Origin of the sequence: Paraburkholderia monticola, from assembly GCF_001580545.1 — a bacterium.
Lineage (GTDB): Bacteria > Pseudomonadota > Gammaproteobacteria > Burkholderiales > Burkholderiaceae > Paraburkholderia > Paraburkholderia monticola.
The window spans coordinates 344,576-400,962 of the sequence record NZ_LRBG01000038.1; the positions used below are offsets into that span (position 1 = coordinate 344,576).

54 protein-coding genes (2 of these 54 running past the window's edge) are annotated in these 56,387 nt (G+C 64.3%); 33 read left to right on the forward strand and 21 right to left on the reverse strand.

Annotated elements, in window-relative coordinates; all coding sequences use genetic code 11:
• The 4 genes in view from CI15_RS29035 to CI15_RS29050 are tightly spaced (at most 47 nt apart) and all read left to right on the forward strand, a layout consistent with a single transcriptional unit that may run on beyond the window.
• Positions 1-838, forward strand: partial view of a mannose-1-phosphate guanylyltransferase/mannose-6-phosphate isomerase gene (locus tag CI15_RS29035; RefSeq protein ID WP_062135066.1) — the 3' portion only. 683 nt of this gene lie to the left of the window's left edge; the window shows 838 of its 1,521 coding nt (coding positions 684-1,521); its start codon lies beyond the left edge, outside the window; the stop codon is at positions 836-838.
• Positions 839-879: 41 nt separating this feature from the next.
• Complete coding sequence (locus CI15_RS29040) at positions 880-2,262, forward strand: undecaprenyl-phosphate glucose phosphotransferase (RefSeq protein WP_062135070.1); 1,383 nt, start codon at positions 880-882, stop codon at positions 2,260-2,262.
• Between the two features lie 2 nt (positions 2,263-2,264).
• Positions 2,265-3,326 (forward strand): sugar-transfer associated ATP-grasp domain-containing protein, encoded by a 1,062-nt coding sequence (locus CI15_RS29045; RefSeq protein WP_062135073.1) that lies wholly within the window; start codon positions 2,265-2,267, stop codon positions 3,324-3,326.
• Positions 3,327-3,373: 47 nt separating this feature from the next.
• On the forward strand, positions 3,374-3,712 hold the full coding sequence (locus CI15_RS29050) for a hypothetical protein (protein WP_062135078.1): 339 nt from the start codon (positions 3,374-3,376) through the stop codon (positions 3,710-3,712).
• Positions 3,713-3,721: 9 nt separating this feature from the next.
• Here CI15_RS29050 and CI15_RS29055 read toward each other — a convergent pair whose 3' ends face one another.
• From CI15_RS29055 to CI15_RS29075, 5 genes are all read right to left on the reverse strand, one after another.
• Positions 3,722-4,120: a hypothetical protein gene (locus tag CI15_RS29055; protein ID WP_062135083.1), complete on the reverse strand. Its 399-nt coding sequence runs from the start codon at positions 4,118-4,120 to the stop codon at positions 3,722-3,724.
• 19 nt (positions 4,121-4,139) lie between these two features.
• A complete protein-coding gene (locus CI15_RS29060; RefSeq protein ID WP_062135086.1) occupies positions 4,140-4,811 on the reverse strand; it encodes an RraA family protein in 672 nt (223 codons plus the stop codon).
• On the reverse strand, positions 4,808-5,848 hold the full coding sequence (locus CI15_RS29065; RefSeq protein WP_062135089.1) for an amidohydrolase family protein: 1,041 nt from the start codon (positions 5,846-5,848) through the stop codon (positions 4,808-4,810). The genes CI15_RS29060 and CI15_RS29065 overlap by 4 nt, the downstream gene beginning before the upstream one ends.
• Positions 5,849-5,898: 50 nt before the next feature.
• Positions 5,899-7,221, reverse strand: coding sequence for an MFS transporter (locus tag CI15_RS29070; protein ID WP_062135091.1), 1,323 nt, complete (start codon positions 7,219-7,221; stop codon positions 5,899-5,901).
• Positions 7,222-7,366: 145 nt separating this feature from the next.
• Positions 7,367-8,257, reverse strand: a complete 891-nt coding sequence (locus tag CI15_RS29075) for a LysR family transcriptional regulator (protein ID WP_062135094.1) — start codon at positions 8,255-8,257, stop codon at positions 7,367-7,369.
• A gap of 159 nt (positions 8,258-8,416) precedes the next feature.
• On the opposite strand from CI15_RS29075, the gene CI15_RS37075 reads away from it, so the two are divergent.
• The 3 genes from CI15_RS37075 to CI15_RS29085 all read left to right on the forward strand — a co-directional run bounded on the left by CI15_RS37075 (position 8,417) and on the right by CI15_RS29085 (position 10,402).
• Positions 8,417-8,566 (forward strand): hypothetical protein, encoded by a 150-nt coding sequence (locus tag CI15_RS37075; protein ID WP_161950075.1) that lies wholly within the window; start codon positions 8,417-8,419, stop codon positions 8,564-8,566.
• A gap of 15 nt (positions 8,567-8,581) precedes the next feature.
• Positions 8,582-8,809 carry a hypothetical protein gene (locus CI15_RS29080; RefSeq protein WP_241495974.1) on the forward strand — a complete coding sequence of 76 codons (228 nt, stop codon included), beginning with the start codon at positions 8,582-8,584 and terminating at the stop codon, positions 8,807-8,809.
• 264 nt (positions 8,810-9,073) lie between these two features.
• Positions 9,074-10,402, forward strand: a complete 1,329-nt coding sequence (locus CI15_RS29085; protein WP_062135096.1) for an MFS transporter — start codon at positions 9,074-9,076, stop codon at positions 10,400-10,402.
• Here the strand turns inward: CI15_RS29085 and CI15_RS29090 are convergent.
• Positions 10,377-11,312, reverse strand: coding sequence for a LysR family transcriptional regulator (locus CI15_RS29090; RefSeq protein ID WP_062135099.1), 936 nt, complete (start codon positions 11,310-11,312; stop codon positions 10,377-10,379). The genes CI15_RS29085 and CI15_RS29090 overlap by 26 nt on opposite strands.
• A gap of 136 nt (positions 11,313-11,448) precedes the next feature.
• On the opposite strand from CI15_RS29090, the gene CI15_RS29095 reads away from it, so the two are divergent.
• Genes CI15_RS29095 through CI15_RS29105 form a run of 3 tightly spaced genes read left to right on the forward strand, consistent with a single transcriptional unit; the run spans position 11,449 to position 15,018 of the window.
• Positions 11,449-12,786 carry an MFS transporter gene (locus CI15_RS29095; RefSeq protein WP_062135101.1) on the forward strand — a complete coding sequence of 446 codons (1,338 nt, stop codon included), beginning with the start codon at positions 11,449-11,451 and terminating at the stop codon, positions 12,784-12,786.
• Between the two features lie 31 nt (positions 12,787-12,817).
• Positions 12,818-13,993, forward strand: coding sequence for an L-rhamnonate dehydratase (locus CI15_RS29100; RefSeq protein WP_062135104.1), 1,176 nt, complete (start codon positions 12,818-12,820; stop codon positions 13,991-13,993).
• A gap of 23 nt (positions 13,994-14,016) precedes the next feature.
• Positions 14,017-15,018 (forward strand): 4-hydroxythreonine-4-phosphate dehydrogenase PdxA, encoded by a 1,002-nt coding sequence (locus CI15_RS29105; protein ID WP_153041221.1) that lies wholly within the window; start codon positions 14,017-14,019, stop codon positions 15,016-15,018.
• Between the two features lie 123 nt (positions 15,019-15,141).
• Here CI15_RS29105 and CI15_RS29110 read toward each other — a convergent pair whose 3' ends face one another.
• The 3 genes from CI15_RS29110 to CI15_RS29120 all read right to left on the reverse strand — a co-directional run bounded on the left by CI15_RS29110 (position 15,142) and on the right by CI15_RS29120 (position 17,530).
• On the reverse strand, positions 15,142-15,432 hold the full coding sequence (locus CI15_RS29110) for a contact-dependent growth inhibition system immunity protein (RefSeq protein WP_062135110.1): 291 nt from the start codon (positions 15,430-15,432) through the stop codon (positions 15,142-15,144).
• 10 nt (positions 15,433-15,442) lie between these two features.
• Complete coding sequence (locus CI15_RS29115; RefSeq protein WP_062135113.1) at positions 15,443-16,279, reverse strand: RNase A-like domain-containing protein; 837 nt, start codon at positions 16,277-16,279, stop codon at positions 15,443-15,445.
• Between the two features lie 234 nt (positions 16,280-16,513).
• On the reverse strand, positions 16,514-17,530 hold the full coding sequence (locus tag CI15_RS29120) for a LacI family DNA-binding transcriptional regulator (RefSeq protein WP_062135116.1): 1,017 nt from the start codon (positions 17,528-17,530) through the stop codon (positions 16,514-16,516).
• Positions 17,531-17,735: 205 nt separating this feature from the next.
• On the opposite strand from CI15_RS29120, the gene CI15_RS29125 reads away from it, so the two are divergent.
• The 6 genes from CI15_RS29125 to CI15_RS29150 all read left to right on the forward strand — a co-directional run bounded on the left by CI15_RS29125 (position 17,736) and on the right by CI15_RS29150 (position 25,458).
• Positions 17,736-18,875 carry an ABC transporter ATP-binding protein gene (locus CI15_RS29125; RefSeq protein ID WP_062135119.1) on the forward strand — a complete coding sequence of 380 codons (1,140 nt, stop codon included), beginning with the start codon at positions 17,736-17,738 and terminating at the stop codon, positions 18,873-18,875.
• A 90-nt stretch (positions 18,876-18,965) separates the two neighbouring features.
• Positions 18,966-20,219: an ABC transporter substrate-binding protein gene (locus tag CI15_RS29130; protein ID WP_062135122.1), complete on the forward strand. Its 1,254-nt coding sequence runs from the start codon at positions 18,966-18,968 to the stop codon at positions 20,217-20,219.
• 78 nt (positions 20,220-20,297) lie between these two features.
• A complete protein-coding gene (locus CI15_RS29135) occupies positions 20,298-21,203 on the forward strand; it encodes a carbohydrate ABC transporter permease (RefSeq protein WP_062135125.1) in 906 nt (301 codons plus the stop codon).
• A gap of 27 nt (positions 21,204-21,230) precedes the next feature.
• Entirely contained in the window at positions 21,231-22,082 is an 852-nt protein-coding gene (locus tag CI15_RS29140) for a carbohydrate ABC transporter permease (RefSeq protein ID WP_062135128.1), read from the forward strand.
• A gap of 77 nt (positions 22,083-22,159) precedes the next feature.
• Positions 22,160-24,124, forward strand: coding sequence for a beta-galactosidase (locus CI15_RS29145; RefSeq protein ID WP_062135131.1), 1,965 nt, complete (start codon positions 22,160-22,162; stop codon positions 24,122-24,124).
• Positions 24,125-24,264: 140 nt separating this feature from the next.
• The gene (locus CI15_RS29150) at positions 24,265-25,458 is read left to right on the forward strand and encodes a glycoside hydrolase family 53 protein (protein ID WP_062135134.1); all 1,194 of its coding nucleotides are present in this window, start codon (positions 24,265-24,267) and stop codon (positions 25,456-25,458) included.
• 37 nt (positions 25,459-25,495) lie between these two features.
• Here the strand turns inward: CI15_RS29150 and CI15_RS29155 are convergent, their stop codons facing one another.
• From CI15_RS29155 to CI15_RS37080, 3 genes are all read right to left on the reverse strand, one after another.
• The gene (locus CI15_RS29155; protein ID WP_062135139.1) at positions 25,496-25,828 is read right to left on the reverse strand and encodes a hypothetical protein; all 333 of its coding nucleotides are present in this window, start codon (positions 25,826-25,828) and stop codon (positions 25,496-25,498) included.
• A 165-nt stretch (positions 25,829-25,993) separates the two neighbouring features.
• Complete coding sequence (locus tag CI15_RS29160; protein ID WP_062135142.1) at positions 25,994-26,446, reverse strand: Lrp/AsnC family transcriptional regulator; 453 nt, start codon at positions 26,444-26,446, stop codon at positions 25,994-25,996.
• 10 nt (positions 26,447-26,456) lie between these two features.
• Positions 26,457-26,615, reverse strand: a complete 159-nt coding sequence (locus CI15_RS37080) for a hypothetical protein (protein ID WP_161950076.1) — start codon at positions 26,613-26,615, stop codon at positions 26,457-26,459.
• Between CI15_RS37080 and CI15_RS29165 the strand changes: the two genes are divergently transcribed.
• Positions 26,614-27,186 (forward strand): LysE family translocator, encoded by a 573-nt coding sequence (locus CI15_RS29165; RefSeq protein WP_241495975.1) that lies wholly within the window; start codon positions 26,614-26,616, stop codon positions 27,184-27,186. The genes CI15_RS37080 and CI15_RS29165 overlap by 2 nt on opposite strands.
• A gap of 120 nt (positions 27,187-27,306) precedes the next feature.
• On the opposite strand, the gene CI15_RS29170 is transcribed toward CI15_RS29165, so the two are convergent.
• From CI15_RS29170 to CI15_RS29185, 4 genes are all read right to left on the reverse strand, one after another.
• Positions 27,307-28,665, reverse strand: coding sequence for an MFS transporter (locus tag CI15_RS29170; RefSeq protein ID WP_062135148.1), 1,359 nt, complete (start codon positions 28,663-28,665; stop codon positions 27,307-27,309).
• 377 nt (positions 28,666-29,042) lie between these two features.
• Positions 29,043-30,029, reverse strand: a complete 987-nt coding sequence (locus tag CI15_RS29175; RefSeq protein ID WP_062136241.1) for a M14 family metallopeptidase — start codon at positions 30,027-30,029, stop codon at positions 29,043-29,045.
• 166 nt (positions 30,030-30,195) lie between these two features.
• Positions 30,196-30,603, reverse strand: a complete 408-nt coding sequence (locus CI15_RS29180; protein ID WP_062135151.1) for a GtrA family protein — start codon at positions 30,601-30,603, stop codon at positions 30,196-30,198.
• A 13-nt stretch (positions 30,604-30,616) separates the two neighbouring features.
• Positions 30,617-31,312 (reverse strand): class I SAM-dependent methyltransferase, encoded by a 696-nt coding sequence (locus tag CI15_RS29185; protein ID WP_062135153.1) that lies wholly within the window; start codon positions 31,310-31,312, stop codon positions 30,617-30,619.
• A gap of 304 nt (positions 31,313-31,616) precedes the next feature.
• Between CI15_RS29185 and CI15_RS29190 the strand changes: the two genes are divergently transcribed.
• Together CI15_RS29190 and CI15_RS29195 are read left to right on the forward strand one after the other, a co-directional pair.
• Positions 31,617-32,555 carry a glycosyltransferase family 2 protein gene (locus CI15_RS29190; protein ID WP_062135157.1) on the forward strand — a complete coding sequence of 313 codons (939 nt, stop codon included), beginning with the start codon at positions 31,617-31,619 and terminating at the stop codon, positions 32,553-32,555.
• A complete protein-coding gene (locus tag CI15_RS29195; protein WP_062135161.1) occupies positions 32,552-34,174 on the forward strand; it encodes a hypothetical protein in 1,623 nt (540 codons plus the stop codon). The genes CI15_RS29190 and CI15_RS29195 overlap by 4 nt, the downstream gene beginning before the upstream one ends.
• Before the next feature lie 58 nt (positions 34,175-34,232).
• On the opposite strand, the gene CI15_RS29200 is transcribed toward CI15_RS29195, so the two are convergent.
• Together CI15_RS29200 and prpR are read right to left on the reverse strand one after the other, a co-directional pair.
• A complete protein-coding gene (locus tag CI15_RS29200; RefSeq protein WP_062135165.1) occupies positions 34,233-35,315 on the reverse strand; it encodes a tartrate dehydrogenase in 1,083 nt (360 codons plus the stop codon).
• A gap of 63 nt (positions 35,316-35,378) precedes the next feature.
• Positions 35,379-37,337 (reverse strand): propionate catabolism operon regulatory protein PrpR, encoded by a 1,959-nt coding sequence (prpR, locus tag CI15_RS29205; RefSeq protein WP_062135168.1) that lies wholly within the window; start codon positions 37,335-37,337, stop codon positions 35,379-35,381.
• 236 nt (positions 37,338-37,573) lie between these two features.
• On the opposite strand from prpR, the gene prpC reads away from it, so the two are divergent.
• From prpC to CI15_RS29230, 5 genes are all read left to right on the forward strand, one after another.
• A complete protein-coding gene (prpC, locus tag CI15_RS29210; RefSeq protein ID WP_062135171.1) occupies positions 37,574-38,743 on the forward strand; it encodes a bifunctional 2-methylcitrate synthase/citrate synthase in 1,170 nt (389 codons plus the stop codon).
• Between the two features lie 192 nt (positions 38,744-38,935).
• Positions 38,936-41,533, forward strand: coding sequence for a Fe/S-dependent 2-methylisocitrate dehydratase AcnD (gene acnD, locus CI15_RS29215; protein ID WP_062135174.1), 2,598 nt, complete (start codon positions 38,936-38,938; stop codon positions 41,531-41,533).
• 106 nt (positions 41,534-41,639) lie between these two features.
• Positions 41,640-42,824 carry a 2-methylaconitate cis-trans isomerase PrpF gene (gene prpF / locus CI15_RS29220; protein ID WP_062135177.1) on the forward strand — a complete coding sequence of 395 codons (1,185 nt, stop codon included), beginning with the start codon at positions 41,640-41,642 and terminating at the stop codon, positions 42,822-42,824.
• Between the two features lie 10 nt (positions 42,825-42,834).
• Positions 42,835-43,443, forward strand: coding sequence for a class I SAM-dependent methyltransferase (locus tag CI15_RS29225; RefSeq protein ID WP_062135179.1), 609 nt, complete (start codon positions 42,835-42,837; stop codon positions 43,441-43,443).
• A 92-nt stretch (positions 43,444-43,535) separates the two neighbouring features.
• Positions 43,536-44,777 carry an MFS transporter gene (locus CI15_RS29230; protein ID WP_062135184.1) on the forward strand — a complete coding sequence of 414 codons (1,242 nt, stop codon included), beginning with the start codon at positions 43,536-43,538 and terminating at the stop codon, positions 44,775-44,777.
• Positions 44,778-44,790: 13 nt separating this feature from the next.
• On the opposite strand, the gene copM is transcribed toward CI15_RS29230, so the two are convergent.
• The gene (gene copM, locus CI15_RS29235) at positions 44,791-45,186 is read right to left on the reverse strand and encodes a CopM family metallochaperone (RefSeq protein ID WP_062135186.1); all 396 of its coding nucleotides are present in this window, start codon (positions 45,184-45,186) and stop codon (positions 44,791-44,793) included.
• Between the two features lie 214 nt (positions 45,187-45,400).
• On the opposite strand from copM, the gene hmuQ reads away from it, so the two are divergent.
• On the forward strand, positions 45,401-45,715 hold the full coding sequence (gene hmuQ / locus CI15_RS29240; protein WP_062135189.1) for a heme-degrading protein HmuQ: 315 nt from the start codon (positions 45,401-45,403) through the stop codon (positions 45,713-45,715).
• A gap of 22 nt (positions 45,716-45,737) precedes the next feature.
• A complete protein-coding gene (locus CI15_RS29245) occupies positions 45,738-46,745 on the forward strand; it encodes a zinc-dependent alcohol dehydrogenase family protein (protein ID WP_062135191.1) in 1,008 nt (335 codons plus the stop codon).
• Between the two features lie 16 nt (positions 46,746-46,761).
• Here CI15_RS29245 and CI15_RS29250 read toward each other — a convergent pair whose 3' ends face one another.
• On the reverse strand, positions 46,762-47,385 hold the full coding sequence (locus CI15_RS29250) for an ABC transporter ATP-binding protein (RefSeq protein ID WP_062135194.1): 624 nt from the start codon (positions 47,383-47,385) through the stop codon (positions 46,762-46,764).
• A 130-nt stretch (positions 47,386-47,515) separates the two neighbouring features.
• Entirely contained in the window at positions 47,516-48,364 is an 849-nt protein-coding gene (locus CI15_RS29255) for a shikimate dehydrogenase family protein (RefSeq protein ID WP_062135197.1), read from the reverse strand.
• A gap of 233 nt (positions 48,365-48,597) precedes the next feature.
• On the opposite strand from CI15_RS29255, the gene CI15_RS29260 reads away from it, so the two are divergent.
• The 7 genes from CI15_RS29260 to CI15_RS29290 all read left to right on the forward strand — a co-directional run.
• Positions 48,598-50,403 carry an FAD-dependent oxidoreductase gene (locus CI15_RS29260; protein WP_062135199.1) on the forward strand — a complete coding sequence of 602 codons (1,806 nt, stop codon included), beginning with the start codon at positions 48,598-48,600 and terminating at the stop codon, positions 50,401-50,403.
• Between the two features lie 98 nt (positions 50,404-50,501).
• Complete coding sequence (locus CI15_RS29265) at positions 50,502-52,289, forward strand: FAD-dependent oxidoreductase (protein WP_062135202.1); 1,788 nt, start codon at positions 50,502-50,504, stop codon at positions 52,287-52,289.
• Positions 52,289-52,900, forward strand: a complete 612-nt coding sequence (locus CI15_RS29270) for an NIPSNAP family protein (RefSeq protein WP_062135206.1) — start codon at positions 52,289-52,291, stop codon at positions 52,898-52,900. The genes CI15_RS29265 and CI15_RS29270 overlap by 1 nt, the downstream gene beginning before the upstream one ends.
• A gap of 27 nt (positions 52,901-52,927) precedes the next feature.
• Positions 52,928-53,779: a sugar phosphate isomerase/epimerase family protein gene (locus CI15_RS29275; RefSeq protein ID WP_062135208.1), complete on the forward strand. Its 852-nt coding sequence runs from the start codon at positions 52,928-52,930 to the stop codon at positions 53,777-53,779.
• Positions 53,780-53,898: 119 nt separating this feature from the next.
• Entirely contained in the window at positions 53,899-55,293 is a 1,395-nt protein-coding gene (locus tag CI15_RS29280) for an MFS transporter (protein ID WP_062135211.1), read from the forward strand.
• An 87-nt stretch (positions 55,294-55,380) separates the two neighbouring features.
• Positions 55,381-56,238: an IclR family transcriptional regulator gene (locus CI15_RS29285; protein ID WP_062135214.1), complete on the forward strand. Its 858-nt coding sequence runs from the start codon at positions 55,381-55,383 to the stop codon at positions 56,236-56,238.
• Positions 56,239-56,276: 38 nt separating this feature from the next.
• Positions 56,277-56,387 carry the 5' end (the start) of an MFS transporter gene (locus CI15_RS29290; protein ID WP_062135217.1) on the forward strand. 1,203 nt of this gene lie beyond the right edge of the window, so only the first 111 of its 1,314 coding nucleotides appear in the window; its start codon is at positions 56,277-56,279; the stop codon falls past the right edge of the window.

Below are 56,387 nucleotides of genomic sequence, written 5' to 3' on the forward strand. Positions count from 1 at the left end.
GCGGGCGTCGGTGTGGCTGGCCATCATCGAGCAGTTTCAGCCGGACATGCATGCGGCCTGCGTCGACGCGTGCCGCGACGCGAAGAAGACCGACGAATGCATCATGCCGAACGCCGACGAGTTTCTGCGCTCTCCCTCCGACTCGATCGACTATGCGGTGATGGAGCAACTCGGCAAGCCGGATTCGGCGTTTTCCGGCGTGGTGGTGCCGCTCGAAGCGGGCTGGTCCGATCTCGGTTCGTGGGACGCGGTTTGGCAAGCGATGGAAAAGGACGATTGCGGTAACGCCGCGAGCGGCCGGGTGCTGTTCGAAGGGGCCACCGCGACTTACGCACGCTCGCAAGGCGGCCGGCTTCTCGCGTGCGTCGGCACCAGCAACATGATCGTGATCGAAACCGACGACGCGGTGCTGGTCGCGGATCGCTCGCATGTGCAGGACATCAAGGGTCTCGTGTCGCGGATCCGGGCTGAGAACTCGCCGGAAGCCGATGCGCACAGAAAGGTCCGCCGGCCATGGGGCTTTTACGACTCGATCGATCACGGCGAGCGCTTTCAGGTGAAGCGCATCGTCGTCATGCCCGGCGGCCGCCTGTCGCTGCAGATGCACCATCATCGCGCCGAGCACTGGGTCGTGGTGTGCGGAACGGCACTCGTCACGCGCGGAGAGGAGCAGTTTCTGCTCGGCGAAAACGAATCGACCTATATCCCGTTGGGCGTTCGCCATCGGCTCGAAAACCCGGGCCGCGTGCCGCTGCAGATCATCGAGGTGCAGTCGGGTACTTATCTCGGCGAAGACGACATCGTCCGTTTCGACGACCAGTACGGGCGTTGTGGCTGATGCGACGGAGTCGACTCGATACGTGCTATGAGGGGGCTGTGATGCGATTGCTGACTGGTCTACTGGCGAGAATATTCGACGTCGCGATGATCGTGGGAGGTGCCTTTGCGGCCTCGCAGATCCGTTTCGACGGCGGCTCGCAACGTAGCTTCTACTTCGCGTTCGTCGCCTTTGCCGCGGCGTTTGCGCTCGCGGTCTTTCCGGTCCTCGGCGTATACGAATCGTGGCGCGGCCGCTCGAAAAGGGCACTGGCGAGCCACGTGGCGTTCGGCTGGCTCGTCGTGCAGGCTTGCGCGATGGTGCTGATGTTCTCGCTGCACCGGATCGACTTCGTGTCGCGGCTCTGGTTCGTGTACTGGACCGGCATGTCGGGCGCGGCGATGATGGCCGGCCGGCTGGTCACGCATGCCCTGCTGGGCCGCATGCGCTATGCGGGCATGAACTTGCAGCAGGTCGCGGTGGCAGCGTGCGGCGATCATTGCGACGAGATCATCCGCAAGATCGAGATGTCGCCCGCCGCCGGCTTTCGTGCGAATGCGTTGTACAACCTGCACCCCGGCTGCTGCAGTCCGTCGAACGCTTCGGTGCAGGTTTTCGAAGAACAGGGTGCGTTCGCGCGCTACGTGCGGGCCCAGCAGATCGGCGAAGTGTGGCTGGCACTGCCGCTCACCGAGGAGCGCGCGATTCTGAAACTGGTCGCCGAGTTTCGCAACGATCTGATCAATGTGCGCTTCATGCCCGACGTGCGCACGCTTGCGCTATTCGAAGGCAGCATGACCCAGTTGCTCGGTTTGCCGACGATCAATCTCGCCGCCTCGCCGCTGCCGCCCAATGCGTTGCTGCAGAAGGAAGCGTTCGACCGTCTGTTCGCGCTCGTCGCGCTGATTGCGATCTCGCCGGTTCTGTTGGGCTGCGCGATTGCCGTCAAACTGAGCTCGCGCGGGCCGGTGTTCTTCAGGCAGCGCCGCAAAGGCGCCGACGGCCGCGTATTCACGATCTACAAATTCCGTACGATGCGCCTGCACGAGCAGAAGCCGGGCATTCTCGAGCAGGCCACGCGCGACGATCCACGCATCACGCCCGTTGGCGCGTTCCTGCGCCGCACGAGTCTCGACGAACTGCCGCAGTTCTTCAACGTGCTGCGCGGCGATATGTCGGTGGTGGGTCCGCGTCCTCATGCGCTCGAACATGACGATCTTTATCAGAACATCGTCTCGGGCTATATCCACCGTTACCGGATCAAGCCTGGCATTACCGGCTGGGCGCAGATCAACGGCTATCGCGGCGAAACCGATCGCCTCGAAAAGATGGAAGGGCGCGTCGCGCACGATCTGTACTACCTGCGCAACTGGTCGTTCTGGCTCGACGTGAAAATTATCCTGGCCACTATTTTCAAGGGGCTTCATCATCCAAACGCGTACTGAGCATGATGCTATCCGGCGTTGAGAAGGTAGTGAGACGATCGGCGAAGAAGGTGTCGCTGTACCGATTCCACCTGGACCACGGCGCGCAGGCGAGAAAAGTATTGCAACTGCTCGAAGACCAACGCGGCAAGACTGATCCGGCGAACCTGCGGCTCGCGGACACCTATGCGCGCGACGTATTCGGCGACCCGGTCTACGCGCCCTGGCTGCGCGTCTATACCGCGTTTCGCGGCAGGTTCGAGGAAGGCTGGATTCCCGACAACTACTACGCCATCGTCGTCGTGCCGCATATGAAAGGGCTGTACGGGAAGATCGGGAATCTGAAGCCGATCTCGCGATTGCTTTTCGACGGCACGGTCTTGCCCGACATCGCGTATTTCGCCAATGGTCTGTTCTTCACCGACGCAAGCGTCGTGGTGCCCGAGCGCGAATTGAAGGACTTCGTATTCGAGCACGCCGAGCGCGTGGTCTTCAAGCTCGATGGCTCGGCGCAGGGCAATGGCGTCCACTTTTTCGACAGGGCGAATTTCGATCCCGCGCTGATCAGGTCGCTCGGCAATGGCGTGATTCAGACATTCATCGTCCAGCACCCGCTTTTCAGGGCGTTTGCTTCGAAGCCGGTGGCGACGCTGCGCTTCACGACCGTGGTGGACGATAGCGGCCGCATCTCCGTGCGAGCCTGTTATTTGAGGCTCGGCCGAGCCGACGACACGCACGTCCAGAGCGATCGCGAAGTCTGCGTGGCGGTCAAGCTCAACACCGGCGAACTGCACGACGAAGGTTATCTGAACGACTGGAGCGCGGTAGACGCGCATCCAGACTCGGGCGTGCGCTTTGCCGGCATCAGGATCCCGCAGTTCGAGCAGTGTATGGAAACCGTGCTGCGGCTGCATCAGAAGCTTCCATTCGCGCGCTGTATCGGCTGGGATCTCACTGTCGATGCGAACGATCGGGTGCAGGTGATGGAGTGGAACGGCGGGCACAACGACGTCAAATTCAGCGAGGCGACGCAAGGCCCGTGCTTTTCGGATCTGAAGTGGGAGCGGCTGAGGCTCGGGCCCTGAGTTTTACGGGAAGTGAAAGCGGCTGAAATAAGCGGGGGAGACACGGCGTGAGCGAACATTTATGGTGCGTCCACATCGTAGGACTGAACGACTTCTTTGCGGTCGATTCGGAGAAATCGGCGCGGCACGAGGCGTCGGAAATCAATGCGTATATCGATCGCGCCGACCGAAGCTCGTTTGCCGCGCGTTTGCATGCGGAGGCGGTCGAATGGCCGTTCGGCGCGGACGGCCACGCGAGAGCGCTCGATAACGACCGTGACGATCTGGCGCGTATGCCGCACCGACAGCAGGCGGAGACTCATTCCTCGGGCGGGGTGCTCTCGAAGCTTGCCCGGGGCGTCAGAAAACTGCTGAGCGCCGCGCGCGCGGGCCAGGACGGCGCATAACGCGACTCGTCATGCCGGCAGCGGCACGTCTTCTATCAACTCGGCGCGCACCGCGCGGATCCTGCGATCGACAAAGTAACCGCCGCCTTCGACGTAGCGCAAGTACAGTCGCCCGCACGACGAGCATTGCCACACGCCGCAGCGGTTGTAGGGGAAATAGCGCGGCGCGATCGGCGCGTCGGCCGACCAGTAGCTCGTTTTATTGGGCAGGTACTCGCTGAAGGTCGGCTCGGGATCGTCTTCCAGCATCAGTGTGCCGATCTCGTCGAACAGCGTTTCGTCGAGCGAGAGCGGTTGCGATTGCCAGCCGTCGAGCGGAGTGCGCGTGCAGTCGCAAGGCGCGCTGGCGCGCTGTTGCGCGGCACGCGCGAGTTCGAGAAGCATTGCGGCGTTCAGGTATTGCGTCATGTGGCCGATAGCGGGAGGTTCATGAACCGTTCATCATGCGGTCGCGTTGCACGTTGACCCAGCCGCGCTCGAACGTGCCGTTGGCAATCGACTCGAGCGCCGCCGTTTCCTTGGCCTGTTGACGCCGCGCGCCTTCGATGACCGCGTCGACATCGGCCGGCGCAATGGCGAGCAGACCGTCTTCATCGCCGACGATGATATCGCCCGGATGCACGACCATGCCACCCACCGTCACCGGCACGTTGATTTCGCCGGGGCCGTTCTTGTACGGGCCGCGATGCGTGACGCCGCGGGCATACACCGGAAAATCGTGCTGCCGCAGCGCGCCGACGTCGCGAATCGCCCCGTCGATCACGAGACCGCGCACGCCGAGGCTCTCCGCGTAGGTGGCCATGATCTCGCCCATCAGCGCCTGGGTGAGGTCGCCCGCGCCATCGATCACGAGCACGTCGCCGGGGCGGCAGAATTCGAACGCGCGATGAATCGCAAGATTGTCGCCGGGGCGCGTATGGATCGTCAATGCGGTGCCGGCCAACGGCTTCGGCCGATGATACGGCCGCAAGCCAAGCGCGCCGCTCGCGCGCGCCATGTTGTCGCTGAGCAGCGACACCGCAAGTTCGAGCAACGCGTCGAGCGTGGCTGGGCTCGCTTGCGGTGCGCACGGAAATTCACGCCATCCCACTGGATTCATACGGTGGCTCCCCCTGCCGCGAATTGTCGATCGAGTTGACGCGACAGCCGTGCGTAGACGCTGCGCGCATTGTCTTCGTAGATACGCCGGCGCTCCGAGTCGCTGAGCCATTCGATCGCGTCGATGTAGCGGCGCGTGTCGTCGTAGTAATGGCCGGTGCGCGGATCGATGCCCTGCACCGCGCCGATCGTCTCCGACGCGAACAGGATGTTCTCGACTGGAATGACCTTCGCGAGCAGTTCGGCGCCGGGCTGGTGATAGACGCAGGTGTCGAAGAACACGTTCTTCAGCAGATGTTCTTCGAGCAGCGGTCGTTTCATGTCCTGGGCGAGGCCGCGATAGCGTCCCCAGTGATACGGTACGGCGCCGCCGCCGTGCGGAATGATGAAGCGCAGGGTCGGGAAGTCGGCGAACAGATCGCCCTGCAACAGTTGCATGAAGGCGGACGTGTCGCCATTGATGTAATGCGCGCCGGTCGCATGGAAGTTCGGGTTGCACGACGACGAGACGTGAATCATGGCCGGCACGTCGAGCTCGACCATCGCTTCATACAGCGGATACCAGCTGCGATCCGTGAGCGGCAAGCCGCTCCAGTGCCCGCCGGAGGGATCGGGATTTAGATTGCAGCCGATAAAGCCGAGCTCTTCGACACAGCGCCGCAATTCGCCGATGCAATTGGTGGGATCGACGCCCGGCGCCTGCGGCAATTGGCACACGCCGACGAAGTTGCGCGGGAACAGTTCGCACACGCGATGCACGAGGTCGTTGCATGCGCTCGACCATTGCGCGTTCGCTTCGGCGCCGGCCAGATGATGGCCCATGCCGGCCGCGCGTGGCGAGAAGATCGTCAGATCGGTGCCGCGTTCGCGCTGCACGCGCAATTGGCCGTTTTCGATGCTGTCGCGGATCTCGTCGTCGCTGATGAAAGGCCGTGGCGGCGCTGCGAGGCCGTCCTGCAGCGCGGCGATCTGTTGTTTGCGCCACGCTTCGTGCTGCGGCGGAGAGGTCGTGTAATGACCGTGGCAATCGATAATCATGGGTGCGTCGATCCTCTGCGGTGACATTCGTTGGTGGCGATGGGGCAGGCTCAGGTTCGCGGCGCGGCATCGCCGGTTGCGAGTCCGGCGGTTTCTTCTTCGGCGGGCGTCACGCGCATCACGAGCGCGATGATCGTGGCGATGACGAGGAATGCGGCGATCGTCAGCAACGCGAGCTTGAAGTTGCCAGTCGCGTTGCGCACGAGCCCGATGCTCCACGGCCCGACGAGGCCGCCGAACTGCGCGATCGTGTTGATCAGCGCGATGGTCGCGGCGCCGGCCGCGCCGGTCCTGAACGACGACGCGAGACTCCAGAACAGCGGATTGCCCGCATAGATGAAGAGGCCCGTGACACACAGCAGCAGATAGGCGATCACCGGGCTCGGCGCGTAGGCACTGCCGGCAATCGCGAGCGCGCTCATGCCGTACACGAAGGCGAGGTGCTTCTTGCGGTCGCCGCTGCGGTCCGAACTGCGGCTGATCAGGAAGGTGCCGAGCACGCCGAGCAGCGGCGGCGCGGCCGACAGAAAGCCCACCTCGATATTGCTCAGATCGCCGAGGCTCTTGACGATCTGCGGCAGCCACAGAAACAGGCCATAAATACCGACCAGCGCGCAGCCGAACAGACAGGCGAGACTCCAGACGCGGATATCGCTCGCCACGCGCAGCAGCGGAAAATGCCGGTTGCCGCCGATCGCTTCGCGCTCGGCGGCGAGGGTCGATTCGAGCCAGTGCTTTTCGTCGGGGGTGAGCCAGTTCGCGTCGGCCGGACGTTCGGTCAGGATGCGCAGCGTGAGCAGACCCAGCAGCATCGCCGGGATGCCTTCGAGGATGAACATCCATTGCCAGCCGGCGAGACCGAGGATGCCGTTCGCGTAGGTCATCAGCGCGGTCGAGATCGGACCGCCGAGCACCGCGGAGAACGAACCCGCGACGATATAGCCGCCGACCGCGCGCGCCCGGTAGCGCACCGGAAACCATTTGGTCAGGTAAACGGCAATGCCGGGCAGAAAGCCCGCTTCCATCACGCCGAGCAGAAAGCGCAGCACGTAGAAGCTGGTGTCGTTGAACACGAACGCGGTGGCCGCGGCGACCGCGCCCCATGTCAGCAAAATGCGCGCGATCCACACGCGGGCACCGACACGATGCAGGATCAAATTACTCGGTACTTCGAGCAGCATGTAGCCGACGAAGAAGATACTACCGGCGAAACCGAATACCGCTGGACTGAAGCCCAGCTGCTTGTTCATGTCGAGCGCGGCGAAGCCGATATTGATCCGGTCCAGATAGTTGATGAACATCATCGCAAAGAGCATGGGCATCAGGCGCCCGTACACTTTGCGCATCGTCGTGGCTTCGTCGAATGCGGTCATGCATGTCTCCGTGCAGCGACGGGCGTGCCCGTCATTGCGTTTTGTCGTATGTGCGCCTGGTGCAGCGGCCAGTCAATGATAGGAACGCACGAACGGGGAGTCCAAGACCGCTTGCTTATGCTTCTATAAGGTTTTGCTTATAGCGCTAGTCGGTGAGCGGCGGTGGCAGGCAGCCGAGGAAAGCACGCAGATGGGGCGAGGCGTCGTCGGTGCGGAAGGTGGCGGCGAGGGTCGTGCGATACGACGAACCCGGGCCCGACAGATGGCGAAACACGACGTCGGCGCGGCCGTGCCGTGCCACCGATTCGCCGACGATCGTGACGCCGAGACCCGCCGCGACGAGCGCGATGGCCGTCTGAATTTCATAAGCCTCGTGGGCGATCATCGGCGTCACGCCTGCATCGCGATAGAGCGTTTGCACCGAGTGTTTGAACTGCGCGTTCTGATGCTTGGGATAGAGAATCAACGGCGTATCGGCGAGATCGGCCATGCGCAGGGTCTTGCGCGCGGCGAGCGGATGACCCGCTTCGAGCGCGACCACGACGCGCTCGCGCAGCAGCGTGAGCGACGTGCAACCTTCCACGGTCAACGGTTGCCGGCCGATGCCGATATGGATGCGCATGTCGCGCAACGCATCGGTCTGCTCTTCGGTCAGCATTTCGAACAGCTTCAGTTCGACCTGGGGATAGGCCTTGTGGAACTTCTTCAGCGCGGGCGGCAGCACGCTGTACATCGACGATCGCGTGAAGCCGATGCTGAGCCAGCCGCGCCGGCCGACGCCGATCTCCTGCGCGGCGAGCGTCATCTGTTCCAGCGAGCCGAGGATCTGACGCGCCTCGGTGCACAGGTAATGGCCGGCCTCGGTCAGCATCAGCGGCCGCCGCGCGCGGTCGACCAGTTGCGTGCCGAGCCGTTCCTCCAGCGAGCGGATCTGCTGACTCAGCGCGGGCTGCGCGATATGCAGCCGCTCCGCGGCGCGGCTGAAGTTCAGTTCCTCTGCGAGTATCACGAAGCACTGTAGGGCCCTGAGGTTCATGGCGGTGTTCCTGATGGGGAAAGCGGAATATCGGCGAAAGCGCCCCGGGCTCTCGGCGCGCGAGGCAACGACAGCGTCTTTTCAGACTCGTATTATTTCAGGTAAGGGTATACCCGCTTACTATCTCTTTAACCCTTGAACATTCCAACGGAGATAGTCATGAGCCCTTTTTCCCTGATCGAAGTATCGGACCTGCATTCCCGCGCAGGCATCACCCGCCATAGCCATTTCAGGCTGAACCCCGCGCGCCTCGTGGCTCTGCTGCGAAAGCTGTTCGGAGCGCGTCGCTCCGCGAGCGGCAGCCGCTGACCCGAGAAATCGGCCGTGACCTACACCCTGGCTCTGCGCGTCTTTGCTGTCATGCTGGCGGTTCTGTGTGTTGCGCTCGCGGCGTTCGTGGTGCAACGCGATCCACTGCCGGTAAGAAGCACGATCCAGATTGATGCCTTGCCGCGCAGACGCTGGCCCACCATTCTCATACGCACTGGCATCGTGTGCCTGCTCGGATCCTTTGTTCTGCTTCTGAAGGCCTCCTACCTGCTGCTCGACTGATCGTCCTTCGTCCGTTCTTCGCACGGCTCCATTCAACCGGCCGGATGAACCTGAGGCGTAATGGCAGTACATGGTTCCCAAAAAGAAGGGCAGTGTCCCTTCCATCCCGACCCTTCCCAGCGATAACCGCCAGTGATCGCTGTATCCAAACAATTCATTAGTCAACTATCACCCGGCTTCTGATAATGTGCCCACAAAACAGACCATAGCGGACGCCAGCGTCGGAACACCGGTGCGGGCTCACGCAACATACCGGAGGAGACGATGCAGCGACCCAAGGTCAGCCGGGCGGTTCTCGCGCTCATGTGCGCGATGTCGTTCATCATGTATCTCGATCGCGTCAACCTGTCGGCGGCGGCCGGACTGATCCGCGACGATCTGCACCTGAGCAACACCAACGTCGGCCTCGTGTTCGCGGCGTTCGCATATACATACGCGCTGTGCCAGGTGATCGGCGGCTGGGTCAGCGACCGCTTCGGCGCGAAGCTCACGCTCGTGACCTGCGCGAGCATCTGGATCGTCGCGACGATCGCGACCGGTCTCGCAGGCGGCCTCGTGTCGCTGTTCGGCGCGCGCCTCTTGCTCGGCATCGGCGAAGGCGCGGCGCTGCCCGCGCAGGCGCGGGCACTGACCAACTGGTTTCCGTCGAACCGGCGCGGCTTCGTGCAAGGTCTCACGCATTCGTTCTCGCGGCTCGGCAATGCGATCACGCCGCCGCTGGTCGCCCTGCTGGTCGCGTATTCGTCGTGGCGCGTGTCGTTTCTCGCGGTCGCCGGGCTGACCTTCGTGTGGGTCGTGATTTACGCCTGGTATTTCACCGACGATCCGCGTAAGCATCGCCATATGACCGCGGAGCAGGAAACCCAATTGCCGCCGCTTCGGCAATCCGCGGTCGAAGCGACACGCGAGCCGACGCCGTGGCGGCGTTTGCTCAAACGCATCGCACCGACGATGCTCGTCTACTTCTGCTACGGCTGGACCGGCTGGCTGTTCTTCACATGGCTGCCGACCTTCTTCATGCACGGTCGGGGCCTCGATCTGAAAAGCTCGGCGATGTTCTCCGCGGGCGTGTTTCTGTCCGGCGTGGTCGGCAATACGGCGGGCGGCGTGCTCAGCGACCGCGTGCTGAAGCGCACCCGCAACGTCGTCGCCGCTCGCCGCAACGTGATCATCTGCGCGTTTCTCGGTGCCCTGGTGTTCCTCGCGCCGGTGATGGTCGTGAAGTCGCTGCCGGTCATGGCGGCGTGCATGAGCCTGTCGTTCTTCTTCCTCGAAATGACGATCGGACCGATCTGGGCCGTGCCGATGGACATCACGCCGCAACACGTTGGAGTAGCAAGCGGACTCGTGAACGCGGGCTCGGCGATCGCGGGGATTTTCACGCCGATCGTGTTCGGCCTGATCGTGGACCACACGGGTAGCTGGACGCTGCCGTTCGCGGGTTCGCTCGGACTGCTCGCGCTCGGCATCGTCGCGACGTTCTTCATGCGCCCGGATATCGCGCTCGATGCGGCGCCCGCTCAGACCGACATCAACGCGAGCGGCGACTTGCGCTTCGCCGAAACCCTCACGCCGCGCGAATCGAATCGATGACCAACTGCATGGCCGGCGTAATGCGCCGGTTCCTGCGCAGAATCAGCCCATACGGTGCGAGCCGTCCGCGCAGCGGCGTCGCGATCGCGGCGATCGCATCGAGCGCGACGTAGTACTTGGCGACCGAACTCGGCAGCACGGCAAGCATGTCCGAATCACGCAGCAACGACAGCGTGGTCAGAATCGACGACGTCTCGACCGTGCTCACCGGGGGCGCGACGCGTGACTCGCGAAACGTTTGATCGATGACCTGGCGCATCGGGCTCGGATGCGGCTGGATGATCCACGGATAGCGTGCGAGGTCCGCGAGCCTGGGCCGCGTGCCCGTTTGTTTGCCGGCCAGCACGGCCGGATGATCGGGTCGCACGACGATCGACAGCGCCTCTTCCGCCAATGTCTCGAAGCTCAGATCGAGCGCCGGAAAACCATCGGGAATGCGGCCGATCACGATATCGAGCTGATCCTGTTGCAGCGCCTGCACGAGCACGTCGCTGGTGTCGATCGTGACCGCCATCTGCAGACGCGGATGCGCTTCCTTCAACTGGACGATCGTGTGCGTCAGCAATTCGGGCGACGGTGCCATCACCGCGCCAATCCGCACCTTGCCGATGTCGCCGGCCTCGATGCCGGCCAACTCCTCGCGCAACTCGTCGAGATCCTCGAACACGACACGCGCATAGCGCATCACGGCCTCGCCGAAGATCGTCGGCTCCATGCCGCGCGCATGCCGCACGAACAGCGACACACCGAGCGTGTCTTCCAGTTCCTGCAAGGCTTTGGTCGCGGCGGGCTGGGTCATCGCCAGATCGTCGGCGGCGCGCCGCAGCGATTCGGTTTCCGACAGCGCGACCATCAGTTGCAGATGACGCAGGCGCAAGCGTTTGCGAATGGCGGAGGCGGGCGGGATCATGAGCGATAACTTTTGCGAATCGGCCGATTCGAAATATTCAGTGGTCAGTTATCGGATAGTTTCGCACACTAGCGCCTATCGCACGACGGCAATCGCAATGCCGTTAGGGGCGACAAGACAACACTGGAGACGACGCATGACGATCACCGCGAGCCCCGCGCTCGACAGCGCAATCAGCAAAGCGCGCACGAGGCTGCTGCCTTTTCTGATCCTGATGTATGTGCTGGCCTTCATCGACCGCGCGAACGTCGGCTTCGCGAAGAACGTGCTGCAGGCCGACACGGGTTTGAGCGATGCGGCGTTCGCGTTCGGCGCCGGCATCTTCTTCGTCGGCTACGCGGTGTTCGAAGTGCCGAGCAATCTGCTGATGTACCGCTTCGGCGCGCGCATCTGGATGAGCCGCATCATGGTCACGTGGGGCATCGTGTCCGCGTGCACCGCCTTCGTCGACAGCGCGACGAGCTTCTATGTGCTGCGCACGCTGCTCGGCATCGCCGAAGCAGGGTTCTTCCCCGGCATCATCCTGTTCCTGTCGAACTGGTTCCCGGCGAAAACGCGCTCGCAGACGATGGGCATGTTCTATTTCGGCTTCCCGCTCGCACTGCTGCTCGGCAGCCCGATCTCGGGCTTGCTGCTCGATGCGGGCAATCCGTTCGGCATGCATCCGTGGCAGTGGCTGTTCGTCGTCGAAGGGCTCGCGGCGTCGGTGGTGGGGGTCGTCGCTTACTTCTATCTGACCGACCGGCCCGCGCAGGCGCGCTGGCTCGATACCGAGGAGCGCGACGCGCTCGACTACGCGCTGCGCCAGGAAGACCGTCAGAAACTCGCGCATGGTCCGGTTTCGGTGCTCGCGGCACTGCGCGATTCGCGCGTGCTGTTCTGCGGCCTGATCTACTTCGCGGTGCAGATGAGCGTCTACGGCGTCGTGTTCTATCTGCCGACGCGCATCGCCGGACTCGCGAGCGGCGGCCATGTCGGCGTCGAGGTCGGGCTGCTGACCGCGATTCCGTGGATCGCGGCGATCATCGGCACGTTCTGCGTGACGCGCTTTGCCGACCGCCACGGACATCATCGTGTGTGGGCCGCGGCGATGCTCGCGCTCGCGGCGTTCGGCATTGCCGCTTCGGCGATGACGTCGTCGGTCACGTTGGCGATTGCCGCGTTCTGTTTCGCCGCCGTCGGTTTCGTCTGCGTGCAGCCGCTGTTCTGGACGCTGCCTACCAATTACCTCGGCGGTGCCGCGGCCGCGGGCGGCATCGCGTTGATCAACTCGATCGGCAACCTCGGCGGTTTCGTCGCGCCGAATCTGAAGGGACTCGCCGAGCGCATGACCGGCTCGTCGCAGGCGGGCATGTTCTCGCTCGCGGTGGTCGGTCTGATCGGCGCATTGCTGCTGCTCACGTACCGCTTCACGTCCGCCTCCCATTCCGTCTCCCATCGCTCCGGCGCGTTCGGCGAACGCACGGGCCACTGACTCTCCGACTCACTGAAGGAAATCGTCGAACATGAAAATCAAGCATATCCGCACGCGTGTTTTCGAATGGAAAGGCAAGGTCGTGCCGCCGCAAGCGCACTTCTGCACGAATGCGGTCGATATTCTCTACGAGCGCGGCGATGCGATGGGCTCGTTCCGCTTTCACGGCTGGCTCGTCGTCGAGGTCGAATGCGACGACGGCACCGTGGGCATCGGCAATTGCGCGCTCGCGCCGCGCATCGCGAAACAGATCATCGACGAATACCTCGCGCCGATCGCGATCGGCGAAGATCCGTTCGACAACGAGTACATCTGGCAGAAGATGTATCGCCGCACGCTGGCATGGGGCCGCAAGGGCATCGGCATGGCGGCGATCTCCGCGATCGATATCGCGCTATGGGACATCATGGGCAAGGCCGTGAAAAAGCCGGTGTTCAAGCTGCTCGGCGGCCGCACGAAAGAAAAGATCTGGTGCTACGCGTCGAAGCTCTATAACAACGACGATCGCGATGCGTTCCTCGGCGAAGCGGAAAGCTATCTGGACAGCGGTTTCACCGCGATGAAGATGCGCTTCGGCTATGGCCCGAAAGACGGCCCGAAAGGTATGGCGAAAAACATCGAACAGGTGCGGCTGTTGCGCGAACTGGTCGGCGACGAAGTCGACATCATGCTCGAATGCTATATGGGCTGGACGCTCGAATACGCGCGCAGGATGCTGCCGCGCCTCGCCGAATTCAATCCGCGCTGGATCGAGGAGCCGGTGATCGGTGACGACATCGAAGGCTATCAGGAGTTGAAGAAGATGAACCTGATGCCGGTGTCGGGCGGCGAGCACGAGTTTACGGTCTATGGTTTCAAGGATCTGCTCGAACGCCGCGCGATCGACGTGATCCAGTACGACACGAATCGCGTCGGCGGCATCACGGCGGCGCGCAAGATCAATGCGATGGCCGAGGCATGGTCGGTGCCGGTGATTCCGCACGCGGGCCAGATGCACAACTATCATCTGACGATGTCGAGCACCGCGAGCCCGATGTCGGAGTTCTTCCCGGTGTTCGACGTCGAAGTGGGCAACGAATTGTTCTACTACATCTTCGAAGGCGAGCCGCAGCCGGAGCGCGGCTATCTGCAACTGTCGGACGACGTGCCGGGCCTTGGCATCAAGCTGAGCGACAAGTATCTTGGCGACTTCAACATCGTCGAATGAGCGCACAGACCCGAGGAATGCACATGAAGCCACGCATCGCAGTACTTCTTGGCGACCCCGCCGGCATCGGTCCTGAGCTGATCGCGCGTCTGTTCGCGCAGCAGGAGAACCGGGCGCGCGCGGAGTTGCTGATCATCGGCGACCGGCGCGAACTCGAAACCGGCATGAAGATCGCGCAGCAGCGCTTCGATTACGACGTGGTCGAAGATGCGCGCGCCGCGTTTGAACACGAGGGCGTGCCGTCGTTGATCGACTTCCGTCTGCCCGGCGATCGGCCGTTCGAGCGTGCGGTGGCGACCGAACGCGGTGGCCGCTACAGTCTCGCCGCGTTCAAGCAGGCGCTCGCGCTGACGCAAAGCAATCTCACGCAAGGCATGTTGTTCGCGCCGGTCAACAAGACCTCGCTGCATCTGGCCGGCATGGAAACTGGCGACGAGATGGAGTGGTTTGCGAAGCAACTCGGCTATACGGGCAGCTTCTGCGAGTTCAACGTGCTCGACGAGCTATGGACTTCGCGCGTGACCTCGCACATGGCGTTGAAGGACGTCAGCGCGAAGCTGTCGGAGGAGCGCATCGTCGGCGCGGTGCGGCTGATTCACGACGGCCTGAAGCGTGCCGGCCATCCGCAACCGCGCATCGCGGTGTGCGGTTTCAATCCGCACAACGGCGATAACGGCGCGTTCGGTCGCGAGGAGATCGATGTGATCGCGCCGGCCGTCGAGGCCGCGCGCAAGCTCGGTTACGACGCGCAGGGACCGTTTCCGGCCGACACGATCTTCGTGCGTGCGCGCGACCAGAAAGCCTTCGACGGCGTCGTCACGATGTATCACGATCAAGGCCAGATCGCGATGAAGCTGATGGGCTTCTGGCGCGGCGTGACCGTGCACGGCGGCTTGCCGATTCCGATCGCGACGCCCGCGCACGGCACCGCGTTCGACATCCACGGGCAGGGCAAGGCCGATGTCGGCGCGACGCAGAAGGCGTTCGACATCGTCACGCGAATGGCGACGGAGCGCGTGGAATAGCGCGGAAGCCAGGATGCGCTCGCCGACAAACGCATCGCACTGGCGCTGACGCCGGCGCGGATTCTTCTCGCGATCATTCACAAAAGGGACGTGAAGAGCCGTGCTGGCGTAGGGATAAACAGGCTACTCGCTCAGAAGGCGTTTCAGTTCGTCAAGAAATGAGGCCGTCGTATGGCCCCACGGCTCGGGAGAAAACTCGTGTCCATACGTCTTATCGAACGCGATGTCCAGATCGTGCGGGTGGCTCCTCTGGAACCTGTCAATTTCCGCGAGCATTCGCTTGTGGTCGGCGATGGGGCTGTCTCTTTTGTAGCAGGCAATGATGGCCGGAATGGTATCACCCCATATGTCAAAGTCCTGATTCAGATAGACCCCGAACAGCTGGCTAAGCTCAGGATATTCAGAATGCTGCATTTGTGAAATCTCAGAATAGGTATGCTGTCATTACATAGTAGGGCATACCGTTATAGGTCTCATATTTCAGAACGATATGCACAACGCTCATGTCCACGAGTCGATCTGTACTTCGTCGTATGCCATAGCCAACGTTTCTTCCCACGTCTCGAGTTAGTTCAAGTGGCTTGGATCGTACTGTAGATCTCGCCCATGTTTGGATGCGAGACGCGTTGTGCAGCATAACGTCTGCAATCGCCCACTCAGCGGATTCGATGTTCCTGAACGATGAAACAGTTGTTCTTTTCGGTTCGCGTTTGAGCCGGTCCCTGAGCCACGTTTCGTCTTTCTCAACGTGCTTGAGGATTGTATGCCCTCCAAGCTGTGGATTAAGGGCCTTCGCTTCGTGATCCATCAGCTTGATCCGGCCCATCGTGATTTCGGACACCCGTGCCGCCTTGATAGACCCAGCAACACCTATTGACACAGCGATGTCGAGCGATAGGCCGATATTGTTGGCCATGTCAGGACTGGCCTTCATTGTTTCGGCCAGCTTCGTCGTGCCCTGCTGGGTCAGTGTTGCGGTGTCCAGGCCTGTCCAGATTTGACGCAAGCCCGCCGACGCCGTATCAGAACCGTGTGCGCCGAACACAATACACCCGGCCTTGCTTGCCATTGTCGGCTCTGGCATCACACACAGAGCTCCCGCTCCGACCATTTCCAGCAGGCCGCCTACGAGCTGCAACCCGCCCCATAGGCGGTTGGAAAGCATTTCGGTGGGGCTGATCGACTGGCGGGTGAGTACTGCAGCGAGTTGCGGCGCACTGAGCACAACGCGCACGCCGTCCGAATGCTGTTGATACGCCATTCCGAGTTCCTCCGTAGCTGTAGGGAGCTACGAGGCTAGCGACCGATTACAGGCTAGGGAATGGGCGCAGGATGATTTTCAGGCTTCCATGGCGAACGACGACGATAAAATGCCAACGGCGGTCCAGGTCGATTAGGACGTCATGACACGGGCATAAACAGACTGCCGACGAGGAGCTGCACCTAGACGATCGCTTCGATAAAAATGTGCATCGCCATGCCTCGTACTAACGCGTCAGCGTTTCTTGCGCGCTCCTGTCGAGGCGCGCACCACCAGCTCGGGCGGCGGCCCGAGCACCATCGACGGCTGCCGCTCCGGCGTCTGGATCAAGCGGATCAGACGGTTGATCGACAACTCCGCGACAGCTGCGGTTTGAATCGCGACTGTCGTCAGCGCGGGATGCACCTGATGCGCGAGCTGAATGTCGGTGATGCCGATCACCGAGACGTCGTCGGGCACCGAGCGGCCGAGCGTGATCAACGCCTGGATCGCGCCGATCGCGAGCAGGTCGTTGGTCGCGAAGATCGCGCTCAGTTGCGGGCGGTTCGCCATCAGCTCCATGCAGGCGGCGAAGCCGGCGTCGATCGAGTCGCGAATCTGCAGCACCGCGGCCGCGTCGGCTTCGATGCCGGCCGCGCGCATCGCCGCGCGAAAACCATTCGAGCGCGCATCCTGCAAACCGCCGCAGCCGTCACCGATCAGCAAGCCGATCTCACGATGACCCAGTCCGAGCAGATGGTTCGCGGCGAGCTCGCCCGCGCGTGCGAAGTCGACCGCGATGCACGGAAGCGCGGGCGGCGACTCGGGGTGCTCCCACATCGCGAGCAGAATCGGCGCGCTGTGCAGCGCCGATGCACATAGGTCGTTGATCGTGATGTCGGTGTTCATCACGAGCACGCCGTCGGCGAGCGTGCCGGCAATCTGGTTCAGATACGCGCGGCCGATCTCGGCATCGTCATCGGTATTGCAAACCATCAGGAAGTGGCCGGTCTTGCGCGCCGCGCGCTCGGCGGCGAGCACGAACTCCGGGTAGAACGGGTTCGAGATGTTCGACAGCATCAGCGCGAGCGTCGACGAACGGCCTTCGGCCAGTGCGCGCGCATTCAGGTTCGGCCGATAGCCTAGCTCGGCGATGGCCTGCAGCACGCGCTCGGCCGTTTCGGGGCGGACTTTCTCGCGATTGCGCAGCACGTTGGAGACGGTGGCGGCGGTAACCTGCGCGCGCTTCGCGACTTCGGACAGCGTGACCATGTTCGGCTTATCCCATATTTGGGGAAGGCAATTCAAATGTTGCAATCGGTCTGCGACCTTGCTAACTTTCTCGAAAATATAGCGGAGACACTCACCATGACTTTTCCCGTCGAACTCGAATTTAAGCGATTAAATGCTCCCCGCACAAGGCCCGGGCGCTTTATTTCGGCGAAAATTTAAGCGGTTAAATCAAGGCGGAGACAGCATGGCGACGATTCGTTTGAGCGATGTGCACAAGGCCTACGGCGATCATCCGCCGGTGATCCGGCGAGTCAATCTCGAAATCGCGCAGCATGAGTTCTGCGTGTTTCTCGGTCCATCGGGCTGTGGCAAGTCCACTTTGCTGCGCATGATCGCCGGCCTCGAAGATCTCAGCGAAGGCGAACTGCATATCGGCGGGCGACTCGTCAACGACGTGCCGGCCGCCGAGCGTGGCGTGGCGATGGTGTTCCAGAGCTACGCGCTGTTTCCGCACATGACCGTGTTCGACAACATGGCGTTCGGGCTCAAGCTCGCGAAGCAGCCGAAGGACGTGATCGAGCGCAAGGTGCGCGAAGCCGCGCGGATTCTGCAACTCGACAGCCTGCTCGAGCGTCATCCGAAAGCGCTGTCGGGCGGGCAGCGCCAGCGCGTCGCGATCGGCCGTGCCATCGTGCGCGAGCCGGGCGTGTTTCTGTTCGACGAGCCGCTCTCGAATCTGGATGCCGCGCTGCGCGGTCAGACGCGCGTCGAGATCGCGCGACTGCATCAGCGCTTCGCGAATGCGAGCGTCGTCTACGTGACACACGATCAGGTCGAAGCGATGACGCTCGCCGATCGCATCGTGCTGCTGCATGCGGGCGCGGATGCCGAGCGCTTTGGCAGCATCGCGCAAAGTGGTGCGCCGCTGGAGTTGTATCACCACCCGAAGTCGCTTTTTGTCGCGGGCTTTATCGGCTCGCCGCGCATGAACTTCTTCGATGCGACGGTCGAGTCGATCGAGCCGGGCCGCGTCACGGTGGCGCTGGCGGCCGGCGCGGGAAAGCTGCTCGCGCACGTCGATGGCGAAAGACTGCAACGCGGCCAGCGCGTCACGCTCGGCGTGCGCCCCGAACATCTGCGCCTCACCGGCGACGAACAGTTCATCCAGTGCGCGACCGTGCTGTCGGAGCGGCTCGGCGAGCACAGCTATATTCACGCGGACCACGCGAGCGGCACGCTGATCGCAAAGGCGCCCGGCGATACGCCGCTCGGCGCGGGCGAGCGCATCCGCGTTCACGTGCCGCCCGCCGCGTGTCATCTGTTCGACGAACAGGGACTCGCGTTGCGGCGTAGCACGTTCGAACCGGAGCGCGCGGCCGCCTGAATGGTTCGCCATACTGAATTCCGCCATAGAGCGGGTTACATCGCCGGCCACGCTGCGTAGCCGGTCAACAAGGTAGACAAGGAGACAAAGATGATTGCTCTTCGCCTTCGCCGTTTTGCACAGGTGTCGATCGCCGCCGCCGTGGTGGCCGGCGCACTCGGCAGCGCCGCGGTCGACGCGGCCACGCTGAACGTCAACGTTTCTGCGCGTGGTAACCAGCGCTCGACCTGGCAGGACGCATTCGACCAGTTCAAGAAAGCCAATCCCGACGTCGATCTGAAAATCACCTACGTGACCGAGGAAACGTACAAGGTGCAGATGGGCGGCTGGCTCGCGACCGATCCGCCCGATGTCGTGTCGTGGCACGACGGCGAACGGATGGCCTATTACGCGCAACGCGGTCTGCTCGAAGATCTGAGCTCCGATTGGGCGAAGAACGGCTGGTCGCAGCAGTACGCATCGGTCAAGGAAGCCTCGACGTACAAGGGCAAGCAGTACGCGGCGCCGCTCGGTTATGACGCGTACGGCTTCTTCTATCGCAAGGATCTGTTCGAGAAGGCTGGCATCAAGAGCGAGCCGAAAACGTGGGACGAACTGCTCGAAGCGAACAAAAAGCTGAGAGCGATCGGCGTTGCGCCGATCGCGGTGGCCGCGCGCGATAGCTGGACCCTTGCCGCGTGGTTCGACTATCTCGATCTGCGCATCAACGGCAACGAGTTCCATCAGAAGCTGATGGCTGGCGAAATTCCGTACACCGATCCGCGCGTGAAGAAGGTCTACACGACGTGGAAGACGCTGCTCGACAATCACGATTTCATCGAAAACGCGCTTTCTTACGACGTCGATTCGATCGGGCCGATCCTGAACAACGGCAAGGCCGCGATGATGCTGATGGGCACCTTCTTCTCGGCGAGCTTCCCGCCGTCGGTCAAGGATCAGATCGGCTTCTTCCGCTTCCCGGTCATCGACCCGAACGTGCCGATGGCCGAGGACGGTCCCGTCAACGTGCTGCTGATTCCGGCAAAGGCGAAGAACAAGGCCGACGCGCGCAAGCTGCTCGCGTTCATGGAGACGCCGAAGATCAACTCCGAGCTTGCGAAGGGCTGGGGACAGTTGCCGTCGAACAGCCAGGCGGTGCCGCCTGAAGACGCGATCTCGAAGGTCGGCTTCCAGACCCTCGCGAACACGAAGGGCGGTATCGCGCAGTTCTACGATCGCGACATGCAAAAGGAAATGGCCGACGAAGGCATGAAGGCCATGCAGCAGTTCTATAGCGATCCGTCGCAACTCGACAGCGTGCTCGCTCATCTCGAAGCGACGCGCAAGCGCATCTACCAGAAGTAAGTCCCGCCACGCCGGCCGCGCGTTCGCGGCCGGTTTTCAGGGCGCCCATCCGCCTTCGCTTTCCGACGAGGCCGTTCCATGTCTCATACCGCAGCGCGCCGCCTGCCCGCGGCGCGGCACCGTCGCGTCTCGACGACGCGCCGTCACCAGCATCGCGCCGCGTTTTTCTTTCTGCTGCCGGGTTGCGCGTTGTTCACGCTGTGCGTGATCTATCCGATCATCAGCAGCATTTCGCTGAGCTTCTACAACTGGGACGGCATGACGCCGAAGACCTTCGCGGGTCTCGCCAATTACGTCGAGCTGTTCCAGTCCGATACGTTTTACACGGCGCTGAAGAACAACCTGATCTGGCTCGCGCTGTTTCTGCTTGCGCCGCCGCTGGGTCTGCTGTTCGCGCTGTATCTGAACCAGCACGTGCGCGGCATGCGGGTCGTGAAGTCGCTGTTTTTCGCACCGTTCGTGCTATCGGGCGTCGTGGTCGGCCTCGTCTTCAGCTGGTTCTACGATCCGACGTTCGGGTTGCTGCGGTTGATCGTCGGTCGTGGCATTCCGGTGCTCGGCGATCCGCACACGGCCACGTTCGGCATCATCTTCGCCGCGCTGTGGCCGCAGGCGCCGTTCTGCATGATCCTGTACCTGACCGGACTCACCGGTATCAATCCCGAGGTGGTCGAGGCGGCGCGCATGGAAGGCGCGCAAGGGCTGCGTCTGCTGTGGCACGTGATCCTGCCGCAATTGCGTCCCGCCACCTTCATGGCGGTGGTGCTGACCGTCATCGGCGCGCTGCGCAGCTTCGATCTGATCGCGGTGATGAGTGGCGGCGGTCCGTTCGACAGCTCCACCGTGCTTGCCTATTTCATGTATGACCAGGCGATCAAGTACTACCGCGAAGGTTATTCCGCGGCGATCGCCGTGGTGCTGTTCGCGATCATGCTCGTCTATATCGTGTTCCATCTGCGCCGCATGCTGCGCGAGGAACACTGATTCTCTGAACGTCAGGAGTGCCAGCTCATGTATCCGCTTCCCGTCGACCGCTGGAAACCGCTGAATCGCACGCTTTACAAGGCGTCGCTGCCGCTTGCGTTGTTCATCTGGTTGCTGCCGATGCTCGCCGTTCTGTTGACATCGATCCGCTCGACGGATGAGTTGTCGCAAGGCGAGTACTGGACGTGGCCCAAACACTTCGCGCTGCTGGAAAACTACGGCACTGCGCTCACGCAAACGCCGATGCTGCACTACTTCGCCAACAGCGTGTTGATCACGGTGCCGTCGGTGATCGGCGCGATCGTGCTGGCCTCGATGGCGGGCTTCGCATTGGCCACGTATCGCTTTCCGGGCAATACGGCCGTGCTGTTCGCGTTCGTCGCCGGCAATTTCGTGCCGATCCAGATCCTGATGATTCCGGTGCGCGACATGGCGCTGAAGTTCGGCCTGTTCAACACCGTGTGGGCGCTGGTGATCTTTCACGTGTCGTTCCAGACCGGCTTTTGCACCTTGTTTTTGCGCAACTTCATCAAGCAGTTGCCGTTCGAGATGATCGAGGCCGCGCGCGTCGAAGGGGCGGGCGAGTGGACGATCTATCTGCGTATCGTGTTGCCGCTGATCCGGCCCGCGCTCGCCGCGCTCGCGATTCTCGTGTTCACGTTCGTGTGGAACGACTACTTCTGGGCGCTGTGTCTCACGCAAGGCGACGATGCCGCGCCGATCACGGTCGGCGTCGCCGCGCTCAAAGGGCAATGGACGACCGCGTGGAACCTGGTCGCGGCGGGCTCGGTGCTGGCCGCATTGCCTTCGGTGCTGATGTTCTTCGCGATGCAAAGGCACTTCGTCGCCGGACTCACGTTCGGGGCGAGCAAGGGATAAATGACGCTTGAAACCTGGCGCCTGAAACACGATTGAAACGACGGTTCGACGTCACCTCACCACCACGAGACTTTCACATGCAACTTGGTGTCTGCTACTACCCGGAACAATGGCCACGCGCGATGTGGGCCGACGACGCGCAACGCATGGTCGAACTCGGTATCACGCACGTGCGGATCGCCGAATTCGCGTGGAGCCGCATGGAGCCGCGCGCCGGCGAATTCGACTGGCAATGGCTCGACGAAGCCGTCGAGACGCTCGCGAAAGCGGGGCTGAAACTCGTGCTCGGCACGCCGACCGCTTCGCCGCCGAAGTGGCTCGTCGACGCGCATCCGGACGTGTTGCCGGTGCGTGCGGACGGCACGCGCTGGAATTTCGGCTCGCGGCGTCACTACGACGTTTCGAGCGACACCTATCGGCGCGAATGCGTGCGCATCGTCACCGCGATGGCGAAGCGCTACGGGCGGCATCCGTCGATCGTCGCGTGGCAGACCGATAACGAACTCGGCTGCCACGACACGGTGCCCAGTTATTCGGTCGCGGCGTTGCAGCGTTTTCACGCATGGCTGCTGCGGCGCCATGAAACGATCGACGCGTTGAACGACGCGTGGGGCAACGTGTTCTGGAGCATGGAGTATCCGTCGTTCGACGCGATCGGCCTGCCGACGCTGACCCCCACCGACGCCAACCCGATCCATCTGCTCGAGTTCCGCCGCTTCATGTCCGACGAGGTGGCGAGCTTCCATCGCGAGCAGATCGACGTGCTGCGCGAGCATGCGCCGAGCGCGGATCTGCTGCACAACTTCATGGGCTTTTTCACGACCTTCGATCACTATCGCTTCGCCGCCGACAATGCGATCGACGTCGCCGCATGGGACAGCTATCCGATCGCGCGCACCGAATCGATCGCGTTGCCGGAGGAGCAGAAGGCGCGCTTCGCGCGAACCGGACACCCCGACGTATCTGCGTTCGATCACGACCGTTACCGGAGCATTGGCCGCGGCCGCTTCTGGGTGATGGAGCAGCAGGCGGGGCCGGTGAACTGGGCGCCGTGGAATCCGGTGCCCGCGCCGGGCATGGTGCGGTTGTGGGCATACGAGGCGTTCGCGCACGGCGCGGAGCTGGTGTCGTATTTCCGCTGGCGCCAGTGCCCGTATGCGCAGGAGCAGATGCATTCCGGGCTCAATCTGCCGAACAACGAGCTGTCGCCGGGCGGTCTCGAGGTGCAACAGGCCGCGCGTGAGATCGCGGGCAGCACGCTGCTCTCGACGCTCGCCGCGCCCGCGCGCGCGGCCACCGCGCTGGTATTCGACTACGAGACGCAGTGGATGTTCGAAATCCAGCGTCATGGCAAGGGCTTCGACTACCAGACGCTCGTGTTCGACTACTACGAGTCGCTGCGCGAACTCGGGCTCGATGTCGATATCGTGTCGAGCCGTGCCGATCTCTCAGGCTATCAGTTGGTCGTCGTGCCGAGTCTCGCGGTGATCGACTCCACGCTCGTCGAACAGATCGCGCGTTCGAACGCGCAATGGGTGTTCGGCCCGCGCAGCGGCTCGAAAACCGACGCGTTCGCGATTCCGGGCAATCTGCCGCCCGGCGCGTTGCAGCAGGTGCTGCCGATCCAGGTGCTCGAAGTCGAAACGCTGCGCTCGACGCTTGCACCGGCACTGTCGATCGACGGCACTCAGGGCCGCGCGCTGCACTGGCGCGAGCATGTGCGCGCCAACGGCGAGACTCGCATTGCCGCACGCTTCGACGACGCGTGGCCCGCGCTGCTGACGCACGGCAAGCTGCGCTACGTCGCCGGCTGGCTGTCGCATGAACTGCATCGCACGGTGTTGCAGCAGGCCGCTCACGACGCGGGCCTCGCTACGCAAGTGCTGGCCGACGGGCTGCGTCTGCGTCGCCGCGGCGGCCTGATCTTCGCATTCAATTTCGGCGCGCAACCGGTGCAGGCGCCGGCGCCGCGCAATGCGACGTTCGTGCTCGGCGAGTCGCGCCTGAAAACCGGCGACGTTTGCGTATGGAAAGACGCGTGACGCAGTGCGGTCCGCTTGGAAAAATCAGCAAAGCAGTGGGCGGTAAAAGCAGTCTGAAGCTCGAAGGTTGCAATACGGACGCATCAAACCAGATCAGGCGGCCCGTCAGGAGCCGCCATTCAATCGATGGAGGATGACGGATGAACCGAAGAGAAATGCTGGGATGGCTGGCGGGCGCCGCTGCGGCGGCCGGTGTCGGCGCGACGGTGAGCGTGCCTGCTGTCGCGGCCGGGAATGGCCGGCAGACAGGCGATGATGATGCGCAACAGAGCGCCGCCGCGCGCGCCAACCGCTTCGCGATGGGCGCGGACGTCTCGACCTTGCTCGAACTCGAAGCGAACGGCGCGAAGTACTACGAGCATGGCAAGGCGCACGACTGTCTGCAGATCCTGAAGCATCACGGCGTCGATTCGATCCGGATCAAGGTGTGGAACGACCCTGGCAATCCCGACTTCTTTCCGGCCAATCAGAGTCCCGCGGCAGGCTGGAACAATGCCGAGCACGCGCGGATCCTCGCGCGTCGCGCCGCCGCGCTCGGCCTGCGCGTGCTGATCGACTTTCATTACAGCGACTGGTGGGCCGATCCGGGCAAGCAGTACCCGCCGCACGACTGGGTCGGCAAGGACATCACCGAGACCTGTGCGCTGCTCTCGGCGTACACGTCGAACGTGTTGCGGATGCTCGAGCACGACGGCGTGCGTCCCGAGTGGGTGCAGATCGGCAACGAGATCACCGGCGGCATGTTGTGGCCGCTCGGCAAGTACGATCAGCTCGACAATCTCGCGGCGCTGCTGAAGGCCGGGCACGACGCGGTCAAATCCGTCGACGCGCGCATCAAGGTGATGCTGCATATCGACAGCGGCGGCAACAACGCGACGAGCCGCTGGTGGTTCGACAGCATGACGCAGCGTGGCGTCACGTTCGACCTGATCGGCCTGTCGTATTACCCGCAATGGCAGGGCTCGTTCAGCGACCTGCAGGGCAACGTGAACGACCTCGCGACACGCTACGACAAGGACGTGATCGTCGTCGAGACCGCGTATCCGTGGACGACCAGCGACGGCGATTCGGAACCGGACTCGATGACCAACGTCGGGACGTCGCCGTACCCGCAGACGCCCGCTGGCCAGGCGCAGTTTCTCGGCGCGGTGACCGACATCGTCAAGGCGATCCCCGACGGCCACGGCAAGGGTGTGTTCTGGTGGGAGCCTGAGTGGATTCCGACGCCGAACGTCGGCTGGAAGGTCGGTGCCGGCGATCAGTGGGACAACAACACGCTGTTCGATTTCCACGGCAATGCGTTGTCGTCGCTCGATGCGTTTCGCAAACGTTAGCGTGCGCGGCTGAAGGCGGCCCGGCGTATCCCGGGCATCACGGCGCCGGCGCTGCCTGCCCCTTGTGCCGGTTCACACAGTCCGACGTGATCGCCATGCTCGCCTGATCGGGCGTCATGTGCGGCGCGTCGGGGCTGTAGATCTTTTCGATGATCGCGTCGACGGCTGCGCGATCGGACGGATCTTTGTAGTAGTGGGCGGCCTGTTCGAGCGCCTGGGCTTGGGTCTTCTTGTGCGCGCGCCACGACGCGACCTGGCCGGCGATATCGCCGAGCGCGAAACATTGATCGCTGACGGTCTGCGCGACGGCCTGAGCGGCCGGCTGTGCGATGCACAGCGCGACGAGCGCGGATACGACTACGCGTTTCATTACCGGAATCCTGAGATGAGACGGCGGCGGCGCGGCAGCGGCGATGGTCGCCGTGCCGGGCTGCGCGCGCGTAAATAGCTGCGTAGTGTATCGGGAAGTGAGGCGTGGCGCTTTTTGCTGCTGTGGATCACGATGCCGCAGGCGGGAGGGGGCGGCGTCGATGCGTCACAACGGCAGCGGCCGATCTTCGAGAATGCTTTTCATGACCAACGTCGACGACAGCCGCAGCACGCAGGGCAGCGTCAACAGATAGCGGTCGTAGAGGATCTGGAACGCCTTCAGATCGCGCGTGACGACGTGCAGCATGTAATCGGGATCGCCGAACAGGCGCTCCGCCCGGGTGATCTCGGGGATGTCCGCCAGCGCGTGTTCGAACGACTGGATGTTCTTGCTGCTGCCTTCCCGTAGCGTCGCGAAGACGATCGCCGAGAAGTTCAGGCCGATCGTTGCCGGATCGATGATGGCCCGATAGCCGCTGATGACCCCGGCTTTCTCCAAGGCCCGCAGGCGCCGCTGGCACGGCGAGAGGCTCAGGCCAATGCGCTCACTGAGCTCGGTGACGGTGAGTCTGCCATCTTGCTGCAATTCGGCAAGAATCTTGCGATCGATATCGTCCATACGAAAAATTCTAGCGCAGGCGGCTCTGCTGCAGCAAGAAAGAGGGAGCACCTTCGACAGCCAACTCCGTAACATTCACTCCATCCAGAACATGCCTTTGGCGAGGAATCCCGGCGGTGGAAGTGAGTTTGTTGACGGCCTTTTGGCTTTTATCGTTTTCGTTGGTCATGGTGCCCGGCGCCGACTGGGCCTATGCGATCTCGGCTGGATTGCGCGAGCGGGCGATTGCGCCCGCCATTACCGGCATGCTGCTCGGGTATCTCGCGATCACCGTGGTGGTGGCGGCAGGCGTCGGCGCGCTAGTCGCCAAGGCGCCGGCCGTCATGGCCGTGCTGACTTTCGTCGGTGCGGCTTATCTGTTGTGGATCGGCGGCAATATTCTTGCTCGCCCGGCAGTGCCGACGGTCGCGGCCGAGCGCGCACCCGACGCGGCGCTGGACTGGTCCGTGCGAGGTTTCGCGGTGAGCGGCCTCAATCCCAAAGCGCTGCTGCTGTTTCTCGCGTTGCTGCCGCAGTTCACACGTGCCACTGATGCATGGTCGATTCCGATGCAGATCGGCGCGTTGGGCCTGCTGCACATGATCAATTGCGCGGTGGTCTATTCGGTGGTCGGTCTCGGCTCGAAGATGGTGCTGCGCACGCGTCCGAGCGTCGCGCGCAGAGTCAGCCAGGTTTCAGGCGCGGCGATGGTTCTGATTGCCGTGCTGCTGTGTGTCGAGCAGCTTCTCTCGTTCAGGTAAGCGCGAGACTTCACTCGTTCGGTCACAAAAAAAGCCGCCCTGCGAATTGCAGGGCGGCTTCAGCATTACCGGTCGATCGAACCGCTAGCGGTCCGTCAGAGGGCAGATGTCATCGCACGCTCAATGCCCGAACGACTCGGCCTTCGGCGCACCGGCTTCCGCCACCTGCGGCCGTGCCGCCTGCTTGATCAGCAGCGCGACGCACGACAGCACACCGGCAATCGCGATGGTCGCGAAGATGCCGCCGAACGAGAAGTGACGGCGCGTCAGCTCAGCCACGAGGAACGAGCCCGCGATGCCGCCGAAGCGGCCGACGCCGAGCATCCACGCGACGCCCGTGCCGCGGCCGACGGTCGGGTAGAACGCGGCGGCGAGCGCCGGCATCGACGATTGCGCGGTGTTCATCAGCACGCCGGCGACGAACACGATCAGCACGAGCGCGCCCACGTTACCAGCCGCCTGGCCGATGAAGTACACGCTGACGGCGGTCAGCGCGTAGCAGACCGCGATCACGCGATTCGCGTTGAAGCGGTCCATCAGCACGCCGGCCAGCACCGCGCCGACGCCGCCGAGCGGGAACAGCGCCGAGATCAGCGTCGCGCGTTCCGGCGTGAGGCCGGCATCCTTCAGCAGGATCGGCATCCAGTTGATCGACGCGTAGAAGATCACGAGGCCCATGAAGTAGGCGACCCACAACATCACCGAACCGACGATGTACGAACGCGACAACACCAGGCCGAGACCCTTGCCGCCGGTTTGCGGCGCGGTTTCGGTCATCGTGAACCCGGCGGCCTGCGACGCGTCGGCGGAAATGCGCGCGAGCGCCGCGCGAATCCGCTCGGCCGGCTTGTTGTTCGCGACCATGTAGCGGACCGATTCGGGCATCTTGACGACCAACAGCAGCAACAGCAGCAGGGGCGTGACGCCGCCGAGGATCAGCACGCTGCGCCAGCCCAGATGCGGAATCATCCACGCGGCGAGGAAACCGCCGCACGCGGCGCCGAGCGGAAAGCCACAGAACATCAGGTTGATCATGGTGGCGCGGCGGTTGTCCGGGCAGTACTCGCCCATCATCGTCACCGCGTTCGGCATTGCGGCGCCGAGGCCGACGCCGGTGATGAAGCGCAGCACGGTCAACTGGTCGATACCGGTCGAGAACGCCGATGCGAGGCAGGCGACGCCGAACAGCAGCACCGAGCCGATCAGCATCGAGCGACGCCCGAGGCGGTCGGACAGCGGACCCGAACCGAGCGCGCCGCACGCGAGGCCGAAGAGCGCGGCGCTCAGCACCGGCGCGAGCGCGGGTTTGGCGATACCCCATTCGGTGATCAGCGAAGGCGCGATGAAGCCGATCGCGGCAGTGTCAAAACCGTCCAGCAGGACGATGATGAAGCACATGAAAAAGATCAGCCACTGGAACGGCGAAAACGGATGTTCGTTGATGAACGTTTGAACGTTCACAGCGGGGCTGCGGTTCATGATGGTCTCCTGACTGCGAAAGGCCCGACACGACGGGCCATTCTTCTAAAGACTGTACGCCGTCTGGAAGCGGCGCACGACGCCTGCGCCTGGGCAAATCGACCGTGCTTCGGCAATGAATCATACCCGGACGGATCGGCTTGACGGAGCCGCGTCGGGCGAGGAAATTTGTTCGAATAGAGAACGACGATTCTTCACGCGAACGCGCGCCACTGTAAGTAATGAAATGAAGCGGGTCAACGGGGGATTACCCGAGATACGCAAAGCAGGCGCGACCCCGCTTTGCGTCGATGGGCGATGCGCCTGATAGGGCCGGTCAAGGAGACGGGCGCGTCAGGCTCAACGCGACGAAATTAACGGCCAACGGCTTCGGACGGTTATCCCGTCATCTCAGAATTGGTCACCGTTCGCTCGATTCGCCCGAGCCGCACCACGGTTACCCCCGGACGCAACTGGCGCAGCGACGGCATCACCAGCACGCAGTTGTCGTAGGGCGTGCGCACCGCCTCGCCGTTCGACCAGCCGATCACGGCGCCCGCCTCGGCGAAAACCTCGAGGCCGGTGTAGGCCGCGGCGAAGCGGAAGTCCATGCTGGTCGCGACGACCGGCTGCGTCACGCGCACGATCTGCTGCTCGGGCGGCAACGGCGCAAGCCAACCCGGCGGCAGATCCGTTTCGTCGATCACGCCGGAGAGCAGCAGGAAGCGCGCGGTCGTGTCGCGCGCGACCGCCACCGCACCGCGCTCCCAATGCTGGCCGCATTCGATCAGCAGCGCGTTCTTCGCGCTCGCGGCGTCGCCGAAGCCTTCGTAGTCGCGCATGCGGCGGCCTTCGGGATGTCCTTCGTCGGAGATCACCGTGGCGGGCGTGCCGAGCCGCACCGCGAGGTCGATGCCTTTTTGCAGCGGTCCCGCGACGATCAGCGGCTTGCACCGTTCGTGCATCGAATGCAGGTCGAGCAGCGCGTCGACGGTGTCGATCACCGGGCGCATCGCCCGCGCGCGCTCGAGTTCGCTCGACGTGCGCGACGCGTCGTCGAGCACCGTGGCGGTCCACACGCGGTTGAAGTCCTGATCGACGAAGCGCGCGGCATCCGGATTCGCGGGATCGAAGCGCCGGTACGCGGCAACGTTCGCGAACGCGAGCGTGAGGCGCCCGCGCCGCGGCCGCAGCGCGCGGCGCAGCAGTTCATCGACGACGATCGCGCCGCACACTTCGTTGCCGTGCGTAAGCGCGTTGATCATCACGTGCGGACCCGGAAGGCCGGAATCGAACGTGTGAACATAGGCAATGCCCGACGGCGATTGCTCGTGCTGCGCGATATCGGGGAACTCGACTTCGATCGGATAGGCTTCCCTGCTCATTGCTGTGTCCTTGTGAATGGCTTCGATCATCTCTTCGTAAGACGTTGTTCATGTCAACGCCCGCGCAAGAGATAGTAACGGCTCCTCCGATCTGTGCTCACCGTATCGCGCAACGTCGACAAAATCGTGAACAAATGTCACTGACGCGCGGAGCGGATGCGCACCATCAGCGTGCGCGTTCGCGCATCGCCCAATACCGGTTGCCGAGAAAGCCCACGATCACGTAGACGGGAATGCCGCACAGTTGCGCGAGGTAGGGTGCGTGCGTGAGATGCAACACCGACACCATCGTCGCGAGATTGGCCAGATACGAGATCAGCACGACGATCAGAAAGCGGATGGCGGTGTGCCGCGTTGCCGCTGTCCTGAACGTGAACTTGCTGTTGAGCGCGAAGCTCAGTCCCACGCCCATCGCGTAGCCGACGATGTTGGCGACCACGGGGAGGGCGCCCGCCGCCTGCACGGCGAAGATGATAACGGCCGAGATCGCCGTATTGAGGCCGCCAACCAGCAGGTACTTGATGAACTGGCGAAGAGGTTCGCCACGTGGCGCGGTGGTGCGCAGGCCGGTCATTGAATGGCCGCCTTCATGCGGCGCTCGCGTAGACGGAGTATTGGGCGCCGAGTGGGACATGGGTCAGATATTTTTCGAGCGGACGAAGTGTGGCCAGCATGTGAGGAAAGAAGATCCGGAAGCGCACGACGACATCGGAAAAGCCAGCATCGAGGCACGCCTGCTTCATATTGCGCGCGCTGATCAGTTTGGCGTTCACATCGAACTCGCAGGTGTTGACCGCCCTGACGGTCAGCGGGTTCAACGGATTGTGCTCGAATACGACGACCGTGCCCCGCGGACCCACGACGCGCCTCAGTTCGCCCAGCAGATGAACATGCTCGGCGTGATCGATATGGTGGAACACGCACATGGCATAAGCGAGATTGAATTCGCCCTGCTCGAAAGGCAGCGTATGGCCGTCGAAGTGAACGAAGCGCGAAGAATCGGGGAAGCGGCTTTGCGCGACCTCCAGTGAGCGCTCCGATACATCCGCGCAGGTGAGCTGCGCGTTCGGCAAGTAGCGCTTCACCCAGGGGATCGACGTGCCGACGCCCGAGCCGAAATCGAGCAGGCGCGCGGGCAGCGCATTGCGTCGCGCCATCTCCTCGGCGATGTCGCGAATCTTGTACTCGGCGAAATACTCTGGGCCTTCTCCCGATACTGCAATGTTGCGGGCGTGCAGCGAAAGATACTCGTCAGCAAAGCTGTCGAACTCGGCTTTGTCCATGCTATTCATCCTCAATTGTCGCCATGACCCAATGATACGGGACTGCGTGAGTCATCGCATTTCATTGCGCATACCGACATTGATCGTCGACGATGTATCAGTAAAAAGCGCTTATTCGTATTCCGATGTGGTAATTCCGTTGCGGTTCTAATTCGACCTTTTTTCCGATGGCTTAGTGATTTTCAGACAAAGAGGTCCGCATGCTTGCCTCGGATCGCTGATGCGTACTAATGTCGAAACAGGTTAAACGCCGGACTCTGCGCCTGACTCTAGGTCGAGCCAGCTTCAGAATGGGGATTTGCCTATGACGACGACGATGAATCTCGTCGTGCCGTGCTACAACGAAGAAGAGGTTCTTGCCGAGACGAGTAAGCGGCTTCTCGCACTTCTGGAGCGATTGATCGAAGCCGGCGAACTCAGCCACGAAAGCCGCATCACTTTCATTGACGACGGTTCCCGCGACCATACATGGTCGATTATTGAAGCGCTGCACGCGCAGAATGCCCGCTACGGCGGCATCAAACTCTCGCGCAATCGCGGCCACCAGAACGCGCTGCTTGCCGGCCTGATGACGGCTCAAGGCGATGTGCTAGTGAGTCTCGACGCCGATCTTCAGGACGATATCGAAGCCATTCCGCGCATGCTCGCGGAATATCGGCAGGGTGCGGAAATTGTTTTCGGTGTACGTCACAAACGGACCACGGACACCTTCTTCAAGCGCGTCACCGCGCGCAACTACTACAAGCTGCTCAAGACGTTCGGCGTCGATATCCTGCCGGGCCACGCGGACTTTCGCCTGATGAGCCGCAAGACCGTGGAAGCGTTGCGCCAGTTTCAGGAGGTCAATCTGTTCCTGCGCGGCATCATTCCGCTGCTCGGGTTCAAAACCGCGGTCGTCGAATACGAGCGCGCGCCGCGCTTTGCGGGCGAGAGCAAATACCCGCTCAGCAAAATGCTCATTCTCGCGTTCGACGGCATCACGTCGTTCTCCGCCGTGCCCTTGCAATGGAGTACGCGCATCGGCGCATTGCTGGCGATCGGTTCGCTCGGCTTCGGCGCATGGGCCGCCTATGCGCGCATCTTCACGCACCTCACCGTGCCCGGCTGGGCGTCGACGGTGATCCCAATGTACTTTCTCGGCGGTATCCAGTTGCTCTTTCTCGGTGTGATCGGCGGCTACATCTCGAAGACGTACGCCGAAACCAAGCAGCGTCCTCGTTTCATCATTGAGCAAACCTTATGAACTCTCCCGTCGATCGCTCGACGCCGACGAATGCCGGCGTCGAGGCGGCGGCTGGAGACGCGTTGTTGGCGCGCTCCGGCCGGCTCGCCGCTATTGTTCCTCGCGTGCTTCTCGTCGTCACCGTGTTGTATGGCGGAGCCTTGTTCTGGATCGCGCCGCGTCCGCCGTGGGCCGACTTGCCGCAACACGCGGGACAGGTGATGTTGCTGCGCGATCTGCTCGAGCATACGTCGCCGTGGCAAAACCTCGTGCAGCTCAACCTGCTCACGCCGTATCTCGTCGGCTACGGCGTCGCGTTGCCGCTGACTTATCTGATGCCGATCGGCGCCGCGCTCAAGTGCGTGCTGATGCTCGCGTACTTCGCATTCGTGGCCTCGTGCGTGGGCTTTCGTCGCTATCTGGGCGGCGATCCACGGCTCGACTGGCTGTTCGTGCCGGGATTTTTCGGCTTCGCTTTCATGTGGGGCTTCTATACGTTTCTGGTCGCGACGCCGCTGGGCATTCTGTTCATGTGGCTCGCGCACGACTATGCGACAGCGACCTCCGCGAGAAAGGGTGTCTGGATGTTCGTGGCGGGCACCGCGCTGTTCTTCTGTCACGGGCTCGTGTTTCTGTTCGCGATGGTGGTAGGCGTCGGCTACGTGCTAATCAAACAGAAGACGTTCGCGCGCAAGATACTCGCGCTCGCGCCGTTCGTGCCGCTCGGCGTGCTGTGCATCGCCTATATGTTGTGGAGCCGCGCGACCGATCCGCTGCTCGGCCACCCGTTGGCGGGTGTGGCCGTATTCCAGTGGGGCTTCGACTGGCAGCGTGTGCTGTCGCTGCCGGTCTACGTGTGGGGCTTGAACAAGAGCGCGGCCGTGTATTTGCCGCTCTTCGCGCTGATGGTCGCCGCGCCATGGCTGTGGCGCAACCGGATCAATCCCGATCGCTCGGTCATCGTGCCGATGCTCGCCGTGGCGTTCGTGTGGTTCCTCGTACCGGGCACGGCGCTGAAGACGGCGTACCTGTATCACCGTTTCGCGGTGTTTCTGCTGCCCGCCTATGCGCTGATGTTCCGCGCGCCGCCAATGCCGGCGAGCGGCACGCGCCGTGCGTCGTCCGGCTCGACCTCGGGCACGCTGCGTGGCTTCGGCGTGCAGGCGTTGATCGTCGCCGGATGCTGGATCTTCTTCACGGATCAGGCGATTCGCCTGCATCGTTTCGCCGTCGAGAATGCGCCGCTCGGAGAGTTGCTCGAGCAGGCCGAGCCGGGTCAACGCGCGCTGAGCCTCATCTTCGATCGCGCGAGTCCCGCCTATAAAAGCCCGTTCGCGTACGAGCACCAGCCGCTGTGGTATCAGGCGGAGAAACACGGTTTCGTCGATCTGAACTTCGCGACTTTCGTGCCGCAGATCGCGCGCTTCAGGCCGGGCATGATGCCCGTCGCTCCTCCGGTGCTCGAACACGATCCGGGAAGTTTCGAATGGAACAAGGACATCGGCCGTCAGTACCGCTATTTCTTCGTTCGCAAGGAAGGGCCGTTGCCGAACAATTTCTTCGCCAATAACGAATGCGATGTCGCACTCGTGACGCACGAGGGCGAATGGTCGCTCTACGAGCGGCGTAACTGTCGATGACGGCGTAGATGGCCGGGCATTCGCAGCGCGGGTAGCTGCGCCCGGCGCTTCGTTCACGTCACGCGAGTTTGGCCGCAATGGCCTTGCCGACATCGCTCGTGCTCGCGTTGCCGCCGAGGTCGCCGGTGTGCGGACCTTCGATCAGCGTAGCCTCGATCGCTTTCAGGATCGCGTCGTGCGCGTCGCGCTCCTTGCCGCTCGAATGGCCGAGGAAGTCGAGCATCATCGCGGCGGACCAGATCATCGCGATCGGATTCGCGATGTGCTTGCCGGCGATGTCGGGTGCGGAGCCGTGCACCGGCTCGAACAGCGACGGAAACTTGCGGTCCGGATTGAGGTTGCCCGATGGTGCCAGGCCGATCGTGCCCGTGCATGCGGGGCCGAGATCGGACAGGATGTCGCCGAACAGATTGGTCGCGACGACCACGTCGAAACGGTCCGGGTTCAGTACGAAGCGCGCGCACAGGATGTCGATGTGCTGCTTGTCCCATGTGACATCCGGATACTGCGCGGCGACACCGGAAGCGCATTTGTCCCACCACGGCATGCTGATCGCGATGCCGTTGCTCTTCGTCGCGACGGTGATTTTCTTGCGCGCGCGGCGCTGCGCGAGATCGAACGCGAACTTCAGCACGCGCTCGCTACCGTACCGCGTGAACACCGACTCCTGCAGCACGAATTCGCGCTCGGTGCCTTCGAACATCAAGCCGCCCACCGACGAGTACTCGCCCTCGGTGTTCTCGCGCACGATCCAGAAATCGATGTCGCCGGCCTTGCGTCCCGCGAGCGGCGACGGCACGCCCGCAAAGAGCCGCGCGGGCCGCAGGTTCACGTACTGGTCGAATTCGCGGCGAAACTTCAGGAGCGATCCCCACAGCGAGATGTGATCGGGCACGGTGTCGGGCCAGCCGACCGCGCCGAACAGGATCGCATCGGCCGATTGCAGTTGCGCTTTCCAGTCGTCCGGCATCATCTTGCCGTGCTTCGCGTAGTAGTCGCAGCTTGCCCACTCGATGTGCTGATACTCGAGCTCGATGCCGAAGCGTTGGGTCGCCACTTCGAGTACGCGCAACGCTTCGGGCATCACCTCGACGCCGATGCCGTCGCCGGGGATGACGGCGATCCGGTATTTGTTCGACATGCTGGGCTCCTGATTGGAAAATGGGTTGGGGATGCGGCGGCGGTCATTTTATGCGCGCGAGGCCTAACGCCCCGCGTTCAGCTTGCGCCACAACGTCGTCTTGCTGATGCCCAACGCGGCGCACGCCGCATCGCGATCGCCTTCGTGAGCCGCGAGCACCGCGCGGATTTCGTCGGCTTCGACATGACGACTGCGTTCGCGCAACGTCAGCGCGGCGGGTTTCGCGCGCGCGACCGGCTCGACGACTTCCGGCGCGATCGCGCGCAGCATGTCGCGCGTGACGAGCTCCGTGCTCGCCTCGGTGTCGGCGTCGCTATCGGCGAGTTCGACCACGATCCGCTCGATCACGTTCTGCAACTCGCGCACGTTGCCGGGCCACGCATAGCGCCGCAACGCCACACCCAGTCCTTCGAGCATGCGCGCGGCGGTGTCCGCGTCGGGCACGCGCGCCGCCAGTCTCGGCTCGCGCGCGGCCGCCTGGCGCAACAGTTCTGCGGCGAGCGGCAGCAGGTCGTTCGGCCGCTCGCGAAGCGGCGGCAACGCGATGCTGAGGATGTTGAGCCGGTAGTACAGATCGGCGCGGAAACTGCCGGCCGCGACGCCGTCGGTCAGCGCGCGATGCGTCGCCGCGACGACGCGGATATCGACGCGCATCGGCTCCGTCGAACCGAGCCGCACCACCTCGCGCTCCTGCAAGACGCGCAACAGGCGGCTCTGCAACGGCAACGGCATTTCGCCGATCTCGTCGAGAAACAGCGTGCCGCGATGCGCGACCTCGATCAGCCCCGCCTTGCCACCCTTGCGCGCGCCGGTAAAGGCGCCTTCCTCGTAGCCGAACAGCTCGCTTTCGAGCAGCGCCTCCGGAAACGCGCCGCAATTGATCGCGACGAACGCGAAGTCGCGTCGCGCGCTCAGCTGATGCATGCTCTGCGCGACCATCTCCTTGCCGGTGCCGCTCTCGCCGAGTATCAGCACGGTCGCATCCGACCTCGCATAACGCGCGACCAGCGCGCGCACGCGTTCGATCGATTCCGACGCGCCGACGATATCGTCGAGCCGGTAGCGCGCGGTGAACTGCTGCACGCGTTGGCGCGCACGCAGCGTGCGATCGAGCCGCTCGACCGCGCGCGATTCCTGAAACGTCAGCACGGTGCCCGGCGCCGCGCCGCTGCTCGCGAGCGGCCCGCGATGCACGACATAGCTCGCGCCGCGCACGGTGCAGAAGCTGTCGCCGTCCGTATCGGGCAGACTGCCCGCGAGGTCCGGCGCGAGATCGTGCAGCGCGCGGCCTACGGCCTTCGCGGCATCGATGCCGAGCACGCTCGCAAGACGCTGGTTCATCACTTCGACGCGGCCTTGCGCATCGAGCGCGACCACGCCGTCGCGCAGGTGCTGCAGCAGCGTGTCGAGCCGCTGACGCCGCACGGTTTCGCGGCGCGTCGCCTGCGCGACTTCGAGCGCGGTGTCGAAGCCGGCGCGCACCGACGCGCGCGAGTACAGAAACACCGCGCCCATGCCCGCGCTCGCGGCGAGATCGGTGACGAGGCCCGGGCCGACCACGACCTCGATGCCGCGATCGCTGAGATCGAGCACGACGCTCTCCGCGTCCTGGGCGGACTGGTACGACGCGAACGTGACATCGAGCGCGTATGCGGCGGTGAAGCGGCGCAGTTCGTCGGGGGTGTCGCCGTGGGTGACGAGCGCGACGCGCGCGCCTTCGCGACGCGCGCGCGCGAGCGCATGCATCACGTCGTAGCCGGTCGGGCTGATACGCACGACCGGCACCGACACGCGGGTTTTCAGATACGCGCCGTTCGAGCCGCCCGCGAGCACGACGTCGGGACGCCCGGCGCCCGCGCCTTCGATTTCGCGGACCGCGTCTTCGAACGCGTGCGACACGATGCGTATATCCGCGCGTTCAACGTATTCGCCGGCGATGTCGAAGAACAGATCGCGCAGGCGGCTGATACTGAGTGCCCAGACGCGCGGACGCTGCGGCGGTTCGTACAGAGGCGTGCTCAAGGTCGGCGGCTCGTGGCGGGGTGAGTTGGATCTCTATTATGCGAGCATTCATTGCCGATATGAAATCTGAAGTTTCAATAATGAAATCGCGCGTGCGGCGGGTCGCGGCATCGGTTGACAGGGACTCTCACTAAATCAGGCACTTAGCTGAGGGCGCGCGACCTGGCCCGTTCTTTGCTGTTAAGGCAGCCAGTCGAGGCAATGGCCCAAATTCCAACCCTTTCTGGAGACAATCAATGAGCGAAGCAGACAACAGCACGCCGAACGCAGGCGCGTTCAAGCCGAAAAAATCCGTCGCGCTGTCCGGCGTGACCGCGGGCAACACTGCGCTGTGCACGGTCGGCAAGACCGGCAACGATCTGCACTATCGCGGCTACGACATTCTCGACATCGCCAGCGCGTGCGAATTCGAAGAGATCGCCCATCTGCTGGTCCATGGCAAGCTGCCGACCCAGGCCGAACTGACCGCGTACAAGACCAAACTGAAATCGATGCGCGGCCTGCCCGCGAACGTGAAGGCCGCGCTCGAATGGATTCCGGCCGCCGCGCATCCGATGGACGTGATGCGCACCGGCGTATCGGTGCTCGGCACCGTGCTGCCCGAAAAGGACGACCACAACCTGCCCGGCGCGCGCGACATCGCCGACAAGCTGATGGCTTCGCTCGGCTCGATGCTGCTGTACTGGTATCACTACTCGCACAACGGCAAGCGCATCGAGGTCGAAACCGACGACGATTCGATCGGCGGCCATTTCCTGCATCTGCTGCACGGCGTCGAGCCGTCGAAGGCGTGGGTCGACGCGATGCACGTGTCGCTGAACCTGTACGCGGAGCACGAGTTCAACGCCTCGACGTTCACCGGCCGCGTGATCGCGGGCACGGGCTCGGACATCTACTCGGCGATCACCGGCGCGATCGGCGCGCTGCGCGGCCCGAAGCACGGCGGCGCCAATGAAGTCGCGTTCGAGATCCAGTCGCGCTACCAGACGCCGGACGAAGCGGAAGCCGACATCCGCCGCCGCGTCGAGAACAAGGAAGTCGTGATCGGCTTCGGCCATCCGGTCTACACGATCTCGGACCCGCGCAACAAGGTCATCAAGGAAGTCGCGAAGAACCTCTCGAACAAGGCGGGCAACACCAAGCTGTTCTCGATCGCCGAGCGGCTCGAATCGGTCATGTGGGATGCGAAGAAGATGTTCCCGAACCTCGACTGGTTCAGCGCGGTGTCGTATCACATGATGGGCGTGCCGACCGCGATGTTCACGCCGCTGTTCGTGATCTCGCGTACGGCCGGCTGGAGCGCGCACATCATCGAGCAGCGCGTCGACAACAAGATCATTCGGCCGAGCGCGAACTACACCGGTCCGGACGATCTGCCGTTCGTGCCGCTGGCCAAGCGCGTCTAACGTGAGCCCGGAGCGGCACGCATGACGCCGCCGCTCCGCAAACAGCGCGCAACAACTGTCGTTCAGCATCACGCCAGCAGCGCGCTAAACTACCTGCACCCTCCGACCGTCCGCGCGAGCGAAGTATCGCCGCAGCCGCCGGACGCCGCCGGCATCCGGTCCGGCGGCCGCTAACAGTCCTGTCCCTACGTCATGAATACTGCCAACCGCAAACGCCTTCCCGGCACCGAGCTCGACTTCTTCGATACGCGCGCCGCGGTCGACGCGATCGAGCCCGGCGCCTACGACAAGCTGCCGTACACGTCGCGCGTGCTCGCCGAAAACCTGGTGCGCCGCTGCGATCCGGTGACGCTCACCGCTTCGCTGAAACAGATCATCGAGCGCAAGCGCGAGCTGGATTTTCCGTGGTTCCCGGCGCGTGTCGTCTGTCACGACATTCTCGGCCAGACCGCGCTCGTCGATCTGGCGGGCCTGCGCGATGCGATCGCCGCGCAAGGCGGCGATCCGGCGCTGGTGAATCCGGTGGTGCCGACGCAGCTCGTCGTCGATCACTCGCTGGCCGTCGAATGCGGCGGTTTCGATCCGGATGCGTTCGCGAAGAATCGCGCGATCGAAGACCGACGCAACGAAGACCGCTTCGATTTCATCAACTGGACCAAGCGCGCGTTCCGCAACGTCGACGTGATTCCGCCGGGCAACGGCATCCTGCATCAGATCAATCTCGAACGCATGAGCCCGGTCGTGCAGGTGAAGGACGGCGTCGCGTTTCCCGACACGCTGGTCGGCACCGACTCGCATACGCCGATGGTCGATGCGCTCGGCGTGATCGCGATCGGCGTCGGCGGCCTCGAAGCGGAGAGCGTGATGCTCGGTCGCGCGTCGTATATGCGGCTGCCCGATATCGTCGGCGTGGAGCTCTCCGGCAAGCCGGGCGAGGGGATCACCGCGACCGACGTGGTGTTGTCGTTGACCGAGTTCCTGCGCAAGGAGAAGGTGGTCGGCGCGTACCTGGAGTTCTACGGCGAAGGCGCGGCGAACCTGACCCTGGGCGATCGCGCGACGATCGCGAACATGGCGCCCGAGTTCGGCGCGACCGCCGCGATGTTCTATATCGACGAGCAGACGATCCGCTATCTGAAGCTGACCGGCCGCGACGACGAACTCGTCCGACTCGTCGAAACGTATGCGAAGCACACCGGCTTGTGGGCCGATACGCTTGAGCACGCCGAGTACGAGCGCGTGCTGAAGTTCGATCTGTCGAGCGTGGTGCGTACGCTCGCGGGGCCGTCGAATCCGCATCGCCGCTTGCCGGTGTCGGAGCTGGCCGCGCGCGGCGTGAGCGGCAAGGTCGAGAACGAGCCCGGTCTGATGCCCGACGGCGCGGTGATCATCGCCGCGATCACGAGCTGCACGAACACGAACAATCCGCGCAACATGATCGCCGCGGGTCTGGTCGCACGCAACGCGAACCGGCGCGGTCTCGTGCGCAAGCCGTGGGTCAAGAGCTCGCTCGCGCCAGGCTCGAAGGCGGTCACGCTGTATCTGGAAGAGGCAGGGCTGTTGCCTGAGCTCGAACAGCTCGGCTTCGGCGTTGTCGCGTATGCGTGCACGTCGTGCAACGGCATGTCCGGGGCCCTGGACCCGGTGATCCAGAAGGAAGTGATCGAGCGCGACCTGTATGCGACCGCCGTGCTGTCCGGCAACCGCAACTTCGACGGCCGGATCCATCCGTACGCGAAGCAGGCGTTCCTCGCCTCGCCGCCGCTCGTCGTCGCGTATGCGATCGCGGGCACGATCCGCTTCGACATCGAGAAGGACGTGCTCGGCGTCGACGCCGACGGTCATGCCGTCACGCTGAAAGACCTCTGGCCGTCGGATGCGGAGATCGATGCGATCGTCGAGGCGAGCGTGAAGCCGGAGCAGTTCCGCAAGGTGTATGAACCGATGTTCGCGGTGCACGCCGACACCGGCGCGAAAGCCGACCCGCTGTACGACTGGCGCGAGCACAGCACCTATATTCGCCGTCCGCCGTACTGGGAAGGCGCACTGGCCGGCGCGCGCACGCTGCAGGGCATGCGTGCATTGGCCGTGCTCGGAGACAACATCACGACGGACCATCTGTCGCCGTCGAATGCGATTCTGTCGGACAGCGCGGCAGGTGAGTACCTGACGAAAATGGGCTTGCCCGAAGAGGACTTCAACTCGTACGCGACGCACCGCGGCGATCACCTGACCGCGCAGCGCGCGACCTTCGCGAACCCGACGCTGAAGAACGAGATGGTGCTCGAAGACGGCAAGGTGAAGGCCGGTTCGCTCGCGCGTATCGAGCCCGAGGGCAAGGTCACGCGCATGTGGGAAGCGATCGAAACGTATATGGAGCGCAAGCAGCCGCTGATCGTGATCGCGGGTGCCGACTATGGCCAGGGTTCGTCGCGCGACTGGGCCGCCAAGGGCGTGCGGCTCGCGGGGACCGAAGCGATCGTCGCGGAAGGCTTCGAGCGGATTCACCGCACGAACCTCGTCGGCATGGGTGTGTTGCCGCTCGAATTCAAGCCTGGCGTGAATCGCCTGACGCTCGGCATCGACGGCACCGAGACCTTCGACGTGATCGGCGAGCGCAAGCCGCGCGCCGATCTGACGCTGGTGATTCATCGTCGCAATGGCGAGCGCGTCGAAGTGCCGGTGACGTGCCGGCTCGATACGGCCGAAGAGGTGTCGATCTACGAAGCCGGCGGCGTGCTGCAGCGTTTCGCGCAAGACTTTCTCGAGTCGGCCAAAGCGGCGGCTTGATCGGTTGAGGCGCGTTTTGCACTGAACGTCACGACAAAACAGGGCGATGCGGCTTGACGTGCCGCATCGCCCTTTATCAAAGATCACGTCACCTCAGGACACTTTCATGCACTTACCCCAGATCAGGATTCCGGCCACCTATATGCGCGGCGGTACCAGCAAGGGCGTGTTTTTCCGTCTGCAGGATTTGCCCGAGGCCGCGCAAACACCGGGCGCCGCGCGTGACGCGCTGCTGATGCGCGTGATCGGCAGTCCCGATCCGTACGGCAAGCAGATCGACGGCATGGGCGGCGCCACGTCGAGCACGAGCAAGACCGTGATCATTTCGCGCAGCGGCCGGCCCGATCACGACGTCGACTATCTGTTCGGTCAGGTGTCGATCGACAAGGCGTTCGTCGACTGGAGCGGTAATTGCGGCAACCTGTCCGCCGCGGTCGGGCCGTTCGCGATCAGCGCGGGCCTCGTCGAGGCGAGCCGCGTGCCGCGCGATGGCGTCGCCATCGTGCGCATCTGGCAGGCCAATATCGGCAAGACGATCATCGCGCACGTGCCGATGACGGGCGGCGCGGTGCAGGAAACCGGCGACTTCGAACTCGACGGCGTGACCTTTCCGGCCGCCGAAGTGCCGCTCGAATTCATGGACCCGGCCGCCGATGAAGACGGCGCGGGCGGCGCGATGTTCCCGACCGGCAACCTCGTCGACGACCTGGACGTGCCCGGCGTCGGTACGTTGAAGGCGACGATGATCAATGCGGGCATTCCGACGATCTTCGTCGAGGCCGAAGCGATCGGCTACAAGGGCACCGAGTTGCAGGACGCGATCAACAGCGACGCGAAGGCGCTCGCGATGTTCGAGACGATTCGCGCGCACGGCGCGCTGCGCATGGGGCTCATCAAGCATCTCGACGAGATCGCGACGCGCCAGCACACGCCGAAGGTCGCGTTCGTCGCGAAGCCCGCGGATTATGTCGCGTCGAGCGGCAAGCCGGTGCGCGCGGGCGACGTCGACTTGCTGGTGCGCGCGATGTCGATGGGCAAGCTGCATCACGCGATGATGGGCACGGCGGCGGTGGCGATCGGCACCGCGGCGGCGATCGCGGGCACGCTCGTCAATCAGGCGGCGGGCGGCGGCGAACGCGAGGCAGTGCGCTTCGGGCATCCGTCCGGCACGTTGCGCGTCGGCGCGCAGGCGAGTCTGAAGGACGGCGAGTGGGTCGTCACGAAGGCGATCATGAGCCGCAGCGCCCGCGTGTTGATGGAGGGCTGGGTTCGGGTGCCGCAGCAGGGTTGAGGCAGCGTCGATGTCGGCCCACGTCAGCGGCACGGAAGGCTATGCGCAAGAGGCCGAAGCGCTGATCGAACGATGGCGGACGCTGTCGTTCGAAGACCGGCATCGGCCGATTCTCGACTGGATACCGGCGGCGCCGTCGCGGATCGTCGATATCGGCGCGGGCATCGGCACGGATGCGGCCGCGCTTGCCGCGATCGGGCATACGGTGCTCGCCGTCGAACCGGTCGACGCCTTGCGCGACGCGGGGCGCGAGTTGCATCGGTCGGCGCGCATCGAATGGCTCGACGACAGCCTGCCGGATCTCGCTCTGGTGACGGCGAAGCGCATGAGCTTCGACGTGGTGATGCTCACCGCCGTCTGGATGCATCTCGACGCGCGCCAGCGCGAACGCGCGATGCCGCGCCTTGCGGCGTTACTGCGCGACGGCGGCGTGTTGATCATGTCGCTGCGGCACGGACCAGTCCCCGTCGGCCGCCGCATGTTCGACGTCACGGCCGATGAAACGATCGGGCTTGCGAGCGAGCATGGCCTACGACTCCTGCGCGAGCTGCGCACCTCCTCGGTTCAACAGGCCAACCGCGAAAGCGGCGTGACGTGGACCCGGCTCATGTTCGGGTAATTCGACGCGTCGTCTACAATGGCCGCTCGAAACGGGCCGCTCCCAACTACCACTCCCAGCGGCCGACTCAGAATCGACGCGGAGGAGGCACGATGCAAAACAGGCTGGACGCCGACGCAACGAATTCCGGCGACGCGGCGCGCGAGCTTGCGCGCGCGAAACGCGCGGTGCTCGTGATCGCGATTGCGCAATTGCTCGGTACGTCGTTGTGGTTCAGCGCGAACGGCGCGATGCGCGATCTGCAGGTCGCGTGGCATCTAAGCGCATCCGACATCGGCTGGCTGACGAATGCCGTGCAGGCCGGCTTTATCGTCGGGACCTTGCTGTCGGCGATCACCGGACTCGCGGATCGCGTGTCGGCGAGCAAGGTGTTCGCTGTCTGCGGCGTGCTCGGCGCGCTCTTGAATGCGCTGTTCGCGCTGTGCAGCAGCGGCCTTGCGTCCGCGCTCGTGTTCCGCTTTGGCGTGGGCGTTGCGCTCGCGGGCATCTATCCGCTCGGCATGAAACTGCTCGTCACGTGGGACCCGCGCCGCGCCGCGCAGACGCTCGCGCTGCTCGTCGCGATGCTGACGCTCGGGACGGCGTCGGTGCATGCGATTCGCGCGTTGCTGTCGGGCGTGCCGTGGCAAACCGTGGTGCTGACTTCATCGGGGCTCGCGGTGATCGGCGCGGTGCTGGTGTTCGTGCTCGGCGAGGGGCCGCACGCGCGGCGCGCCGGCAACCGCCGTTTCGGCTTGTCGGCCGGCGTGGGGCAGGTGGTGCGCATCAGCGAGTTTCGCTCGGCCGCGCTGGGCTATTTCGGTCACATGTGGGAGTTGTACGCGTTCTGGACGCTGACTCCGCTCCTCGTGCAGCGCGCGTTCGCGAGCGGCGCACCGGCCACGCCAGGCACCGTCGCGTTGTGGTCGTTCCTGATCATCGCGATCGGTGCGCTCGGCTGTCTGTTCGGCGGCAGGCTCAGCAAGTCGGTCGGCAGCGCGCGTACCGCCGCGCTGGCGCTGACGATATCGGGCACCCTGTGCGCCATTTATCCGCTGACCACCGCGCTCGGCACCGCCGCGCAGCTCGCGTTGCTGCTCGTGTGGGGCATCAGCGTGATCGCCGATTCGCCGCAGTTTTCGGCGCTGTCCGTGAAGGCCTGTCCGGCCGACAAGATCGGCGGCGCGTTGACGCTGCAGAACAGCTTCGGCTTCTTCCTGTCCGCCTGCTCGATCCTGTGGTCGACCAGCGTCTTTCATGCGCTCGACGTGCGCGTCGCGTGGCTGCTGTTGCCTGGGCCGATCATCGGCTTGATCGCGATGACGCCGCTATTGCGCAAGCAGCCGCGCTGGTGATGCCAGCAGTGCGTTACTTGCCGCCGTGCTTGTCCTGCCAGCGCTGCATGAACGCGATCTCATCGTGCTGCGCCTTGATGATGTTGCGCGCGAGCCGCTTGATCTCCGGGTCCTTGCCGTATTTCAACTCTGCCTGGGCCATCTCGATCGCACCCTGATGATGCGGGATCATGTGCGCGACGAAATCCCTGTCGGCGTCGCCGGTGTATTCGGGGGCGCTCATGTCGTGCATCATGCGCGCGTCGGCGGCCTTGAAGGCTTCCGTCGATGCGTCCGCGTCCGTATGCGCCGAACCCGACATGTCCATGCCGGGCATCGCCTGATGTTGCGCGTGAGCGGGCAGCGCCGCCGCCGCGAAGGCAAAACCGCCGAACACACAAAGAGCGCGCAACGCGCGAAGGTTTTTCATTTTGGTTTTCCGTTGATGAAGAGAGTGCCCGATTCGACTGGCGCGATTCTAACGGGCGCAGAACGAGTACGTCACGGGCACGTCGAACATCGTGGAGCTTCCTACCGTGGTAAGGTCAAGCGAATCCAGACCGATCGCGCGCCTATAATGAAACGCGACCGGATCACTGATCCCGCATCCTCATCAGCATCACTTACGCAACGAGGCTGACAGCATGTACATCGCGATGAATCGCTTCAAAGTGGCGCCCGGCTCCGAGGCCGCCTTCGAACATCTGTGGACCACCCGCGACACCCATCTGAAAGAGGTGCCGGGCTTCGTCGAATTTCATTTGCTGAAGGGACCGCGCAAAGACGATCACGTGCTCTATTCGAGTCATACGATCTGGCGTGACTATGCCTCGTTCGAAGCGTGGACGAAGTCCGACGCGTTTCGCGCCGCCCATCGCAGCGCCGGCAACGAAAACCGCGTGCTGTATCTCGGTCACCCCGAATTCGAAGGCTTCGAAGTCATCCAGACCGTCAAATAGCCATTCACCAGGGAACGAAAACATGAAAGCAGTCAGAATCGGTTCGCCCGCCACCGTCGACAGTTTGCAGGTCGTCGATCTCGCCGATCCCGGTCAGCCCGCTGCCGGGCAGGTTCGCGTGCGCATTCATGCGAGCTCGCTGAATTACCACGACTACGGCGTCGTTAGCGGCAATCTGCCCGCCGAAGCGGGCCGCATCCCGATGGCCGATGGTGCGGGCGTCGTCGAGGCAGTCGGCGCGGGCGTGCGCGAATTCAAGGCCGGCGATCACGTCGTGTCGTGCTTCTTCCCGCTGTGGGAAAACGGCTCGCCCGCGATCGGCGATTTTTCGACCACCCCCGGCGACGGCGTCGACGGCTACGCGCGCGAAGTCGTCGTGCTGCCGAGCCACTACTTCACGCATGCGCCGGCCGGCTACAGCCACGCCGAAGCGGCGACGCTGACCACGGCCGGCTTGACCGCGTGGCGTGCGCTCGTCGTCGATGGTCAGTTGAAGGCGGGCAGCACGGTACTCGTGCTCGGTACCGGCGGCGTGTCGATCTTCGGTCTGCAGATGGCGAAGGCGATGGGAGCGTCGGTGATCGCGACGTCGTCGTCGGACGCGAAGCTCGCGAAGCTGCGCGAACTCGGCGCCGACCATACGATCAACTATCGCGACAATCCCGAGTGGGGCAAAGAGGTGCGTCGCCTTACCAACGGGCGCGGCGTCGATCATGTGATCGAAGTGGGCGGTCCCGGCACCTTGCCGCAGTCGATCACCGCTTGCCGCATCGGCGGGCATATCGCGCTGATCGGCGTGCTGACCGGCCGCGCCGGTCCGGTGCCGACCGCGCATCTGATGGCGCGGCAGCAGCGGCTGCAAGGGCTGATCGTCGGCAGCCGGCAGGATCAGATCGACATGGTGCGCGCGTTGGAGACGACCGGCATCAAGCCCGTGATCGACAGCACGTTCGCGCTGGACAAGCTCGCCGATGCGTTCCGGCACGAGGCATCGGGCGCGCACTTCGGCAAGATTTGCGTGGCGATCTGAAGCGTGGGGATCTAAGTCAGGCGCTTCTCGCAAGGTCGGCGAAACAGATACTCGTCGCCTCGCAGGCCTGCGTGAATCCTTCGTCGTAGCTCGTGAAAAACAGCGTGCGCGTTTTGCCGAGCGTTCTGAACAGCTCGGCGAGCACCGCGCGCGCGGACGCGTCGAGTCCGCCGGCCGGTTCGTCGGCGATTAGCACGCGGGTTTCACCGAGCGTGGCAGCCGTCAGAAACACCTTCTTGCGGCTGCCGTACGACATCTGCTCGAAACGCTTGTCCAGATGCGGCGCCAGGCCGAAGCGTTCGGCGAGCGCGAGCACGTCGTCGGTCAGCGCGGTTCGTCGCGCCGATGCGACCTGTTGCAGATACTCGCGGCCGGTCTGATCCGGCCAGTTCATGCTGTCTTCCGGCACATACGTGAGCACCGCTTGCGCCGCATGCGGGGCGGCACGCAGTGAATGGCCGCCGAGCCATATGTCGCCGGTATCGGCTTCGAGCGCGCCGGCGAGGATGCCGAGCAGCGTCGATTTCCCGCTGCCGGATTCATCGTTTAACGCGACGCATCCGCACGTCGCGTCGAAGTGCAGTCCTTCGAACAGGACGCGGTCGCTATAGCGTTTGCTGAGGTTGTCGAATCGAAGCATCGTGTAGCGTGCAAAAGACGATAGGAACGCGGCGCAAGATTGCCCCGCGTCTCTTATATGCCGTGCGAGAAATCTTCAGCACGGCAATTTGGCGCCAGTGTAGCAGCGCGCGCCGGCTCCTTTTACGCCGTTACGCCGACGGCGCCGTCTCCAGCAAAAACTCCACCATCCGGTCGCACACGCGCTCGAACATCTGCGTGCCCGTCACGGTCGGGCAGCCGCGCGCGCGTGCCGCTTCGATCAGCGGCGTGAGCGGCGGCTTCGTCACGACGTCGCCGACAAAGGTCGTTGCGGCCAGGCGCGCGACGTCGACCGGCAACGGATCGCCCGCGCGCATGCCGAGCGGCGACGCGTTGACGACCACATCGTACGTACTCAAATCGGGTTCGGCCGCGACCCCGCGCGCGTTGCCGCGGCCGAGCGCATTGAGCCGCCCGGTCAGCGAGCCGGTGCGGTCGACGTCGTTGTCGCGCACATCGAGCGAGCCGACCCCGCGCTGAATCAGCGCATGACCGATCGCCGAGCCCGCGCCGCCCGCGCCGACCAGCAGCGCGCGTTTGCCCTGTAGCTCGCAGCCCGCGGCCACGAGGGCCGCGACAAATCCCGTGCCGTCGAACATGCCGCCATGCCAGCCGCCGTCGGCGTTGCGCCGCAGCGTGTTGACCGCGCCGAGGAACGCGGCTTCCTCGGCGAGGGTCGCGCAATAACTCGCGGCGCTGAATTTGTGCGGCACGGTGATGATCACGCCGTCGACGTTGCGCATCGGCGCGATGCCGGCGAAGAACGCAGGCAGATCGGCGGGCGCGACGTGCGCGGGCACCACCAGCGCGTCGCGGCCTGCCGCGCGCAACGCGGCGGTCACGCCCGACGGCGAACGCACCTGCGCAATCGGATCGCCGACGATGAAATAAACGCGCGTCGCGCCGCTCAGACCCGCGTCGAGCGATGCCGCGAACGAAGGGTTTTCAGCCTGCTGCATGGTCGAATCTCCTGAAGTAGGTGCCCGTTTGCATCGTGCCCGATGCGGGGCGTGATGCGTGGCCTGTTGTGTTGCCCGATGTGTTGCCCGTTCCCAGGCGTGTGTTCAGAAAACTTTGCTTTTTTGTGATTGTGGAATAGTATTCCAATAACAAAGCAAATTCTAGATCTTGCGAAAAATCCGGAACAGCCTCCCAAGCCGGACCGAACGCACGAGCACACAAGGAGCAGCAGATGGTGGAGACACTGAGCGGTTTGCAGCAGAACGAGGCGTTCGACGTCGTGGTGATCGGCGCGGGCGGGGCGGGCATGTCGGCAGCGCTGTTCGCGGCGATCGACGGTGCGCGCGTGCTGCTGGTCGAAAGCACCGAATATGTGGGCGGCACGACCGCGTACTCGGCCGGCACGACGTGGATACCGAACTCGTCGCACGGCCCGTCGATCAACCCCGACGACAGCAGCGCCAACGCCGAGGGCTTTCTGCGCCGCGCGGTCGGCGAGCGCAGCAGCGCAGCGTTGCGCCGCGCGTTCCTGCAGGCGGGCCCGCGGGCGGTCGCGCATCTCGAAGCGAATTCGGACGTCAAATACAGGGCGCGGCCGTTTCATCCGGACTATCTGTCGGAGCTCGAAGGCTCGACGCTGCGCGGCCGCGCGCTCGAACCGCTCGCCTTCGACGGCCGCCAGCTCGGCCGTCACTTCGCGCTGATCCGTCCGCCGATTCCCGAATTCACGGTGCTCGGCGGCATGATGGTCGATCGCGACGACGTCGGGCATCTGCTGAACATGACGAAGTCGTTCAAGTCACTGCGCCATGCGGTCAAACTGCTCGCGCGGCATGCGCGCGCCCGCATCAGCTGGCCGCGCGGCACGCGCCTCGTGATGGGCAATGCGCTGATCGGCCGGCTGCTGCATTCGCTGCTCGCGCGCGACGTCACGGTGCTCGTGAGCACGAAGCTCGAAGCGTTGCGCACGAATGCGAGTCGCGCGATCGACGGCATCACGCTGAGCCAGAACGGGCAGCGTCGTCAAATCTCGGTCACAGGTGGCGTGATTCTCGCGAGCGGTGGTTTCAACCGGCATCCGCAGCGGCGTCGCGCGATGCTGCCGGGCGCGGACCCCGCGTGGTGCCCGGGTGCGCCGGGTCATACCGGCAGCGCGCAGGATCTCGCGCTCGCGGCAGGCGCGCGCTATGGCGAAGGCGCACTCAGCAACGCGTTCTGGGCCCCGGTGTCGATTCGCAAGCGCGCGGACGGCACGACCGCGGTGTTCCCGCACTTCATCATGGATCGCGGCAAGCCCGGCATGATCGTCGTCAATAGCCAAGGGCGGCGCTTTCTCAACGAAAACACCTCGTACCACCTGTTCGGAATCGCGATGCAGGAAGCGCATCGCACGACGCCGTCGGTGCCCGCGTTTCTCGTCACCGACGCGGACGGCCTGCGCAAATACGGGCTCGGCATGGTGCGGCCGGGCGGCAAGGGCCTCGCGCCGTTTCTCGCCGACGGCTATCTGACGCAAGCCGCAACGCTCGACGAACTCGCGGCGAAGCTCGGCATCGACGCGGCCGGTCTCGCCGATAGCGTCGCGCGCATCAACGACTACGCGAAGACCGGCGTCGATCCGGACTTCCGTCGCGGCACGACCGACTATCAGCGCGCCAACGGCGACGCCAACTGGCCGGGCCCGAACCCGTGCCTCGGTCCGATTGCACGCGGGCCCTTCTACGCGGTGCGACTCTATCCCGGCGATATCGGCGCGGCGACCGGCCTCGTCAGCGATGACAACGCTCGCGTGCTGAACCGCGACGATCGGCCGATCGGCGGCCTGTACGCATGCGGCAACGACATGCAATCGGTGATGGGCGGCGTTTATCCGGCGCCCGGCATCACGCTGGGGCCGGGGCTCGCGTTCGCGTATCTGGCGGCGCGCGATGCGCTCGCACGCGCCAAAGCCGCGAGCGCCGGCGCGACGCACGCACAGCCTGCCACGGCGCCGGTTGCGCATGGAGCGACGCAGGCCGCCAACGAAAAGATCGCCTGACGGACCAGGGTGAGGCCGGATTTGAAAAGCGTTGTTTAGTGGAATAGTATTCAACAAATTCAGTTAACCCGGATTTCTAACCGACGAAGCGAATGGCAATGAAGCGCGAACCGATTCTCGAATGCGATGTGCTGGTGCTGGGTTCCGGCGCGGCTGGACTCTCTGCCGCGGTAACGGCCGCCACCCACGGTCTGCGCGTGGTGGTGGCGGAGAAGGCCGAGGTGTTCGGCGGCACGAGCGCATGGTCGGGCGGCTGGCTGTGGATTCCGCGCAATCCGCTCGCGACGCGCGCGGGGATCGTCGAGGAGTCCGACGCAGCGCGCACCTATCTGCGCAACGAACTCGGCGCGCACTACGATGCCGCGAAGGTCGATGCGCTGCTCGATCAGGGTCCGGAGATGATCGAATTCTTCGAGCGCGAGACGGCGGTGCGTTTTATCGACGGCAATCGCATTCCCGACTTTCATACGACGCCCGGCGCGATGACGGGCGGCCGCTCGGTCTGCGCGATGCCGTTCGACGGCCGCGAGCTCGGTGCGCTGATCGACCGCTTGCGTGCTCCGCTCGACGTCGTGACGTTAAAGGGCATGGCGATCGCGTCGGGCCAGGATCTCGCGCATTTCTTCAACGCGACGCGCTCGCCGCGTTCGGCCATGTACGTGCTGCGCCGGCTCGCCGCGTTCGCCAGAGACAAGCTCCGCCATGGCCGGTCGATGCATCTGGTGAACGGCAACGCCCTGGTCGCGCGTCTGCTGAAGTCGGCGCATGACCGCGCGGTGGATCTGCGCACGAACGCCAAGGCGGTCGCGCTGCTGCGCGACGGCGACACCGCAACCGGCCGCATCGTCGGTGCGCGCGTCGAGATCGACGGTGTCGCTCACGAGGTGCGCGCGGCGCGTGGTGTCGTGCTCGCGTGCGGCGGCTATCCGCACGACCTCGCGCGCCGCGCCCAAACCTTCGCTTATACGCCGTCGGGGCGCGAGCACTGGTCCGCCGCGCCGCTCACCAATACCGGCGACGGCATTCGTCTCGGCGAAGCGGTCGGCGCGCATTTCGACGCGTCGCTGGAAACGCCGGCGGCATGGGCGCCGGTCTCGCTGGTGCCGCGCAAACGAGGCGAGGCGGCAGTCGCGTTTCCGCATCTGATCGAGCGCGCGAAGCCGGGCGTGATCGCGGTCACGCGCGCGGGGCGGCGCTTCGTCAACGAGGCGTCGTCGTATCACGACTTCATCAATGCGCTGATCGGCACGACGCCGGCGGGCGAGGAAGTCTGCGCATGGCTGATCTGCGATCACCGCTTCCAGCGCCGCTACGGGCTCGGCTTTTCGAAGCCGTTTCCGTTTCCGACCGGGCCGTATCGCCGTTCCGGCTATCTGCAACGCGCGGATAGCCTCGCCGAATTGGCGGTGCAATGCGGCATCGATCCTGAAGGACTTCAAACGACGGTCACCGCCTACAACAGCTACGCGAAAGACGGCTTCGATCCGCAGTTCCACAAGGGCTCGACACCGTACAACCGCGTGCAGGGCGACGCACGGCATCAGCCGAACCCCTGCAACGCGCCGCTCGAACACGGTCCGTTCTATGCCGTGAAGCTGCTGCCCGGCAGTCTCGGCACGTTCGCGGGCCTCGCCACCGATGCCGCCGCGCGCGTGCTCGACGACGCGGGCCAGCCGGTGCCGGGTCTCTACGCCGTCGGCAACGACAGCGCGAGCATGATGGGCGGCTGCTATCCGAGCGGCGGCATCACGCTCGGACCCGCGATGACCTTCGGGTATCTGGCGGGACTGTCGCTAGCCGGTGCAAAGCAGGCCGATCGCGCGAGCTATACCGCGAGCGCCGAACCCATTCCGAATCCCTCCATTCCGTCACAAGGACGCATCTGATGACCCTCTACGACCTCGTCACGCTCAGCGTGAAAATCGGCACCAACGCACAGGTGTTCGAAAGCATCCAGTCCCACCGCGACGCACCCGGTTCGAAGTTGCTCGGCTGCTGGTACTCCGATATCGGCACGCTCGGGCAAGTGCTCGTGCTGCGCGGCTTCGATTCCGAAGCGTCACTGATCGCCGAGCGCAAGCGTATGCTGCTCGAAGGCAATCCGTTCGGTTGCGGCGAATGCGTCACCGACGTGAAGATCGACAGCTATGCGCTGTTCCCGTTTCTGCCGCCGATCGAGCCGGCCGTGCACGGCGGCATCTACGAGATGCGCGTGTACGGCACGAAGCTCGCGAGCCTGCAGCACACGATCGACGCCTGGGAAAAGGCGGTGCCCGAGCGCACCCGGCGCTCGCCGCTGGTCGGCGCGATGTATGCGCTCGACGGCGCCGTGCCGCGTTTCCTGAACATCTGGCCGTATGCGAGCGTCGATGAACGTTCGCGGATTCGCGCCGAGGCGGTGAAGGACGGCATCTGGCCGCCGAAGGGCGGGCCGGCCCATCTGACGACGATGGAGTCGACGATCTGTGTGCCGGCGCCGTTCTCGCCGCTGCGCTGAGCGCAATAACGAACTCCAGGAGACGACATGACCCAGCACCACTCGCGCGCGCTGTCGCTATCGGCGTTGACCGTGCTCGAACTGAGCCCGCCGCAGATGGTCGAGTGCGCCGCGCAGGCCGGCTACGACTACGTCGGTCTGCGCCTCGTGCCCGCCACCGATCACGAAGTGCGCCACGACATCATTAGTGCGGGCGCACTGAAACGCGAAACGCTTGCGCGCGTGCGCGACACCGGCGTCAAGGTGCTCGACGTCGAGATTCTGCGACTGAAGCCCGACACCGACGTCAACGCATGCTTGCCGATGCTCGACGCCGCCGCCGAATTGGGCGCGCGCTACGTGCTGGTCGCGGGCAACGATCCCGACGAAGCGCGCACCGCGGAGCGGCTCGCCCAACTCTGCGAACTGGCCGAACCGCGCGGCCTCGCGCCATCGCTCGAACCGATGCCATGGACCGACGTGAAGGACGTCACGCAGGGCGCGCGCATCGTCAAGGCGGCCGCGCGGCGCAATACCGGACTGATCGTCGATCCGATTCATTTCGATCGCGCGGGAACGTCGACGGAAACCTTGCGCGCGTTGCCGCGCGAGTACTTCGGCTACGTGCAGTTCTGCGACGCGCCGGCCGAACGGCCGACCGATCTCGACACGCTGCTCTATCAGGCGCGTTGCGAACGGATGATTCCCGGCGAGGGCGGCCTCGATCTCGCCGGCATTCTGCGCGCGCTGCCCGAGCATCTGCCGATCAGCGTCGAAGTGCCGATGCAGCGGTGGGCGAAAACCGCGTCCGCGCTCGAACGCGCGCGCAGGCTGCGCGAGGCGACGCTCGCCGTGCTCGAACGGACTTACGCGGCGACGCCGTCGTCGATCGCGTCATGACCTGAGTTTCACCCCGCAGTTCATCCCCCTGGCGGGTCCTTCACGAAAGCGCACGGCAAAGAGGCGCGAGGGACCGGCTTGCCCCATCGCTCACGATAAAAGATCTGGAGACAGCAGGAATGGAACCTTCAAGCAAGGCGCCGCGGCACGACACGTCCGCGTCGCGCGCACTCGACGTACAGCAGTGGCTCGACGACCGCCCCATCGGGCGTTTTCAGATACTCGTCTTGCTGATGTGCATGTTCATCGTCACGCTCGATGGACTCGACACCGTGATGGTCGGCTTCATCGCGCCGGCGTTGTCGAGCGCATGGGCGATTCCGCGCGATGCGCTCGGCCCCGTGATGAGCGGCGGCCTGCTCGGTCTCGCATTCGGCGCGCTGTGCGCGGGGCCGCTCGCGGACCGCTTCGGCCGCAAGACCGTGATGACCTGCGCGGTGTTGTTCTTCGGCGTGTGGAGTTTCGGTTCCGCGTTCGCGACGAACATCGGCGAGCTGACCGTGCTGCGCTTTCTGACCGGCCTCGGGCTCGGTGCATCGATGCCGAACGCCGCGACCTTGATGGCCGAATACGCGCCGCAGCGCTGCCGCGCATTGATGGTGACGACGGTGTTCTGCGGCTTCACACTCGGCGCGGCGGGCGGCGGCTTCGTCAGCGCATGGCTGATCGCCGCGCACGGCTGGCACTCGGTGCTGATGCTCGGCGGCGTGCTGCCGGTCCTATACGTGCCGTTGATGATTCGCTGGTTGCCCGAATCGGCGCGTTTTCTCGCGCTGAAGGACACGCGGCGCGCGCGGCTCGTCGCGGTGCTGAACCGCATCGAGCGCGGTATCGTCGACGAGGCGACGCGCTTCGTCGCGCCCGCCGTGACGCATGCGCCGAACAGCGAGCGCAGCCCGGTGCGCCTGATCCTGTCGCGCGATTACGCGTTCGGCACCGTGATGCTGTGGATCTGCTACTTCGCGGGACTGCTCACGGTCTACCTGCTCGGCAGCTGGCTGCCGACGCTGATTCGCGGCGCGGGCTTCACGCTCGGCGAGGCGGCGCTGGTCGGCGCGCTGTTCCAGGCGGGCGGCACGATCGGCTCGCTCGCGATCGGCTGGCTCATGGACCGCTTCAATGCGCACCGCGCGCTCGGTGCGACCGTGTTCGCGGGCGGCGTGCTCGCCTGGGCGATGGGTCTGCCGGGCCACGGGATCACGATGATGGCGGTGCTCGCGTTCTTCATGGGCTACTGCATGAACGGCTCCAACACCGGGTTCTGCGCGCTGGCCGCAAGCTCGTATCCGACGCGGATGCGCGCGACCGGCACCAGCTGGATGCTCGGCATCGGCCGCTTCGGCGGGATCGCGGGCGCGATGCTCGGCGCCGGCATGCTGCACGCGAACTGGGGCTTCAGCCAGGTGTTCACGTCGCTGGCGTTGCCCGCGGCGGTCGGTGCCGCGGCCGTGTTGCTCAAGGGTGCGCGGCATCGCGGGCCGTTGCTGCCCGTAAGCGCGGGCATCGGGCATTGACTGAGCGGAACCCGCGCCCGCCGCGCCCTTGAATTCCGATGTGGAATCATGTTCTCATGTGGGATTCGAATCGAATGAGAGTGGATCATGGCGGGGAATCTCGAGCGGGCGCTGGCCATCATCGAATTGCTGGCGAAGCAGGGCGGCAGCATGCAGCTGGCCGCGATCGCCGACACGCTGAACATCCCGCGCAGCGGCACGCATCGGCTGCTCGCGGAGCTGAGCGACGAAGGCTATGTGCGTCAGGATGAGCACGGCGAGTACGTGCTCGCGCTGAAGCTGGTGTCGCTCGGGCTGATGTGGCTGTCCACCGCCGGCGTGCTCGATATCTCGCAGCCGGTGCTGGATCGGCTCGCGAGCGCATCGGGCGAGCTCGCGCGGCTCGGTGTGATCGAGGACGATCACATCACGTTCGTCGGCAAGGCGCAGGGCGCGCGCTCCGGGCTGCGGTACGACCCGGACATGGGCAGCAGCCCGCCGCTGCACTGCACCGCGAGCGGCCAGGCGTGGCTCGCGACCATGAGCGACGAGGAAGCGCTCGAACTCGTGTCGCGCCAGGGCGGCATCGGCAAGGCGGGGCCGCGCGGGCCGAAGGCGCCGAAGACGATCCAGCAGTTTCTGCAGGACCTGGGCGGTGCGCGCAAGCGCGGCTACGGTATCGCGAGCGAAACCTACGAGGCGGGCATGACGTCGATGGCGGCCGCGATCCGTCATCCGGTGACGGGGCTCGTGGTCGGCACCGTGAGCCTCGCGGGGCCGACGAGCCGTCTGCCGGACGCGCGGCTCAAGGAACTCGCGCCGGCGCTGCTCGAAGCCGCGTCGGACATGAGCGCGGCCACGCTCAGTTCGCCGTATTTCAAGCGCACTCCGCGCGTCGTGCCGGCGGCGGCTTCGGTCGTTCAGCCGGTCGAGCCGCGGCGCAAGGGGCGGCCGCGCGCGTCGTGACTGGCTTGGAACGCGTTCAATAAGAGAACTTACTCACGATGGTCAGCGATTTTCGCGTAACGCTCTCGTCCGCCAGGCGCCTTCGTCCGATCGTCATTGCTACGTCCCTGGTCAGTTGTCTGGAGATTTTTGGCTTCACGGTTTTTGCG

Coding starts and splice junctions, on each gene's coding strand:
- CI15_RS29040 (WP_062135070.1), top strand. CDS start 880: ATGCGATTGCTGACTGGTCTACTGGCGAGAATATTCGACGTCGCGATG.
- CI15_RS29045 (WP_062135073.1), top strand. CDS start 2,265: ATGATGCTATCCGGCGTTGAGAAGGTAGTGAGACGATCGGCGAAGAAG.
- CI15_RS29055 (WP_062135083.1), bottom strand. CDS start 4,120: ATGACGCAATACCTGAACGCCGCAATGCTTCTCGAACTCGCGCGTGCC.
- CI15_RS29060 (WP_062135086.1), bottom strand. CDS start 4,811: ATGAATCCAGTGGGATGGCGTGAATTTCCGTGCGCACCGCAAGCGAGC.
- CI15_RS29065 (WP_062135089.1), bottom strand. CDS start 5,848: ATGATTATCGATTGCCACGGTCATTACACGACCTCTCCGCCGCAGCAC.
- CI15_RS29070 (WP_062135091.1), bottom strand. CDS start 7,221: ATGACCGCATTCGACGAAGCCACGACGATGCGCAAAGTGTACGGGCGC.
- CI15_RS29075 (WP_062135094.1), bottom strand. CDS start 8,257: ATGAACCTCAGGGCCCTACAGTGCTTCGTGATACTCGCAGAGGAACTG.
- CI15_RS37075 (WP_161950075.1), top strand. CDS start 8,417: ATGAGCCCTTTTTCCCTGATCGAAGTATCGGACCTGCATTCCCGCGCA.
- CI15_RS29085 (WP_062135096.1), top strand. CDS start 9,074: ATGCAGCGACCCAAGGTCAGCCGGGCGGTTCTCGCGCTCATGTGCGCG.
- CI15_RS29090 (WP_062135099.1), bottom strand. CDS start 11,312: ATGATCCCGCCCGCCTCCGCCATTCGCAAACGCTTGCGCCTGCGTCAT.
- CI15_RS29095 (WP_062135101.1), top strand. CDS start 11,449: ATGACGATCACCGCGAGCCCCGCGCTCGACAGCGCAATCAGCAAAGCG.
- CI15_RS29100 (WP_062135104.1), top strand. CDS start 12,818: ATGAAAATCAAGCATATCCGCACGCGTGTTTTCGAATGGAAAGGCAAG.
- CI15_RS29105 (WP_153041221.1), top strand. CDS start 14,017: ATGAAGCCACGCATCGCAGTACTTCTTGGCGACCCCGCCGGCATCGGT.
- CI15_RS29110 (WP_062135110.1), bottom strand. CDS start 15,432: ATGCAGCATTCTGAATATCCTGAGCTTAGCCAGCTGTTCGGGGTCTAT.
- CI15_RS29115 (WP_062135113.1), bottom strand. CDS start 16,279: ATGGCGTATCAACAGCATTCGGACGGCGTGCGCGTTGTGCTCAGTGCG.
- CI15_RS29120 (WP_062135116.1), bottom strand. CDS start 17,530: ATGGTCACGCTGTCCGAAGTCGCGAAGCGCGCGCAGGTTACCGCCGCC.
- CI15_RS29125 (WP_062135119.1), top strand. CDS start 17,736: ATGGCGACGATTCGTTTGAGCGATGTGCACAAGGCCTACGGCGATCAT.
- CI15_RS29130 (WP_062135122.1), top strand. CDS start 18,966: ATGATTGCTCTTCGCCTTCGCCGTTTTGCACAGGTGTCGATCGCCGCC.
- CI15_RS29135 (WP_062135125.1), top strand. CDS start 20,298: ATGTCTCATACCGCAGCGCGCCGCCTGCCCGCGGCGCGGCACCGTCGC.
- CI15_RS29140 (WP_062135128.1), top strand. CDS start 21,231: ATGTATCCGCTTCCCGTCGACCGCTGGAAACCGCTGAATCGCACGCTT.
- CI15_RS29145 (WP_062135131.1), top strand. CDS start 22,160: ATGCAACTTGGTGTCTGCTACTACCCGGAACAATGGCCACGCGCGATG.
- CI15_RS29150 (WP_062135134.1), top strand. CDS start 24,265: ATGAACCGAAGAGAAATGCTGGGATGGCTGGCGGGCGCCGCTGCGGCG.
- CI15_RS29155 (WP_062135139.1), bottom strand. CDS start 25,828: ATGAAACGCGTAGTCGTATCCGCGCTCGTCGCGCTGTGCATCGCACAG.
- CI15_RS29160 (WP_062135142.1), bottom strand. CDS start 26,446: ATGGACGATATCGATCGCAAGATTCTTGCCGAATTGCAGCAAGATGGC.
- CI15_RS29165 (WP_241495975.1), top strand. CDS start 26,614: ATGGTGCCCGGCGCCGACTGGGCCTATGCGATCTCGGCTGGATTGCGC.
- CI15_RS37080 (WP_161950076.1), bottom strand. CDS start 26,615: ATGACCAACGAAAACGATAAAAGCCAAAAGGCCGTCAACAAACTCACT.
- CI15_RS29170 (WP_062135148.1), bottom strand. CDS start 28,665: ATGAACCGCAGCCCCGCTGTGAACGTTCAAACGTTCATCAACGAACAT.
- CI15_RS29175 (WP_062136241.1), bottom strand. CDS start 30,029: ATGAGCAGGGAAGCCTATCCGATCGAAGTCGAGTTCCCCGATATCGCG.
- CI15_RS29180 (WP_062135151.1), bottom strand. CDS start 30,603: ATGACCGGCCTGCGCACCACCGCGCCACGTGGCGAACCTCTTCGCCAG.
- CI15_RS29185 (WP_062135153.1), bottom strand. CDS start 31,312: ATGGACAAAGCCGAGTTCGACAGCTTTGCTGACGAGTATCTTTCGCTG.
- CI15_RS29190 (WP_062135157.1), top strand. CDS start 31,617: ATGACGACGACGATGAATCTCGTCGTGCCGTGCTACAACGAAGAAGAG.
- CI15_RS29195 (WP_062135161.1), top strand. CDS start 32,552: ATGAACTCTCCCGTCGATCGCTCGACGCCGACGAATGCCGGCGTCGAG.
- CI15_RS29200 (WP_062135165.1), bottom strand. CDS start 35,315: ATGTCGAACAAATACCGGATCGCCGTCATCCCCGGCGACGGCATCGGC.
- prpC (WP_062135171.1), top strand. CDS start 37,574: ATGAGCGAAGCAGACAACAGCACGCCGAACGCAGGCGCGTTCAAGCCG.
- acnD (WP_062135174.1), top strand. CDS start 38,936: ATGAATACTGCCAACCGCAAACGCCTTCCCGGCACCGAGCTCGACTTC.
- prpF (WP_062135177.1), top strand. CDS start 41,640: ATGCACTTACCCCAGATCAGGATTCCGGCCACCTATATGCGCGGCGGT.
- CI15_RS29225 (WP_062135179.1), top strand. CDS start 42,835: ATGTCGGCCCACGTCAGCGGCACGGAAGGCTATGCGCAAGAGGCCGAA.
- CI15_RS29230 (WP_062135184.1), top strand. CDS start 43,536: ATGCAAAACAGGCTGGACGCCGACGCAACGAATTCCGGCGACGCGGCG.
- copM (WP_062135186.1), bottom strand. CDS start 45,186: ATGAAAAACCTTCGCGCGTTGCGCGCTCTTTGTGTGTTCGGCGGTTTT.
- hmuQ (WP_062135189.1), top strand. CDS start 45,401: ATGTACATCGCGATGAATCGCTTCAAAGTGGCGCCCGGCTCCGAGGCC.
- CI15_RS29245 (WP_062135191.1), top strand. CDS start 45,738: ATGAAAGCAGTCAGAATCGGTTCGCCCGCCACCGTCGACAGTTTGCAG.
- CI15_RS29250 (WP_062135194.1), bottom strand. CDS start 47,385: ATGCTTCGATTCGACAACCTCAGCAAACGCTATAGCGACCGCGTCCTG.
- CI15_RS29255 (WP_062135197.1), bottom strand. CDS start 48,364: ATGCAGCAGGCTGAAAACCCTTCGTTCGCGGCATCGCTCGACGCGGGT.
- CI15_RS29260 (WP_062135199.1), top strand. CDS start 48,598: ATGGTGGAGACACTGAGCGGTTTGCAGCAGAACGAGGCGTTCGACGTC.
- CI15_RS29265 (WP_062135202.1), top strand. CDS start 50,502: ATGAAGCGCGAACCGATTCTCGAATGCGATGTGCTGGTGCTGGGTTCC.
- CI15_RS29270 (WP_062135206.1), top strand. CDS start 52,289: ATGACCCTCTACGACCTCGTCACGCTCAGCGTGAAAATCGGCACCAAC.
- CI15_RS29275 (WP_062135208.1), top strand. CDS start 52,928: ATGACCCAGCACCACTCGCGCGCGCTGTCGCTATCGGCGTTGACCGTG.
- CI15_RS29280 (WP_062135211.1), top strand. CDS start 53,899: ATGGAACCTTCAAGCAAGGCGCCGCGGCACGACACGTCCGCGTCGCGC.
- CI15_RS29285 (WP_062135214.1), top strand. CDS start 55,381: ATGGCGGGGAATCTCGAGCGGGCGCTGGCCATCATCGAATTGCTGGCG.